Here is a 57,671-nt window from a genome sequence, read left to right as displayed (position 1 = left end):
GAACCGGTTGAGGAGCAGAAACGGGAGGAGGGGTAACTGGTGTTTGCTCCCGTTGAGGATTAGGAATTTGCACCACCCATTGACGAGGGGAAATCCCTTGGAATTTCACTTGATTGGGGTCAATAGTATAACCGGGTTTGAGTTCTACGACTAAGCGAGTGGTATTAGAATTAAACTGCCCCGTGCGGACTTGGGCAATGCCAGGAGTATTGACCAACTGCTCCCGTAAAGCTCTGCCTAACTGGATTCCGGGCAGGTCAATGAGCAGACGAGTCGGCCCATAAATGAGTTGCGCTCTCGGTTGGACATTGGTATCGGTGGTAAACTCTAAACGATTATTTCTGGCATCAAAGCGCCAATTTTCCAAACTGGCTGCATAGACGGGAGATGAGAGCAGCCATAATCCTAAAACACCTGGTAAAAGCCAATGAAGTTTCACGCCGTTTCCTCGCTGATGATCGCAATCCGCCCTTGCTGCTCCGACAATCACTACATCAGCTTGGGAAATGAACCCGCTATGAGGGCGTGAAACTTTCCGAACGTAGCTCTAGTAGTTTTGCCGGATATACAGCAAAATTCCATTGGCGATCGCCTGGGCCATTTGATTTCTAAAGGCTGGAGTCGCTAACCTCGGAGCATCCTCAGCTCCGGTTACAAATCCAGTTTCTACTAATACGGCGGGCATCGAAGTTCTACGGAGAACATAAAAGCGAGCGCTTTTTACTCCCCGGTCAGTCATCGGTATGCTCCGGAGGATGGAACCTTGAATCGCTTGGGCTAGGCGAGCGCCACTGTTGTAGTAGTACGTTTCCACTCCATTAATATCCGGGCGACTCATACTAATTGCATTGGCATGAATACTAACAAAGAGAGTCGCATTAACCTGTTCGGCAAAGTTCACCCTAGGGGCGAGGTCTATTTCTACTTCGCGATCGCGGGTTAACATCACTTGCACCCCATTTTGTTGCAAAATTGCCGCCACTTGCCGAGAGATATCTAACACGACATCGGTTTCTCGCAATCCCCCAATCCCCACTGCACCCGGATCGCGGCCGCCATGGCCCGGATCGATCGCAACCCGAATCCCAGAATTAGGCGTGCGTCCAGGGGCAGGAAGGGGCCATTGGGTCGGGGGTGGAAAAGTAGGAGTCGGTTGGGGATTAGCCTGTCTAGGAACAGGAATAGGAATATTGGCTGAGGGAGGATTCCCAGCAGTGGCAATGGGGGGCAGAGGTGAACCACTCGACCCCAAGGACAAGGCAATCACCTGGGAACCCGCTTGATTAATCTGTCCCAAGGTGAATCCAGAACGAGGAGTCATAGAAATGACCACCGTTTCCCCATCAGCTTGTTGCACATTAAACCGGGTAAAGGGACTATTGCCACCAGTGGCAATCTGAGGCGGATTTTGCCCTAAGCGAGCGGGAGATACGCTTAAGGTATAGACCGAAGGATTGGGCCATTGCCCCACCGCATTGACTGGGCCGCTGGCACGAATCACCAATTGGGAATTATTACCAGACAATTCGATCGCCTGAATCAGAGAGGGTTGACTGGGGGTCTCTCGACCCGTTCTATTACCCCTGGGGTTCGGGGTCGGTTGTTGAGCAACGGGCCGAGCGACTGGGGGAAGGGTCGGGGGAGGATTAGATTGGGTTGGGGTTGTGCCTTCTCGTTGGGGTTCGGGCAGTTGTACCGTCCATTGGGAGGCAGAAGATCCGATAAATCTGACTTGAGAGGGGTCGAGAGTATAGCCCGAATTTAATTCAATGACGATGCGGGTGGTGTTGCGCTCAAATTGCCCGGTTCTCACTTGTTTAATCCCTGGGGTAGAGACCAGTTGGGAGCGAATTTGGTTACCCAACGTTGTACCGGGTAAATCGATCACTAACCGGGTGGGATTAAAGATTAGTTGGGCCGTGGGTTGAACCTGGCCATTGGTGGCAAATTCCAGACGATTGTTTCTGGCATCAAACCGCCAATATTGTAAACTGGCTGCTTGGACTGGAGCTGACCAGAGCCAGAGTCCTAAAAGGCTAGGAAATAACCAATGCAGTTTCACAGATGGGCCTCTAGAGTGACTAAATTTCATGACGGTTGATTGGGAGGAGTCTGTAATTAAGATTCAGGTGATGAGTATATTACAAGTGCAGACCAATCGGGAAAAAAAAGATGGGGGGCAATCTGGGTTCCGGTTGCGATTCGATCGCGATCCGGCCAGAGATTGCACCCCCATGATGAGAGTTTTCAATGCCGATAGATAGAGATCGCCTGATTATTGGGTGTCTGATTCGGCGATCGTTGCGGGTTCTTTTTTCGGTTCTGTACTTGAACTGGGTGAGGTTTCTGATTGTTGAAAAGCAACTCTTAATAATGGTGGCGCGACAAATGTGGTGAGAATGACCATCACAATAATCGCTGCATCTAGGGATTCGGGTAAGATGCCACTGGCAGAACCGACTCCAGCAAAGACTAATCCGACTTCTCCCCGTGGTATCATCCCCACACCAATCGCGATCCGATTCACCGGTTCACCACCGAAGAGGGTAAATCCACTCACGACTTTACCGACCATCGCCACTACCACCAGGAAACTGGCAATAATCAGTCCTTCCCGGTTACTGGGAACGGCAGGGTTAAGAACCGATAGATCGGTTTGGGCCCCAACTGTAACAAAGAAGACGGGAACGAGCATAAACCCAATCGGCGCGACTAATTCTTCTAACTCCCGATGTCTCTCGGTTTCGCCTAGAATTAAACCGGCGGTAAAAGCGCCTAAAATGGCTTCGAGTTGAATGACTGCGCCGATATAGGAAAAGATAAAGGCAATAATTAATCCACCGATTAATAGGGTTCCTGGGGTCGTCAGTTTATTGATTAACTCCATAAAGTAGGGCATCACCAGGCGGCCTAAGATAATGGAGCCAATCAGGAAAACGGCAGCACTGATGACCAGATAAATAATGCTGGAGACTTCAACTTCTCCTTTTTCGGCTAAAGAGGCGACGATCGCCAGAATAATAATGCCGAGGATATCATCTAATACGGCTGCACCGATAATGATTTGTCCTTCTTTGTCATTCAGACGTTTAATTTCTGCCAGCACTTTCGCCGTAATCCCAATACTGGTGGCAGTTAAGGCTGCACCGGCAAAGATGGCGGGAATATTGGGGACATGGAAAATATAAATCAGTCCCAATGTGCCGGTTAAAAACGGGACGACTACCCCAGTCACGGCGACTAATGCTGATTGCACTCCGGCATCAATAAGTTGTTTTAAATCTGATTCTAAACCAATTTGAAACAGGAGAAAAATAACCCCTAATTCTGATAAAACCGAGATCACTTCACTTTGGGCTAGAAAAACACCATCGGCTGCTTCTGGGGTTAAACCGGCTGTTTTTTCCAACAAGGTAATAATTAGAGATTCCTCTGCACCTGCCCCGCCTTCTGGAAAAACCAGGAATTTGAGGACAGATACCCCAATGACGACCCCTCCCAAAAGCTCTCCGAGGACTGGAGGTAAGTCCAGACGAGCGCATAATTCACTACCAATTTTACTGGCCAGATAAATAGTAACAAGGCTCAGAAGCACCCCAGCTAAGACGAGGGTAGGACTGGTCGCTCCGGCTTCAGTTGTTGTGGCTAACAAGGGGGTGAGGCTGGTTGGGGTGTGAGAAAACACCCAAGGCAATATTTCAACCATTATGTTATTTCACTCATCGATGTCTACTGTACAAGGTTCCTTACAAATGTAAAGCAAATCTGAAGAAAAGCGAAAGTAAAAGTTTCACATGATTGCGATTAGAATACACGATGATTTAAGCTGGGCATTTGTCGGCGCACTTGTTGTAAACGGTCGGGACGGATTTCGGCAATCGCCACTCCCGGTTCTTCTCCCGCATCGGCGAGAATGATGCCCCAAGGGTCGATAATCATGGCATGGCCGTGGGTTTTGCGGCGAGCATAATGGCAGCCGGTTTGGGCAGGGGCGATACAATAACAGGTGTTTTCAATGGCTCTAGCTTGCAATAAAACTTGCCAATGGTCTTTTCCGGTATAAGCGGTAAACGCCGCCGGGACAAATAAAACTTCCGCCCCTCGTTGAGATAAGGAGCGGTACAATTCCGGAAAACGCACATCATAACAGACGGATAATCCTAAGCAACCGAAGGCTTCGGACTCATGGATGGGGGGCAGTTCGGTTCCCGCTTGTACGGTTAAGGATTCTTGATAAGTATTTCCATCGGGCACATTGACATCAAATAAATGGACTTTTTGATATCGGGCCAGTTCTTCACCGTTGGGGTCAATCAATAGGGCTGTATTGTGGACTTTATCACTGCTGACCGGCATAGGGAATCCGCCCCCTAGGAGGGTCACCTGGAACCGTTGAGCCATAGTTTTGAGAAATTTCTCGGTCTGCTCGGCGATCGCCCCGGCTTGGGCAATTTTTTCGGCTTCTGTGCCTAAAAACGAGAAGTTTTCCGGTAAGCCAATCAGTTCGGCTCCTTGCCGTTTAGCTAAGTCAATCAGGTCTTCCGCTTCAGCGAGGTTTTTCTCCAGATCTGGCTTACTGGTCATCTGGATAGCGGCTGCGAGATAGGGTTTCATGTTCTAAACTGGATATGAGGAATAAACATAAACTATCTAGCATACCGCTTGGATGGGTCTTAGGGAAGAGTCGGGAAGGTGAATCAATATCTACGGTTAATTTAGGATTGACGGCGTTTCCGACTGGCCAATAAACCGACTAAACCAAGGGAGAAAACGGACAAGGTAGCCGGTTCGGGAACGGGAACCCCTGGATCTCCTTCAACTAATTTAATCTGATAGGCGAGATTAGAATTATTCGGTTTCTGACCTTCTAGCCAAGTCATGGTGGATTTTCCAGTTAAGGTGAAGTTACCGACAATATTACTGATGTGAAGGTAGTCAGCATCAACGTAGCCACAACCAACTCCACCGGAACAAGAGGCGCTAGAGAAATCACCAATACTCGATGACATGACTTCATCGCTCAGGAATAAGTTATCCACCACCATACTGGTTCCTTCTTGGCGAGCGCTGGTGCGGATGTAGAGGTCAGAAAAATTATCCTCGAAGATTTCAGTTTTGCTCAGTACAATATTATCTACTGTATAAGTGAGGGTGTTAAGCAGGCTATCAAAAACTAAGGAAAAATCAACAGCTTGACCGCTAACCCAATTATCATAGTTAGCTTGAACCCGATTTTGGGCACTGTTGGTACTATCGTGAATGTTAATTTCATGATCTCCTACCCGACCAATTCGGCTTTCGGCTGCCCAGGGAATGTCTAAACCTAAAGCGTCAAATTCTGCTCCGTTGAGATGACCGCCGATGGTGAAAGCTTGGGCGGTGCTGGTTATTGATAGTACACTTAAGGTGGTGGTAGTGGCGAGTATCGCCGCAAAAACTTGAGAGGATTTCATCGTTATTTCTCCTGGGTAGGGCACATTTAGGAATTTGAATCAGATTGAGTGCAGGTCATATCCCTAATGTAAGCTACCGGTTTTGCTGGTGACTAGCTTAAATCTCCTTCTTTACCAACTCTTCACATGGGTATGAAGATTGAGTAAACTACAGAGAGGCGATCGCCTAATCCAGATTTTCCGCTCTTGACTGGGTACAATGTTGAGTAGTCTTAGGGCGGGTTCACCTCATCGGTCTTCGGTATCCTAAATCTTGGAGAACTCGCCCCTACAAGGTACTCAACGTGATAATTTTTGCATGACTTTTTCATTCTTGAGACTTCAAAAGTTTAATCTTTGGCTGGCCCTAATTCTGCTGCTCTCCCCTATTCTAGGAACCCTCACCCAAGTCAAACCCAGCTCTGCGGCCGTCAATGCCTATTGTCAGTTATCCAATCAAGAGCGGCAAGAAAAAGAACAATTACGCCAAGCCGCCCTGAGTGGAAATCCAGAAGCCCAACGGCGCTATCAAACTTTAGTTCAACAACATACAGCCCAATTGCAAAATTGCCGCGCCCGCACTTGGCCCCAAACCCAGGCGATTTGGCTGCGGGTTTATCCCTGCGATCTATTTAATGGCAATTTAGACCGGGTGATGGATGAAATAGTTAATAAGGGCTATAACGAGGTCTATGTTGAGGTATTTTATGATGGTCAAGTTCTCTTACCCGTTAATGATAATCCCACCCCTTGGCCCTCTGTGGTTCGGCTTCAGGGACAGGAAAACGCCGATCTCTTAGCCCTGACGATTCAGAAAGCTAGGCAAAGGGGATTACGGATTTATGCCTGGTTATTTTCGATGAATTTTGGCTATAACTATAGTCTTTTGGGCGATCGCCAACAAGCCCTAGCCCGCAATGGCAACAACCAAACCAGTGTCTCCGTCCATGATGCAAAAGATACTGGTTATGATGTCACGGGAGGAGACACCGAACAAGTCTTTATCGATCCCTATCATCCCCAAGCCAAACGAGATTACTATTATTTAGTCAATTCCATCCTCAAGCGTCAACCCGATGGGATGCTGTTTGATTATATTCGCTATCCTCGACTCACCGGCCCGGCTTCGGTGGCCACCAAAGTCCAAGATTTATGGATTTATGGCCCCGCTTCTCAACAAGCCCTCTATCAACGGGCGATGAATAACAAGGGTCGGGACTTAATTCAAGCCTATATCAGTAAGGGATATATTACAGTCGATGATATTCAAGCCGCCAATCAGCGCTATCCCCAAGAAGGGGAACCCCTGTGGCAAGGTCGCCAACCTCCCCAAACTGCCCTCAGCTTAAAGCAACAGCAAGACCGCCTACAACAGGAACTCTGGTTACTCGCCGTTGCCCATGCTCTACAAGGAGTCATTGATTTTCTCGCCCTTGCCAGTGCCCCTGCCCAACGCCAAGGATTACCCACCGGAGCCGTATTTTTCCCCGATGCCAACCGAGTTGTGGGTAAAGGTTATGATTCTCGCCTGCAACCTTGGGATAAATTCCCAACTTCTATGGAATGGCATCCTATGTCCTATGGAGTCTGTGGGGGAACCGAGTGTATTACTGAACTGGTGGAGCGGGTGTTGAGTATGGCGGCTGAAGGAGTGCAGGTTAAACCCGTCTTAGCAGGACAATGGGGACGAGCAGACAAAAATCGCCCATCTTTGGAAGAGCAGATGCGCGATCTTCAGCGTTGGCAAGGTCAGATTTCTGCCATTAGCCATTTTGCCTTTTCTTGGCAAGAACCGCAGATCGATCAACAACGGCGCTCCTGTCAAGTTAGGTAAGATTTTAAGGAATCGTTTTAGTAAAGTGTACCGACAAAGAAATCAACGGTTTGCTGATTCACCCATCCGTGGCGAACGGCAATTTCTCCAAATCTGAGGCCCGTTTGGGACTGATAGGTGAGGATGGTTTGAATTTGTTCCTCATCTAAAATGCCTGCACCCTTAAGGGATTGCCCTAGGGGTTGTTGGTAGGTTTTGAGTTGGTGGAGCTGTTCGGCGAAAAAGTCGGCGGTTTCAGATTTGATCCATCCCCACATGGCGGAGATTTCCCCGAAGCGTAAATGGTGATGATCTTGTTGGTAGGCTAAGATGGCTTGTACTTGGTTGTGGGTAAGGAGTCCAGCTTCTTCCAGGCTCTGCCCAATGAGTTTAGAGGACAGGATTGACTCTTGTTGTTCTATATGAGAAATACTGGCGCTTAGGGGGGGGGTATGGTCAATTTCATGGCCGATCCACAAGGGCCAAAATAGAACAATCCATCCTAAGCGTTGAGACTCGGTTGAGTTCATGCCTTCATGTTCTTTGCGTGCGCTGCTATAGCAGAGTGCCCCTGAAAATACATAGGAGATCAGGGCATAAGCCATTAGAAATGTACTCATTAATTCCCCCGTTAAAGAATTTAATTTCTGATCTTAAGGGAAATCATACCGCAATTTTTCGGAATTAGAGACCGTAGTTTTACGATAATTTTTATGAAGTTAAAATTAAACGTCAATATAATTACTGTTTTTCTTCCATTTCCACTTTAATAATCATGACTTAATGAGCAAGATAGGTGCTAAAGAGTCTGCCTATCTTGCTTTTAGTTCAGTGTTAATTAAGGTCTAAAATTCCAGGGTTTTCTCGGAAGACACAGAGTTAACCTGATCTAACCAAGCGTACAGTTGTTCCCCTTCTAAGACTTCGGTTTCTAAGAGTTCTTCGGTCATGTTTTCCATCAGTTCTTTGTTGTGAGACAAAATACTGAGGGCTTTTGCATATCCTTTTTCTATGATTTCTTTGATTTCACGATCGATGGTTTGGGCCGTATCATCGCTCATTATGCGGCGGGGGTTGCCACTACCATTACTAAGGAAGTTTCCGGAGGAGAGTTTTTGATAGGCTAGGGGGCCTAAGACTTTGCTCATGCCGTAGGTGGTGACCATTTGTTCGGCGAGGTTGGTGGCTCGTTGCAGGTCGTCGGAGGCTCCGGTGGATATTGTGCCAAAGATGAGTTCTTCGGCTGCTCTGCCGCCGAGTAACATGGCAATTTGGTCGCGCAGTTCCCATTCTTCCATGAGGAAGCGGTCTTCGGTGGGGAGTTTGAGGGTGTAGCCGAGGGCGGATAGACCACGGGGAACGATGGAGATTTTGGCGACTTTGCTGCCTGCTGGCATTAAGGCTCCGATGATCGCATGGCCGACTTCATGGTAGGCGACTCGTTTTTTCTCGCGATCGCTCAATACGCGGCTCTTTTTCTCTAGTCCGGCGATCACGCGCTCGATCGCCTCTTTAAAGTCGGCTTGGGATACGGCTTCTCGGTGGTTGCGAGCAGCGAGTAATGCGGCTTCGTTGACGAGGTTGGCAAGGTCGGCTCCGGCAAATCCGGGGGTTTGGGTGGCGATCGCCCTCAAGTCGATATCGTCTCCAAGTTTGACTTTATTAGCATAAATATCTAAAATTGTCAACCTTCCGGCTAAATCCGGTCGGTCTACTAAGACTTGGCGATCGAAGCGTCCGGGACGCAACAGGGCAGCATCTAAGGCTTCTGGGCGGTTGGTTGCCGCCAAAACAATCACGGTAGCATCCCCCACTCCAAAGCCGTCCATTTCCGTCAAAAGCTGGTTTAGGGTTTGCTCCCGTTCATCATTGGAGCCACTTTGCACCGCACTATTACTGCGGGATTTGCCAATGGCATCCAATTCATCAATAAAGATAATACAAGGGGCTTTCTTTTTTGCCTGTTCAAATAAATCCCTTACTCGTGCCGCTCCTGTACCCACAAATAGCTCGACAAATTCTGAAGCAGAGATACTGAAAAAGGAAACTTTCGCTTCTCCGGCAACGGCTTTAGCTAACAGAGTTTTTCCTGTTCCTGGAGGGCCGACTAATAATACCCCTTTAGGAATTCTTGCGCCAATTTTTTTGAAGCGATCGGGACTTTTGAGAAACTCCACAATTTCGGCTAATTCAACTTTGGCTTCTTCCACACCAGCCACATCTGCAAAAGTGACTTTATCCGATGCTCCTTCTACATAAATCTTAGCTTTACTCTTACTAATTGCCAAAGATTGGGAATTGCCCCGATTGAGGAAAAATTGAAAAGCAACGACTAAAATAATCGGCGGAATCACCCAATTTAAGAGAACAGCAAACCAGGTATTCGTCGGCGGGGGTGCGGCTTGAAATAGAACTCCATTTTCTTCTAAACGCTTGACTAATTCTGGGTCAAAGAGGGGAGTGGTTGAGAGCAGGGGGCCGAGTTCTTCTGAGCTATTTTCCGATTTCAAGCGATAGCGAATTTCTTTGGAGCCAATTTGCACGCCAGAAATTTTATTCTCCTTCACCTGAGTGAGAAATTCACTGTAGGGGACGGTGGGAACTTTCGGCCGTGTAAATTGAGGGAGAATATAGTTAGCGGCAACAATTACTCCAGCAACACCCACTAAAATCCAGCCCATCTGTTGCGGTCGAGGTAATTTAGGTTTCTTCTTAATACTCATTACTCATTACTCCAGTTGTTGGGGAAAAATAGAAGAGTTGCCATTTTCCTTGAATTTGGCCAAATTGGATTTGGGGGTCTAGGGGAGAATAGACATAGCGGTTATAAATATAGCCGGTGTCTCCATTGGGTAAGTGGATGGCTGTCCATCCATCGAGGGGACTGGAAAGGGCATCGGGGGGTTCCTCGGAGGGGGAAAGACTCCGGGTTAAGACTTCGTTGGAGACGATGGCGATCGCCTCGCTATCAATATCGGGGGAAGATCGTACATTCACCCCCAATCCCACCACTACCACCTGATTCTTTTCCCAGTCTAGTCTAGGTTGGGGCGAGTGGGTTGAGGGGGGATAGGCTTGTAGCAGTTCAGATTGTACAGGGGGACAAATCCAGAGGGAGGTAAAGGGGTCGATTTTAGCATCGGTGGGATTTTCTTCGGCAATACATCCGAGGGCGATCGCCTTTTCCAGCACTTCCCAGATGCGGGCTTCTCCCATTTTTTCCGACAAAGGACTCCCCTCTGGTAGCAATCCGGTAATAAATTCCCGATCGCGATCGGCTACTGCATGGCGAAATTCCCGCCGAAAGCGATCGAATTCGCTTCCTGGTTCTACATCATCTCGTTCTAAGAGGTTTAACGGACGGCTTCCTGAAGGAGTCTCTATCGACGCAGTAGGGAAAATTGCAGCAGGAAAAGGGGTTGGTGAAGGTTGGGAGATGGGATCGTTTACCACTGGGCGATTATGCCAGAATAGGGCAAAGCTGGCTCCCCCTAGGGTGGCTGTCACCAGAGTCATGAACAATAGGCTATAAAGGTTAATCATTTACTCTTTAATGGCGATCAGTTCCTCTTGGTATAGTTTTGAGGAAGCAATTGAGGTAACATATATTCATATTTAAATCTAGCTAAATTGATGAGCCATAATTCTAATGGAGATAATATCCCAGAAAATATTCATGCTGCAAGCAGTCCCCAAAAATGTTTTGAGATGGCACAAAAATATGGATGGCAACTTAAGGTTATCCGTAACACCAGAGACCGCATCCTAAAAGTAGATTGCGTTTTTTATGGAAAGCAAACCAGTTTCGAGGATGAACGATATGAGACAAACATGGATTATCTACAAGAGTAGCGATGCAGATGCTTTAGGATGGGAAGAGCGGCAACTTTTACCATCAAGAAATTTAACCAGTATTCTGGCTGAAGAGTGGCATTATTCCAGCAATGGAGAAATTCCCAAAGTGGGCGATCGCGTGAGAGAGTATATGAATGTCAGCGATCCGGGTAATGGTGTAACTCACGGACGTGAGGGTGAATGGAAGGTGGTACAGGTTTGCCAATTTGCCAGTTTTGATACGGATGAACGAATTGTGGTCTGTTACTGTCAGTATCAACCGATTAATGATCAATGGGAAGAATTGCCGAGGGGGGCTGCTGTTGAGGCGCTACTGGAAACCTCACACCAGAAAGTCTAATATCATTTAAAACTGAAAAAGGGGGGTTATGACTCCCCGTTTTTTCGGGCTAAATTCATGGCTTTTTCTGCCTGCTGACAGAGCTGCTCTAATTCCTGACCCTGTTTATGTCCGCTTGCGGAATCGGGAAATTGAGCATAGCCGCTACTGAGGGTAATTTTAATCGGTTTTAATCCCCCCAAATCGATCTGAGTGACTTGAGCGAGAATCTTCTCAATTAATTTCTCGGTTTGTCGGGGGTTGATTCCTGGAACGGCTAATAAAAATTGATCGTCTCCCCATCGGACAATTAGGGTTTCTGGGGGGACTTGCTGGCGTAAAATTTGGGCAATATTTTGCAAGATGAGATCGCCAACTCGATAGCCTCCCTGTTGATTAATCTGCCGAAAGTCATCGATATCTAATAGGATGATGGTTAAGGACTGCCGATCCTGATGGCATCTTTCTAACTGATGTTCAAGTTTTGTCCAAGCTGGATAGCGGCGAATCACTTGGGTGAGTTCATCCTGGGGATCGATTTGAGGAGAGAGGTTTAAACGAGAGTGTAGGAGTTGATGGCGCTCTAAGCGGTTTAGGATGCGGGTGACTAATTCGGAATCGGTTGCTGTTTTATTGACATAATCATCTGCACCCAGAGAATAGAGATGATTAATGGTTTCTGGGTCGTTATAGCTGGTTAAAAAGAGGATAGGTAAGCTATTCCAGTCTGGATCGTTGCGAACTTCTTCACAGAGATTGAGTCCAGTAATATCAGGCATATCGATGTCTAAAATGAGCAGATGGGGTTGAACTTTTTTGAGGGTTGACCAAAAATTATGGGGATTTCCCAGGGGTGTGATGTTAATTCCCCAGGGGGGAAGACAGGTGGTGAGACGTTGATGAATTAAGGGATCATCATCAACAGCGAGAACCACTAGGGGAGCGGGAAGGTCGGAGTTCTCAGGATCGGCGAAATCAGGCCTTTCTTTTTTCTGGACTTTAGCTTTGGGTTCCGGGGGGATGAGCAGGTTTTGCAGTTGTTTCAGATGCGATCGCAATTCGCCTCCCTTATACCTACAGCGATCGGATTGGAACATGGTTTCTATTGACCGAGCGATTTCTGAGCCTTGGGGATAGCCAAACATGCCCAAAGATCCCACTAACTTATGGGCTGCTCGTTGCCCTTCCTGACGCATATCCTCACTATATTTTCCTTGTTCTAAGGCAGCGATCGCATCCTCTAGCAGGGTTAACCGCTCTAGGATCGGCCCCTTGAATGACTCCCATAATTCGGCGATCGCCGTCTGAGTTTGCGCTTCTGGAGTTTCTAGTTGCTGGATGTCTCCATCCCTTGGGAGAGCCGGGATTTCCCTTGGCGAAGTATTAGGGGGTAAGGCTTTCATCCGATAACCCATACCATAAATGGTTTCAATCATGCCATCTGCTCCCACCTCCTTTAACTTGCGTCGCAGACGTTTCACATGGGCCCGCACCGTTTCTTCCCCTGGACTATCCGGAAATGACCATAAATAATCCAAAATACTACTACTACTAAAAATTCTCTCTGGATGGCGTAAAAATAACTCCAGCAAACCATATTCTTTAGCGGACAGAGAAAGGGGTTCTTGCTGATAAGTCACTTGGCAAGTTTTTGGATCTAAACATAATTCTCCCCAGACCAAAACCGATTGGGCATAGGTATGCCGACGGCGCATCACCGCCCGAATGCGGGCGTTCAATTCCTCTAGGGTACAGGGTTTAACCACATAATCATCAGCTCCGGCATCTAGACCTTTGACTTTATCTGCACTCTGATGTCTACCGGTTAATAAGATAATCGCCCCTTCATATCCCTGTTGTCGTAAACGGCGACATAAATTTAAGCCATCTAATTTGGGTAGATCGATATCTAATAAAATTAAATCGTAGGTGAGCGCATCGGCATATTCCCAACCCATTTGGCCATCACCAGCAATATCCACCACATGGTGTTGATGGGTTAAAGCTTCCTTAAGCATGGGTGCTAAAATAGGATCATCTTCCGTGACTAAAATTCTCATAGTTATGGATTACTCCCTGTCCGGCTGTGAAACAAGAACAATGACCCTGGGGACTGGAATAGAATTAATACGCCCCAAGCAGAAGATTCAAGGGCCAAAAACGGCGAATTGTCCCCAAGAATTGGGTGGCTCTCCCTGAAGCGATCCCCAGTGGATTGAACCCGTTCCCCCATCGGTCATATTTAAAGGTTTCCCTAGTAATTTTCACATATTCATGGGATTCTTGCGATCCCCCCCTATTCTGATGCGATCGATCGGTATTGTTGATAGACTACTTCAGAGATCTGAGATGACCGACTGCCCGATTCAACCCCATCTACATCGTTCGCTCTGTTTATTCCAAGGATATTTCCACCATGAGAGACCCTCTCACAGATCGAAGCCATCATAGGAACACTCAAGCGTTTGAAGTCTCTCGTGGCGATCGCCTGGTGTTAATTACCCATGCTCCTTCCCAAGCAGAACCCTTAAAACAACAATTAGTTAAACTGGGATATGAGGTTGAAATCTACCCGGATTGGAAATCGGATTTTAATTCAAGCTTTTTACCCCATTTAGTCTTAATTCAATCGGATTGTCCCTGTTATTGGAAACAGATTCACCAAAGCCTCAAATCCGATCCTAAAACCCACGGCATACCCTTACTGGTATTAACTGGGCATTCAGTCAAGGTACAAACCATCAAAACCTTTCTTCCCCAAGGAGTAAGATTTATTTCTTCCACCCAATCTACCGATCTCCTGAGTGCCATTGAAGCACAACTACATCACCGTCGGCTCGAAGAACAACTCAGACAAGAATCGGACTACATCCTAGCCTGTCCAGAATGTTATCTCTGGCAACAACCGATTCTCTCCTCTCCTGCTGCGGAGGATTCACGGATAGGAGATTCGCCCCTATTAGCCCTACAGCGAATAGCCCATTTTGGCAGTTGGGAATGGGAAGATCAGCAAAAGTCGGCGCTCGTTCAGGAAATCGGGGCTTCTCAGGAAACCTATCGCATTTTAGGCATTGCGCCCCAACGGTTGACCTATAGACAAGTGCTGAAAAGGCTTCATCCAGAGGAACGGCGAGAGTTTCACGATCGCATTCAAGGGGCTATTGTCAAAGCAGAAGCCCAAGATTGGGAACTCTCCCTCTATAGTGACGATGGACAACTGCGCTATTGCGAGCTACGAGTGCAACCGATTTTAGGTCTTGATGGTCAGGTGAGGGGGTTATTTGGCATTTTACTTGATATTAGCGATCGCAAACTTCTAGAGCAGAAAATCCAGACTTCAGAAATGGAAATGCGATCGGTATTTGGAGCCATGGGCGATATTGTCCTCGTCCTGGATCGAGCCGGAGAAACCATCAAAATGATTCCCACTGCTCCAGCATTGGGAGAGGGGGTAGAACGGATTTCGGAAACGATTAATCAGATTATTTATGGAGAAGAGCGAGCATCCCTCTGTCAGCAGTTAGAACAAGTTGTTCGCGATCGCATTACCTTGACCTTTGATTATTACCTCAATCTCGAAGACTCCAAAGTTTGGTTTTCTGCCACCTTATCCCCCATGTTAGAAGATCAGGTGATTTGGATTGCCCGCGACATCACCCAACGCAAACAAGCCGAATTAGAGCGAGACCTTGCCCTAGAACAGGCTCAATCGGCCAACCGCGCTAAAAGTCGATTTCTAGCCAATATGAGTCATGAGTTAAGAACACCTCTCAACGCCATTTTAGGGTTTACTCAGGTTCTCCTCCGAGATGTTGATTTATTGTCCGAATACCAAAAATCCCTAAACATTATTTATCGCAGTGGAGAGCATTTATTAGGACTGATTAATAATATTTTGGATTTATCTAAGGTGGAAGCGGGTTATATTGAGGTCAATCCAACATCCATTAATCTAGAAGTTTTCTTAGATACTCTTTATCAGATGCTCAGTCTGAGAGCCAGGGAAAAACAGCTTAAGTTTCAAGTCCAAAAAATGACTCCCTTTCCCCCCTGCTTGCAAACGGATGAGGGTAAGTTACGCCAAATTCTGATTAATTTACTCAGTAATGCGGTTAAATTTACCTCTAAGGGGCAGGTTATCTTACGGGTGTGGCTTTCGGAAATAGAGGGAAAAAAACCCTTATTGGCCTTTGAAGTTGAAGATACGGGGCCGGGTATTCCCCAGGGGGAAATTGAGTTATTGTTTCAACCCTTTCAGCAAACTTCAACGGGATTAGTCGCACCAGAGGGGACGGGTTTAGGTCTGTCCATTAGCCATAAACTTGTGGAGCTATTGGGAGGCCAGCTAATGGTATCGAGTGTGGTGAATCAAGGGAGTATTTTTAAGTTTCAGATTCCGGTAGAACTGGAGTGTTTCCCCCGAATTGAAGGGTATCAAGAGCATCGTCGAGTCAAAAGGTTAGCACCGGGCCAACCTTCTTATCGCATTTTAGTAGTTGAAGATCGTTTAGAGGATCGTCAATGGTTAGTACAGTTGCTGAAGATGGTAGGATTTGCAGTTGAGAGTGCAGGGAATGGCCAAGAGGCGATCGCCCAATGGCAAAAGTTTAATCCAGATCTGATTTTGATCCATTTGCAAATGCCCCATCAGCAGGGATTTCCAACCCTTGAACAGATTCAGACCCTCACTGAAAGAAAGTCCATACCCATGATCGCGATGACGGCCATGGTTTTTGAGAATGAAGATTATTTAAGGACTACTATCAGTTACGATAAGCTGCTTTATAAACCCATTCAAGAAAGTATTCTTTTTACAACACTGGCCGAATTTTTACCCCTAGAGTATACCTATGAAGATCGATCCCAAATCAGTTCTTTTTCAGAGGAAACTCATTCTCAACCCGTAGATCCGAGCGTATTGTTAACGATGCCAGAAGCCTGGCTCGAAGAGCTTTACTATTCAACAATTACCCTCGACGATCAACGCATTTTAGAGTTAATTGAAGATTTACCCTCCGATGGAGTTGAACTTATTCAATTTATTGAGCAAAGCTTAAATCGTTTTGATTTTGAGAGTTTGTTAGATCTGCTTACTCCACTGCTTCCTCAGTCTCTTCTTGAACCTCAGACATTAGAAGAGTAAAATAAAAGGATGTACCGAGATCAAGTTCGGATTTAAACCAGATTTTGCCTCCATGATTCTCAGCAATTTTGCGGCAGGTGGCTAACCCAATGCCATGACCACTATATTTTTTAGCATCATGGAAGCGCTTAAAGACTTGAAAGACTTCTTCGGTTTTTTCTGGTGGAATCCCAATACCATTATCTTTGATACTAATCAAGCATTTGGTTTTACGGATGACGGCTTTAATTTGAATTTCGGGTTGTCGATCCGGAGCGGTAAATTTAATGGCATTGTTAATTAAATTTTGAAACAGTTGAATGAGCTGGACTTCATTGCCTTGAACGATGGGTAATGAGGAGCAAATAATCTTGACATTGCGTTCGGCGATCGCACTGGCTAAGTTTTCTTGAACTTGATCTATAATCTCATTACAGTCAATCGGTTCTAAACTAATTTGCTCTTGTCCCATTTTGGCGTAGATTAGCAAATCCTGGATTAACCGCTTCATGCGATCGCCTGCACTGATAATACTTTGCAGATGGGTATATTCTTCGGGTTCTAACTTATCCTTTAACGTAAAATCCAGAATTCGGGCAAATCCTAAGATGCTTTGCATCGGTTGCTGTAAATCATGGGAGACGACCGAAGTAAATTTTTCTAGCTCCTGATTGGCTTGAGCCAGTTTATCATTATTTTCGATCAGTTGTTGTTGCAAAGAACGGATTTGTAAGTGATTTTTAACCCTAGCTAACACTTCGGCATTCTTAAAGGGTTTGGTAATATAGTCTGCTCCTCCTAGCTGGAAGGCTTTTACCTTATCCCAGGTATCATCGGAAGCACTAATAAAAATTATCGGGATATCACAGGTTTTCGGATCGTTTTTTAAGATTTTACAGACTTCATAGCCATCCATCTCTGGCATTCTAATATCTAATAAAATCAAGTCAGGTAAACAACTATAAATCGAATCAATCGCTGCTTTTCCGCTCAATGCTTTTCGCACATCATAGCCCATACCGCTTAAAATATCCGATAATAAGCGCACGTTGACGACATTATCATCAATGACTAAAATTTCCGCATGATTGACCAGTTGAGACTGAATATTCATAGTATGTCTTGAGAAGGTGCAAGAGTTTCGATTAGATCGAGAATCCGATCGAATTGAAAGTTATTTGACCAATGTTCTAGCCTATCAGCCAAACCGGGATCTGGAGAAGGAATGAATTGAATTAAATCAATAATTTCTGAATCCGATCCCTTCCGAGCGGCTTGGGACAACTGCTCGATCCAATCCGAAGGCATTTGTGTTAATATTTCTTTTAATTTTTCTGGACGATTGTCAAGGCTTGGAGCGGGGTTGGTATCGATCCACTCAACCCTAGAGTCTGCCGTTAATCCTGAAGTAATTTGGGTAGCTTCCAATGCGTTAGCATATTGATAATGAACTCCTAAATATTGGGTCATTTTTTGCCAAACCATTTCTTCTTGAACCGGTTGTTTGATGTAGTCATCCCACCCATTTGCCTTGAGATCTCCGAGTTGCTCCGATACAAATTCAGGGATCAGAGCAATTAAGACGGTATCTTTGCCTTTGGGTGTGGCTCGAATGGATTCAGTGGCTGTATGACCATCGATCGCCGAAGTTTGGATATCCATTAAAATCAAATCGGGAGACCAGTTTTGGCACAGGGCGATCGCTTCTTCACCTTGACTGACTTCGCGGACTTGGAATCCAACTGATTGCAGTAGGTTGACTAAGTTTTGTCGGTTGGCCCAGTGATGTTCAACTACTAATATACGATAGTTCGGTTGATTCGGAGCAAGTCCAATAACAGAGGATATTTCACTCTCTTCGTTAGGATTAATACTATCGTCAAGAATTAAAGGAATTTCAAAGCAAAAGCGAGATCCCTGGTTGACTTGGCTTTTGACTTTGATTTTCCCTCCCATTAAGTTGACCAGTCTTTGACTTAAGGCTAGACCTAGCCCCGTTCCGTCTTGAGAGGGGGCATTAGAGAAGGGATTAAATAGGGTAGATAAAATGTCTGAAGGAATGCCAATACCGGTGTCTTCAACCTCAAAGCGTAACTGTAAGGGGCAAGAAACTCGTAAAATAAGGGTTCCTGAATCGGTAAATTTAATACTATTATCGAGTAAGTTAATCAGCACTTGACGGAGTTTACGTTCGTCGGTTTGAAGGGTTCTGGGAGTATTCTCTGCTAGAATCAGTTGAAAAGTCAGTCCTTTGGCTGCGGCTCTGGTTTCAATGATATGGGTCAGGGAGCCGAGAAATTGGCACAAGTCAAAGGGTTTAGGATAGAGTTTGATCCGCCCGGATTCAAGTTTGGACATATCTAAAACATCGTTAATTAAGCGAAGCAGATGTTCTCCACTGTGATGAATAATGTTTAAGTAGTCTTGGACTCCATCGCTCAGGGTTGTATCTTGTTGCAAAATTTGGGTAAAGCCTAAAATCCCGTTGAGGGGTGTTCTGAGTTCATGGGTCATTTTGGCTAAGAATTCACTTTTGGCTTGGTTAGCGGATTCGGCTAGATCTTTGGCTTGAGCGAGTTCTTGGGATTGGCGTTGGGCGGTTTCTAGGACTTTGGCTTGTTGAAGAGCAATACCGAGTTGTTCGCCGATTTCAATGACAAAATGAATTTCACTGTCTGTCCAGAAGCGGGGATTGGAGTTTTGATAGCAGGCTAAGAGACCCCAGAGTTGGGTTTCGGTGAAGAGGGGAACGGTGAGATAAGCCATTGCTTGAAATTGATGCAGCAGGTTGAGATAGCAAGGGTTAAATCCGCACTGTTCGATGTCGGGAGCGGAGAAATAGGTGGTTGGGTGTTTATATCGTTCACTGCGGTTGTTTTGGAAGTAAGTATCAGTGATGGTCTGAGGGTTTTGGGTGTAGAGGTTAACTAAACAGCGATCGCGCTCTATGGATTCCGAGGGGTTAGCCATGACAGAAATCCACCCTTTACCTACGGATTCAGCGATAAATTGGCCACTCCAGTCTGGATTAAAGCGAAATACTCCTACGCGATCGCACTGTAGGGTTTTGCGGATATCTTCAACAATCATGGGGAAGACTTGCTCCATGTCTAGGGTACTCCGCATCCGTTCTAGGACTTGACGGGTGGCTTTTTCGAGTTTAATTTTCTCTTGTAGCTCGGTTAAGACTTGGTTGCGTTCGGCTTCTATTTTTTGACGTTCGGTAATATCATTCAGGAGGCAGAGAACATAGAATTTGGAGCGCAAATTGAGTAATTCAGCCGAGAGGAGAATGGTGCGAATTTCTCCGGTTTTGGTTAAAATTTGCAGCTCGTAGTTTTGGATGCGTTGCGATCGCTTCAGTTGGTTGAAGAGGCGATCGCGCTGGCTAGGATTGGCCCACAAATTCAGATCCACGGGTTTTTTACCCAGAGTCTCTGCTTTAGAATATCCGGTAATATCGATAAAGGCTTGATTGAGATCGATGAAGGCTCCATGGGGGTATTCGGCGATCGCCATGGGATAAGGACTGAGTAAAAAAGCTTTGGAAAATTTTTCTTCTGATTCCTGGAGCGCCTTTTGGGTTTTTTCTTGCTGTTCAATTTCGTGTTGTAATTGCCGGTTTTGATCCAGTAGTTGTTGTTCTAATGTCCGAATTCTCAACTGATGCTTGATTCTCACCAAGACTTCTTCGATTTGAAAGGGTTTAGTAATATAATCACATCCTCCTACCTCAAAAGCTCGGATTAAATCAATGGGATCGTCCAACGCACTAATGAAAATTACGGGAATATGAGATATGCGAGGATTTTCTTTTAGCCTTTGGCAAACTTGATACCCATTGAGATCGGGCATCCTAATATCGAGTAAAATTAGGTCAGGAGGAGCGGCTTGAATACTAATTAGAGCCATTTTACTATTTTTGACTCCACGAGCTTTATAACCGGCTTGTTTTAGGGCGCTACAGAGAACATGCAGGTTATTCATAGAATCATCAATAATTAAAATTTGGGGCCGAGGAGGCTTTAATGCTACCATCGTAAGAGTTAGTGATACATAAGTGCCGGTTTTCTAGGATCTCGGATGAAGATAGAGATATTTTAATAAAAGGGAATAGAACACCCAGGAAGTTTACTATAAAAGTGTCCTTTTATTACCATTGTATGAAAAATCAATTCACTTGTCTATCGGTATAGAGTCAGCTATGAGTTCTCGCCCAAAAACTAATCCCAGCTTACTGCGATCGCTCGTCAGTATTAGTCTGTTCATTTTCTTGTCTGTAGCGATCGCCTACTTACAGCAGTTTTCGCGCTTTATGAGGTACATTAATGGCAGTTTTTAAAGATCCCTAGAATAGCTCATTCATGTCCCCTTGCGGAAAGCTAGGTTGAGTCTGTTGTTTCCTCCCCCTATGTCCCCACTCCCCCATTCCCCTATTCCTCCAGCCAGAATGGAACGCGCTGTATTATTTTTAATCGATCGCGATTTCCATCCCTTCACGGGCTAACTTACCTTGGGGAAAAACCGCCTGTATTTGTCGTTCAATCCGATCCAAAGAATCATCCGTATAACCCGGATCGTGGTGAAACATCACCAACTGCTTCACTCCAGCTTTTTTCGCCACCTCAATACCACTTTTCCAATTCCAATCTTTCGGTTGAGGATTATCCTTCGCTCCCTGTTCATCAATCATCCAGGTATGTGTATCATAAATCAGTACATCTGCTTCCTGGGCTAACTCAATCAACCGAGGATCGAGGTTATCAGTATCTGCTTCGATATCCGTGGCGTAGACTACAACTTGGTTTCCATAGTGAACTCGATAGCCCAAGGTTTGGTTAATCGGATTCAAACAACAAGTATAAACTTCCATCGCTTCTAACTTCAGCACCTCTCCCGGTTCAACATCACAAAACTTCAGATCCGATCCCATAATTTCAATGGGGACTGGAAAGTTAGGCGGTTGCATTTGTTCCTTGAGTCGCTGTTGCATTGAATCGCCATTTACGGCGGAAGAACCATAAATATGAAAGCGATTGATAGGGATAAATGCGGGCACAAAGAAGGGAAAGCCCTGAATCCGATCCCACTGACAATGAGAGAGAAATAAATGGGCTTCCACGGGCATCCGACTTAAGAGATACTTACCCAGAAGGCGAACCCCAGTGCCCGCATCAAAAATCAATAGATGTTTAGGGGTTTCTAAGGTCACACAGGAAGTATTGCCACCGTAGCGGACGGTTTGTTCACCGGGCGTAGCTATATCACCTCGAACACCCCAGAATTTAAGGGTTAAGGGAGACGGAACAACGGATTCCGTATGATCCGGGTTGGATGCGGGTTTGACAACAGGAACTGAGGGATCGGATTGTGACATCTTTCGCTAAATTTAGCCTGGGTTTAGCTGAGTATTATTCTTGGGAACGACCAGAGCGTAAGTCGTCTTATATCTAGCCTAGCCATTGCTTCTAAAGTTTCCTGGTGGGGTTCACAGGGATAAACAAGAGGAGATAGAAAGGTAAACAGAGTATATGGGGTCATCTTAACCCGATCTGATTCAGATGTCCCACTATTACTTTGATTCATTTTCTTCGTCGATCTCCTGTTATCTGAGCAATGTTAATAAATACCGCTTGATTTCAAGTCTATGCGATCGAGACTTGTTGCACCCTAAGATCTAGGTTACCTAGATTTCCTGATTCTACCTTAATTTATTTTTTCAGGGGGGATGGTTTTACCCTAGGAGACCAGACGTGAGCAAACGGAGGGTTTCCCGATGTCACGCCTGTTGGGGTTAGGGAGAATGGCCCTGATGGGCGCAGAACTAATTACTTAGCACCTGCTTTGACACATTCTTCGACCAAGGGTAAGACTCGATCGACATCTTTCCAACCTAGGATTTCTACAGCTTTCTTCTCCAGGTTTTTGTAACTTTGGAAGAATTCTGCAATTTCTTCTAGTTTATGGGGGGCAACATCTTTAAGGGATTTGACACTGCTATACCGGGGGTCTTTATCCGGAACGCAGAGAATTTTTTCATCGCGATCGCCGCCATCAATCATCTCTAGCATTCCAATGGGTCGCGCAGCAATCACACACCCTGGAAAGGTCGGCTCATCCATCATGACCATACCATCAAGAGGATCGCCATCATCAGCTAGGGTATTGGGAATAAAGCCATAATCATAGGGATAGTGAACAGAGGAATACAATACTCGGTCTAGGGCAAAAGCTTGTAAGTCCTTATCATATTCGTACTTATTCTTGCTTCCGGCTGTGATTTCGATCAATACATTCAATAAGCCGGGTTTCGGTTGGGCGGGAATGAGTGATAAATCCAAGATTTTTCTCCAAATGGGATCGGTAGAGAAAGGAAGATCGCGCCTCCTCTCCCCGAATCAAATTTTAGGGGAAGATGGTCACCTCTCCCAACTCCGGGTCTAAATTAATGATTTTATAGCTGCTTATTTTTTTGAGTTAATGGGGGTCATTCTCTGGCTTGCGGTAAGGGATAGCTCACACCTGGCACAATTCTGGCATTACCTGAAGAATAGTAGGCGATCGCCCACAGGGGTAAGGCCAAGGTTAATAAAGCAATGGCCGTGCCAATCACATCTGCCACCCTCGGTTTTCGGGGTTGGCTCGGACTTACAGACTCACTATCTGATTCCATACAGAAAGGGTTTTAATGACCTCTATTGAACAAAACAAGAATTAAATAGGGAGGGGGAAGTTAATCAACCCCTCCCTTCTATTTTACTGATGGGGCAGAGCTAGATTGTTGGTTTGACAACAATCTTCACCACCTGGCGATTAACTCATTTCTGGAGTTGTTGATTCTGAAGATGGGGTCAGAAAGCGCCCCTGAATAGCTTGGGTGAGAATATGGGAGAGCAAACCGATGGGCCCGGCAAACAAACAGAGGATAATCGAATGAACCGTCCAGACTCCAGTCCGTTGTCCTTCCCAATAAATCCAGCGTCCCACAAATAAATCCATCACCAGAAAATGCACCCAACCGGTTGCTGTTGCCTGGGGATTGGCAAATAACCGAGCTAAATCCGCTAATTGGGGATTAGCTAAAGCCGCGGCCGACTCTCCATCAATCGTGCCCACGAGCAGATAAACATAAAAACCCGCTAGAGCCACAAAGGGAAGGAATGACTTCATCACCCATCGAGTTCCTCCCCAATTGGGTAGCACTATCATCAACGTCCAGAAGGGCAGCACAAAGAGGTTTGCGCCATTAAATAACCAATCGAGCATCATTCACTTCAAATAACCCAGTAGAGGCTATTATACTCTCCTATTTCTGAGCCATCCTTTAAACTAAATTGCGGTAGAGTCCTTTAGCCACATCTAATAGGACAATTAACTGTTGCCATTCAGGAGCATTGGGGTTAGAGCTATCAGCCCACTGAATTTTAATTTTTTTTTGCAGGTTTTCAATCGTGAGGTCATCTTTAGCTAAGGAGGGAGGAGAATCGGGCCCATCCACATCCGCACTTGCGCCTATTCCTGGAGTAGCGGGGTTAGAGCTAGGGGAATGTTCTTGAATCCGTTGGGCTTCCTTTGCCAACACTCGCGCCCGGCTCGATAAGTCCAACAAATTTTGCGGTAAAGAGGGTTCATCTGACAAATAGAGTGCAGATAATTCTCGCAAGAATCGGGAGACTTTATCCAGCCATTGCAAGTCTGTGTCTCCTTCTGGAAGATGGCCTGACTCATCTTGGTACATTCTTCTAATTTCTTGCGCTTTTTGGGATAAGGGCACAATTTGTTGGGCAAGAGGTTCTGGCAGTCTCGGTGTATCGGAGAGATAGGCTTGGGCAGTTTGCCGTAAGAAAAGACGGACTTTACCAATCCAATCTTGATATTTCGACTGCCAATTCACATCGTTCATAAACCCAATTTGCTGTTAATTTAATCTTGAATCACTTTTTAGTGATGAGAATGATGATGTCAGAGTTCCATGGATGTCACTGAGCTAAGTTTGGGGTTTACCCTTACACCCATGTTCTGAGAATACCCACTCTTACCAATCTAAACCAGAAAGGCGATCGCGGTCAAGCAACCTAGGCTTAACCCAGTTTAAGTAAGGTTAAGCTATTTCAACTGCGGTTTATTTTTCCGTCAGTTTCCATACCCCGTCCCAAGTTTCATCGGGCGGATTATCTTCATAGAGCATACAGCGCTGAATATGCAACTTAGCCGCTTTATTGTCTGGATCGACTTTCAGTACCTGTTGGAACTCCTCTTGAGCCTGTTTGAACGACTCTTTCGCCTTAGCTGCAAAGGGTTCACGAGCCAAATCAATAAACTTACGCAGTTGTGCTGAAGACATTTCTTGAGCTTCTTCAGCCAACATTTGCCGAGTCTCTGCTGCTCCGGCAAACTGACAGACTTTAGCTTGCAGCAACTTCTTCACCTGACGGGGCGTAAGCTCACTCACCTTTTCCGGTAAAGTAGTTTGCCAGTCGCTATCGGTGACGTTTTTACGGCTGAGGTCTTCAACATCGAGCATCCGTTTCAGGGTGGCTTCCCCTAAAATCTCGATCAATGCTTCCCGGTCAACCTGGGCCAGCATCTTCGAGATCATCTGAGTTTCATCATAGGAAATTTTCTTCAACTCCGAGTCGGACAACTCCTCTAACTGCTCCAAAACAGCTAGGATTTCGTTGTAAGACAACTTATCATGGGCCGGTTGTAAATAGTGCTTGCGTCCCTGCTCATAATGAGTTCTGATCGCTTCTTGCCTATCTGTCAAGGGACGACCGACTACAGAAGTCCCTTCTCGAATGCCCAATAACTCATAAATAGTTACGGGTTTGCTCTTTCCTTTTACGGTAATGTTATCGAGTTCTCGCACATAGACGCGATCGGCATAATTGATATAAGTCTTTTCACTAATTACGATGTCCGTTCCATACTGTTTACTGGTTCCTTCCAAACGGGAAGCCAAATTCACCCCGTCACCAATAGAGGTTAATTCCATCCGTTTGGACGAGCCGATGTTACCACTGACGACCACATCGGAGTGAATACCAATGCCAATACTAATTTCCATCAGTCCCTGAGATTTGCGCTTCTCATTATATTCGGCTAGGCGATAGCGCATTTCCACCGCAGTTTGCATGGCACACCAGGCATGATCTTCTAGGGGAGCGGGAGAGCCAAACACCGCCATTAGAGCATCACCGATGTATTTATCCAGGGTTCCACCATAGCGGAAGACCGAATCAACCATTTCCTCAAAGTAGCTGTTGAGCATGGCGACCACTTCTTCTGCTTGCAATTTTTCCGTTAATGTGGTATAGCTGCGAATGTCGCTAAACAGAACAGAAACTTCTTTGCGTTTCCCACCGAGTCCGGTGTCACCACTAGCGAGTAAAGATTCTGCCACCTCTGGGGTCATGTAGCGATACATCAGACTCTTGACTTGTTTTTCATCGCTGATGTCTTCCATAACTAATAATGCACCGTTGATTTTCGTCGAATCTAGGGCATCATTCATGGAATTGATGGAAAGGTTAACGCTTTGCTCGATGTCTTCCCCATCTTCTCCGGACAGAATTAAAGTTTGATCGGGGTAAAATTGCTGGCGATCTTTATTGTCTTTAGGTGCAAGGGCAGCATCGAACCACTTTTTAAAGTCCCCTTCTTTGATCCGAATCAGGGGCGGCAGCAATTGTCCTTGAAGCTCAGTTTTATCGAGTCCTAAGAGTTCCTTAGCACATTCATTAGCTGCAATAATGTGACCGTTTTTATCCGTGGAAATTACGCCATTGGTTAAGCTTCGCAGGATATCTTCCTGCATTTTCTGTTGTTGTTTGACCTGATCGAAGAGTTTGGCGTTTTGTAGGGCGACTCCGGCTTGAATATTAAAGGCTCGCATGAATTCTAGGTCATTGCGATTAAAGCTGGATTTCCATTGTTCAGGAGCTTCGGGCCAGTGTTCGGGGTTGTAGTCGGGATATTCCCCTTGTTTTTTCTTGTTAATGAGCTGGGTTACGCCAATGAGCCGATCGTCAGCATTGAAGACCGGCATACAGAGCATACTACAGGTACGATAGCCGGTTTTTTGGTCTGTTTTTTTGGAGGTTTCGGAGCGCTCATCGTTATAGAGGTCAAAGGGAATGAGCAGGGGTTCTCCAGACTGGGCCACCATTCCGGCAAATCCGGCGCTTCTGGGTATGCGAATTTCGGTTAAGTTGCCTCCAATGGGAATTTTTGTCCAGAGTTCTCCTTTTTCTTCGTCTAATAGCCATAGAGTAGAGCGATCGGCGTTCATCAGTTCTTTGGCCTGATCCATGACTTTTTTGAGGGTGTCTTCTAGATCGAGGCTGCTCTTGCTGAGGGAGTTAACGGCGTTCATCAGAGCAGAAGCTGCCCGTTGCCGTTGGGTGGCGGCGTAGAACGATTTGGAGGATTGTAGAATGAGGCGAATGGAGGGGGCAAATTCTTTGAAGACTTGTTCATCGTCTTCGGTGAAGCCCTTGAGGTCGATTTTGTCATCTAAGTCGGCTTCGCGATCGACATCGATTTTGAGTTTATTGATCAGTTGGACGACGGCGACTAATTCCCCAGTTTCTTCGTTTTCCAGGGGCATGGCGACCATGGTGTAGGTGCGGTAGCCATTTTTCTTGTCGAAGACTTTGGCGGTGGTCGATCGCGGATCGTCATAGAAGTCGTAGGGAATGTTGACGACTTTGCGAAAGGTTGCCACTTCTCCGGCGATTCCTTTATCGGCGGGAATGCGAATTTCTAGAGCGTTGCCTTTTTCGTCTTTGGCAACGATGGTGAAGAGTTCATTTTTTTCTTCATCAAACAGAAAGATACTGGTGCGATCGGCGTTGAGGAGTTCCCCCGTTTTCAGGGTAATCGATCGCAGCATTTCATCAAGGATGGCATCAAACCCCTGATTATCCAGGAGGTTATCCAACATTGATAGGGTTTGATTAACGACCTTGAGTTTATCTTCTACATCACTAACAACTTGCTTGAAGGTATCTTTTTTTAGGGGCGCTAGGAAACTGGAGAAATCGCCGCCGCCTCCTGTGGTGACTAATCCTCCGCCTCTGGTTGGGGCGACACTGGGTTCTGGGGGAGCTGGTTCTGGGGCATTGCCCTCTACATCTATGACCGTTGCGGATACGGTACGGGCAGGGGTTTCATCCGTACTAATTGCATCAATATCGATCGTGGTGGCGGTTGTGTCCACAATAGGAGAGTTTGAAGATGAGGTTGCCATAGATGTCACCGATATATAAGATTTATGTCTTGGTTTGGCGGGAAACTCAAGGGCCTAACGGCGTTTTTTTTAATGTATTGAGCTACAGCTAAGATAACGAAACCATCGGTTAGGTGGATCTTAAGGGAGGAATCCAGAAGATTCAAGAGCTAGGATAGCCTAATTTTAATAGCAATTGAATTTTGCGGCCATGAATGGGGGAGATTCGAGGGCTATTCTTGGCTCTGGTTAAGGGTTTTATCCCTATACTGAAAAATAAGTCCAGGGAGTTTGGGTAGGTGTTCATGGAAGAAAATTATGGGGTTTAAGGGGACTGATGATAGCGTTTGCGTTTTTTGGCTGCTTGCACCAATAAGGATTGGGCAAAGGATAGGGCTTCGATCGCCGAGTTGCCTCCGGTGAGTTGGGCGAGTTCTTGGGAGCGTTGTTGCTCGTCGAGGGTTGTGACTCGAACGACGGTTCTGGGTTCGTTGGCGGCTGTTTCGGTAATGGTTTCTTTCCGCACTTGTAAATGGCGATCGGCGAGGGAAGCAATCAGGGGTTGGTGGGTAACACAAAGAACTTGATGATGTTGGGAAAGTTGGTGAAGTTTGTCGGCGATCGCCTCTGCCACTCGTCCCGATACCCCCACATCGATTTCGTCAAAGACGAGGGTATTGACGGGGTTAATCTGGGAAAAACAAGCAGTTAAGGCCAACAAAAAGCGGCTCATTTCTCCCCCGGAAGCGGTGGTAGCTAGGGGTTGGATCGGTTCTCCGGGGTTGGTGCTGATGCCGAAGGTGATGCGATCGCCCCCTGTGGCTGTTATGGGGATAGCACTCAGAGCGACTTTGAATTGCACTTTTTCCATGGCTAGGGGTTTGAGTTCCTTGACCAAACGGGCCTCTAGTTTAGCGGCTGCCTTTTGCCGTTGGAAGTGTAGCTGATTACATAATGTTTTTAACTGCTCTAGGGCTTGTTGATAGTCTTTTGCCAATTGTTCTAGGGATTCACTGCTGGCGGTGAGGTCATTGAGTTCAGCTTGAATGTTGTGCCAGTAGCTGAAGACTTCGGATAGGGAGGGGCCATATTTGCGACAGATTTGTTTGAGTTGAATCAGGCGCGATTCAATGATATCGAGCCGTTCGGGGTCAGTTTCCAGGCGATCGCCATAGGCATTGATTTGTTGTCCGGCTTCTTCGACTTGCACGAGGGCTTCATTTACTAAGTCTAAAATCGGTTGTAGTTGGGGATCGTAGGGCAAAATATCATCGAGCAGGCTTTTGGCTTCTCCGAGCAGATCGGCAGCCGCTAGGGAGCGATCGCCTTGATACAGGGCTTGATAAATTTGATAACTTTTTTGTTGCAGTTCTACACTATGGGAGAGCCGTTGACTCTCCTGTTCGAGTTCGCTTAATTCATCAGCGCTGGTGAGTTGGGCTTGATTTAATTCTGTCAGTTGATAGTCTAAAAGATCGATCCGTTGCAGTCGAGATTGTTCATCTTGGCGCTGGCGCTGAAGTTGAGCCTTCAATTTTTGGGTCGTTTCATAGGCAGTTACCACTTGTTGTTGTATGGCTAAGAGTTCGCCCCCCCCATAGAGATCTAACCATTGTCTTTGTCGTTGAGGATCTCCGAGTTGTACGGTTTGTCCCTGAGCGGTGAGACTGGCTAACCCTTCCCGCAAGGCTTCCATTTGCCGACGGTTAACCAGAATTCCATTCAAACGCGATCGCGATCGATATGTGCCTTCATAGATCTTAATCTCCCGACTACAAGTTAGGGTTTCATCTTCGAGTGGCTCAATGTCCTGTTCTTGCAGCCATTCCCGAATCAAGGGAGAGAGGGTAAAGGTTGCCTCAATTAACCCCTGGGAGGCTCCAGAGCGGATCGCTTTCGGGTTGAATTTGCCTCCTAGGGCAGCATCCAAGGCATCAAGAATAATCGATTTCCCCGCTCCAGTTTCCCCAGTGAATACCGTTAAGCCTGGGCCAAAGTCCAATTCTAGGCGATCGATTAAAGCAAAGTTCTCAATTTTCAGGGAGATTAACATAGACGGCATACTTACCAGCAAAGCACTTGATCCAGGAAACCGAATGAAATTGATCGAGCTTGTCGGAGGGCAAATTGTTACAATTACTTTACAAAGTGATTAATCTGTCCCACCTCAAGCCATGAATGTCAATATGTCATCTTCATCTTCCCATCAACAGGGGTTGTCAACCCTTGAGGACTCTGGAAGTCCCGCTTATTCTTCTCCTGCACATTTTAGTCCTATGTCAGAACCGACGCTCACACCCAATGATTCAACCGTAGAACCCCCGGAAATCCATTATGATCCCCTAGAGTTAGTCGCCTTTTACCGTTCCCGTACCTGGGAAGTTTGGGGACGCATGATCACCCTAGTCTGGTCTTTTTTGGGCTTAGTTTTGGGGTTATGGTGGGATAAACGAACCAGAAGTTCGGAAAAGCAGCAGCGACGTAGAGCGGTTCAGTTGCGGGAGACCTTAACCCAATTGGGCCCAGCTTATATTAAAGTAGGGCAGGCTTTATCGACTCGCCCCGATCTACTGCCTCCCGTGTTTTTAGAGGAATTAACCCGGCTTCAAGACCAACTGCCCCCGTTTCCCAATCAGGTAGCGTACCAGTTTATTGAAGAGGAGTTAGGCGATCGCCCCGAATTTGTCTATGCTGAAATTAGCTCTAAACCCGTAGCGGCTGCTTCTTTGGGACAGGTTTACAAGGGTAAGCTCAAATCAGGAGAAACCGTCGCTATTAAAGTTCAGCGTCCGGATTTGCGGGAAAGAATTTCTCTCGATTTGTATATTCTTCGTAGTTTAGCGGGTTGGGTACAGAAAAGTTGGCGCTTACGCAGCGATTTAGTTGCTATTGCTGATGAGTTTGGCGCTCGCATTTATGAAGAAATGGACTATACCCATGAAGGCAGAAATGCCGAACGCTTTGAGCAGTTGTATGGTTATCTGCCCGATATTTATGTGCCCCGGATTTATTGGCAATATACCAACCGTCGGGTATTAACTATGGAGTGGATTACGGGCACAAAATTAACTGATTTAGAGAAAATTCGCCAGCAAGGTTTAGATCCGTCCTATTTAATTGAAGTCGGAGTTGAATGTTCCCTCCGGCAATTGCTCGAACATGGCTTTTTCCATGCCGATCCCCATCCGGGGAACTTACTGGCTTCTGGTGATGGCAAATTGGTCTATCTGGATTTTGGCATGATGAGCGAAGTTAAGCCCTATCAACGCTATGGTTTGATTGAGGCGATCGTCCATTTAGTTAATCGAGATTTTTCTGCCTTGGCCCATGATTATGTCAAATTAGAATTTCTCACACCAGATACAGATTTAACCCCCATTATCCCCGCTTTATCTCAAGTTTTTGATGATGCTCTGGGCGCATCTGTGGCAGAGTTAAACTTTAAGAATATTACGGATCAACTCTCCCAGGTCATGTATGATTATCCCTTTCGGGTTCCCGCCTATTATGCCTTGATTATTCGGTCTTTGGTGACCTTAGAAGGGATTGCCATTAATGTGAATCCTAATTTTAAGGTCTTGAGTAAAGCCTATCCTTATGTCGCCAAACGCCTCTTAACCGATCAGTCTCCAGAGTTGCGAACTTCTTTAAGGGAGTTGTTATTCAAAGATGGTAGTTTCCGATGGAATCGTTTAGAAAATTTGTTAAAAAATGCCCGTGATAGCCAAGATTATGATTTAGATCTAGTCTTGAATCAAACCATTGATTTTCTATTTTCCGATCGAGGGAGTTTTATTCGCGATCGCATCGTTGAGGAAATTGTTAAGAGTGTGGATGCTCTGGGACGCAATACTTTAGAAAATGTCACCTATCGCTTCCGCAAAACAGTCGGCATGAATGGACAAAATCCAGTTCAACCGGTTTCTGTAACTAATCCAGAAGATCGGAAAAATCTCGAACATATTCAGCGAATTTTACAAATTGTACAGGAAACTCAAGGGTTTGATCCGATGAAAATTATGCCCTTATTGCCTAAAGTTTTATTGAAGCCAGAAACCCAACAAATGGGACAACAAATTGCTAGTGGATTGGCTCAACGGGTTCTGGCGCGGTTTATTCGTGAAGTTTTACTCAGTGAAGAGATGGGAAATGGTACTTCTGAAAAAAAGTTGGCATCGGTTCCTAAATCAGATTCTTCTCCTTTGGCTTTACCTGCTGCGGTGATATCGAGGTAAAGATATAGTCCTTTGCCCTAGGCAAAATGCAAGAATCTGAAGCAGTGGAAAGTGGTTTTGCCTTTTGTGAATTCTTCTAGAGTTAGGTTGGGTCGTCGCTAGACCCAACCTAAATAGTATTGGAGCTAGAACTAGGAGCTAATTGGCTAGAATAGCGTCTTCCTGTTTCTTGCGCTCAATATCTTGATTGGAAGGGAATTTAACATCCCAGATTAAACCGAGACGCTCTAGCAGAGCAATCACCCACCAGGAAAAGTCTACTTGCCACCAATTCATGCTAAACCGGGCTGAGTAAGGAAAGGCATGATGGTTATTGTGCCAACCTTCTCCTAGGGTAATGATGGCAATTAGAGGGTTATTGCGGCTGAAATCTCCCGTTTTGAAGGGTTGATTTCCCCACAAATGGCAAATGGAGTTAACCGATAGGGTTCCTTGGAAACTGAGCATGATTCGTAAGGCTCCGCCCCAGATTAGGCCCCGCAAGGCTCCTTCCCAAGTTCCACAAATGGCTCCTTCAATGGCAGCCGGAAGGGCTAATCCAAGAACGATCCAGACGAGACAGTACCGATCGACCCATTGCACTACGCGATCGCTTTTTAAATCATTGATATAGGGTAAGGGTTCCACCCAAGTAGCACCCACCATCCAACCAAAATGGCCGTGCCAAAATCCTTGTATTCTCCCCCAGAAGCTTGTTCCATGCAGGTGAGGGGAATGAACATCTCCGGGTTGATCGCTGTAGAGGTGATGCTGACGATGATGGCTTACCCAACTGGCGATCGTTCCTTGAGTCGATATGCAAGCGACAATACCGATTAGGGCTTTCATAATTGGCCCGGTTTTAAAGGCTTTATGAGAAAATAGGCGATGGTATCCCACGCTCACCCCTAGAATGGTGAGAATGTAAAAACCGACGAGTAAGGCAATGTCAAGGGGAGCCACCGATTTTTCCCACCAGATTACTGCGGCGATCGCCACTAGGAACCCAATTCTAGGAAGGGTTAGGGTGATCGAGTTAATCACTCTGCGGCGATTAAGATCGGCTACGGCTTCAGAACTACTGTAGTTGGTCATCCAAGAACCTTTTATCAAATCATTAAGCACTTTTACGGATTGTATCAGCTTTTCGACCGTTCCAGGGTAATCTAAGATTCTCTTAAGATTTTTTTAATGTCTCAAAGCCTTACTGAGTAAGCAGTTGTCGATTCTAAAAAAGCTTTTCGATCCTGAGAACCCTCGCCTCACGCCTCTGCCTAAGCGGGTCTCGAATGGGGGGTTCTCTCTCCCCGACTTCCCCAGGATTGAGAGGCTCAAATTCTGCTATCATCATTTCAAGGGTATATAACAAAAAAAAGATATTCTTAGGGATCTCGCAGTTAGGTTGATTCCCTATAGGGTAATTCGTCCTTCGAGAAAATAGGTGGTCATCATCCCTTTCCCTTTGACCTCAATCTCCCCTCGTTTTTCCAATCGATAGTAATCCTTTAAAGTATTATAAGTTACTTGACTCACATGGATTTTCCCTGGAATACCATGAGATTCCATCCGACTAGCCGTATTAACCGCATCACCCCATAGGTCATAAATAAACTTTTTCTTACCTATGACTCCAGCGACTACGGGGCCAGTATTAATGCCAATGCGGATCGTGAGCAGTGTTTGGTGTTTCAGATTAAAGTTAACCACCTCTTCTTGGATTTTCAGTGCCATTTCCGCTACGGCGATCGCCGAATTCGGTTGATGGGTAGGCACACCTCCGACCACCATATAATTATCCCCAATAGTTTTAATCTTTTCCAACTTATACTCGTCAGCCCAATAATCAAAGGAGGAAAAAATTTCATTGAGATAAGTGACCAACTTAGGAGCGGTAATAGAAGACGCTAACTGCGTAAATCCCACAATATCAGCAAATAAAATCGTCACTTCTGGAAAAGATTCGGCGATGGGATTATGACCTTGTTTCAATTGATCGGCGATCGGTTGCGGGAGAATATTCAGCAGGAGGCGATCGGATTTTCGTTGTTCACTTTCGAGTTCTTGATTGGCTTCTTGAAGTTGAGCTGTCCGTTCAATTACCCTTCTTTCTAGCTCTTGCGAGGTTTGGCGCAATCGAGTAATTACGACAGCAATACCTGAAATTGCTAGAAGAGACAAAACAGAAAACATCATCAATGTTCCTTTTAAGCCTTCACGAGTTTCTTGGATAAACTTATCTAAAGGCAAAATAATTTCTAAAACACCCCGCACATCTCCAATTTTCCAATCGGTTTTAGGACTATCCGGATGGGTATTATGACAAGCGATACAAGTGGAATCCATAATTTCTGCTTGGGCATATCGCAGGGAAGAACGTCCTTGTACATTTTCAAATTGGAAATAGGGTTTATTGGGATTATTTCTGAGAACAGACAAGGCATCTTGTTCAAATTGATCGGTAATAGTTTGTTTGATCATGGCTTGACCTCCCCGAAAAGGGTAGTCACTATAGAGCTTAACCATCATTCCCGTATTTTGTTCGCGAATATTCCATGCTAATTTCATTAAAAATGTCACCGGCAAAGGAATTCCACCTTTAATACTGGGATAATTGTGAGAAACTACAATCCCATCAACCTCTTGGGCGCGATCGACCACTTCATAACTATAGACATTACGAGCTTCTTGAATCAGTTTACTATAGGAAGTAGCAGCAGCGATCGCTTGACTTTTCATTAAATTTGAAGAGATTTGAAAAGTATTTAATAAGGCAATACTAATACCGATGCAAAGAAAAACGATCAGCAGTAATATAGTATGTCTATAAAGAATTCGCTTTAAGCGTTCAAGCCAGTTAAGAATGAAGTTATCCATAAGGTTATAAATGAAATGTATTAACCTTGTTCTAACATATAATAAACTTTCGTCAATACTTACACACTTGATCCTTAACCCTTGCCAGATATTCAATTGAGCGCTAAGGTCTGAGAATAGGCCAATTTAACCGAACCCTAGTAGGAGGAAAACCGATGAGCAGCAGCTATCCCACCGAAGCTATCGAGAAATTAGCCGCAGAAATTGGCGAAAATGTCTATATGGATATTGCCAAATGGCATCTTTATCTCAATGATGCCCATCTTCATACCCCTTTAGCCGAGCATCTCTATCCTTTATTAGAGGATAATCGTTTAGAAGAAAACCAAGTGTTAGAAATTCTGCAAGCCATTACCGTAAAACTAGGGGGAGGGCGCAGACAAATACCGCTTTTAGATTTAATGCCTATGCAAGCCCAGTTAAATTTAATGGATTTGCTCGAAGAGTTTCAGCATAATCTTTAAGGGTGCTACGAGCTGGTAATTGGTAATAGAATTAGGGAATAACTCTTGCCTTTTTCCTAAAGTCCTCTATCAAATGCCAAATAAATTTTTGAGCCTATTTCTCACCCAAACCACCGGGTTTTTGTCATCTTCAGCAGCATCAACTAAACCCATTTCTCGCAACTGCTTTTGTCGTTCAGAGAGTTCTTCTTGGTGTTTAGCAAACTCTTGAACAATCACTTCAGAGAGTTCTGGATGTTCGCGTAAAAGTTGTTCAAAGCCCTTATGATTAATGGCAAATAAAATGGTATCTTCGACGGCGCGAACTGAGGCTGTACGAGGAATTCCCAGCATTAAAGATAGTTCACCAAAAAACTGGCCGGGGACTAAATTGTTTAAATGCTTATTAATTTTTTCTACATAAACTTCAACCGTCCCTGATAGAACAATATAAAATCCATCGCCTGGATCGCCTTCTCGAAATAGAACTTCGGACTCCCTTAAACGTCGCCGACATCCAACTTCAATCAGTTGCCTTAATTCCAGTTCAGTAAAACTTTCAAAATAGGTGACTTGAGGGAGCAGATCCCGCAGGGAGAGGGGCTTGTACTGTGAAGCTTGTTTTTGGGTGACTTCTAATATTTCTTGAGCTTCTGATTTTCTGCGTCCGAGGGGATAGAGAACTTCTGGATTTCTCAGCCAGAGATCTTGTTGAGGAAAGGGAATATTAATCTGATGTTGTCTTAGGTGATATTCGATTAAAAAATTCAGGGAACTGGTAATATGGGGTTCTAAATCAACACGGGAAACCCAAACCCAGAGTTCAAAATTTAAGGAACTGGCTCCAAATCCGATAAAAATGACTTTGGGTGGAGGGTCGGAACTGATGGAGGGTTCCATATAAGCGGCTTTCAGGAGGACTTCAGTGACTAGAACCGGATCGCTACCATATTCTACTCCTACGGGAATTTGAATTCGGCTGGTGGGAGATTCAAAATTCCAATTGAGAATAATATTTTCGACTAAATGACTATTGGGAACAATCACGGAACCCCCGCGCCGAGTGCGAATCAAGGTAGAGCGCAGAGAAATTTCTTTGACATAGCCATCCATACCATTAAATTCGACAAAATCTCCAACGCGAAGTTTGCGTTCTAACAGTAAAGTAAGCCCACTGGTAAAGTTTTTGGTGATGCTTTGTAAGCCTAAACCAATACCAACGCCTAAACCCCCAGCCAGTACGGTTAAAGAGGCAATATCAAAGCCATTGGTTTGTAGAATAATTAAAAAACCAATGGCAGAAAAGCTGTAACTAATTATGGTGGCGATCGCCTGGCGATTCCCTTCATCAATTTTAAGCTTTTGCAGCAGTCGATATTTGAGGAAATTTTTGAGCAGTCTGGCACAGACGAAAACAATGGCTAAGGAAACGAGAATATTGATAATAGCGAAAATAGTGATCTGCTCATTGCCAATGGTGAGAATAGAGGAGGTAGTAATATGGTTAATTAGGTTAACTATCGTTTCCCAAAGTCTTGCGATCGTGCTAGTCATGTCAGCCCAGTAAGAAGTCTATATTACCGATACTCATGAACCTGATGAGTTTTCAGGGGATATATCGAGATTTGGTTATGTTCTATCATATTTTTGCGATCGCGGGTCTTATGTATGGGTTAGGGGCTTGAATTGCCTAACTTGTGCTACCATTGCCCGGATATCATTTGACAAGGCGCTCTTCCCGTACTCTCTCATAACCCATGAGCTTTACCTCTCTCCTTTATGGTGTCTTTTTATTCAGTGTTTGTATCCTCTATTGGTCAAGTCGATCGGGGAAAACACGGTTTCTATTATTAGCGATCGCCTCATTACTCTTTTACGCCTCTTGGCAACCCCAATATATTCCCCTGCTGCTGGCAATGACTTGGGTGAACTACAGTTTAGCCAAAATCCTGGTTCCGGACTCTGTACAGGGTTCCCACGCCCAAGACTGGCAGTTATCCAACCAAGACTGGCAATTTGCCCAAGCGGGTTGGAATCAACGGCGTTTTTTCATTTTAGTCCTTGGCATCATCTTAAATGTCTTTCTATTATTCGGCTTTAAGTATATTCCCTTTGTCCTCGGTTCCCTGGGCCAAATCGCTCAACTCCCCAGGGCTACAGCTTCGGCGGATTGGGTGAGCGACAATGTAATTGCGCCCTTGGGACTGAGTTTCTTTTGTTTTGAGGCGATCGCCTATTTAGTCGATGTCTATCGAGGCGCACCTGCTGCTAAAAGTTTTACCAAATTTGCCGCCTATAAACTCTTTTTTCCTAAACTCATTTCCGGCCCCATTACCCTGTACCAGCAACTCACCACCCAACTGAGAAACCCTCAATTTCCCTCCATCGAAATGCTTACCGAAGGGTTATGGCTGATTGCATTAGGAGCCACCAAAAAAGCCCTCATTGCTGACCGTTTAGCCGTGATTGTAGACCTTAGTTTCACTCATTTAGTCCGCGCCGGAAGTTGGGATTTGTGGTTAGCCACCCTCGCCTATGGACTGCAACTCTATTTAGACTTTAGTGGCTATGTCGATATTGTCCGTGGCAGTGCCATTTTACTCGGCTTAAATCTACCCGAAAACTTTGAAGACCCCTACTTTACCACCAGTATCGCCGACTTTTGGCGACGCTGGCACATGACCCTCGGAAATTGGCTCAGAAACTATCTCTATTTTCCCTTGGGAGGCTCCCGTTTAGGATTATTCAGAACTTGTTTCAATCTGCTGATGGTCATGCTGATTGCGGGCATTTGGCATGGTGCAGCCTGGGGATTTATTGTCTGGGGTGTTTATCATGGATTAGCTTTAGTAGCCCATCGTTTAATCGATACATTATCCAAACAAATTCAGGGCTTAAAATCCTTTTGGAAAAGTTTACCCGGCACAATATTAGCTTGGCTAATGACACAACTGATGGTCTTTAGCGCCTGGATCTTTTTCCGCCTCCCTAACTTAAAAGACTCCTGGTTTGCCATTTCTCACTTATTCGGCAAAGAGGCTGACCCCCAATTTACTCAGAAAATTTATCTGGATACTCTGGGGATCGATCGCCTGCAATTCACCTGGATCTTATGCGCTCTTGTCGGTATAATGACCCTTCTATTTTTATTACAGAGACGTTTAAATTTACAGCTCAATTGGCCCATCAAATTAGTCTTAATTCCCGTCAGTCTATATTTAGTTTGGTTACTCGCTCCCCAAGGGGCACTACCCTATATTTACTTTGATTTTTAGGGAAAATGCCGCTATGCTATGAGTAGGAGCAGCTTACCTGAATCTTTAGCGAAAAGAGTCAACAACCACCAAAATATGCAGTGGGTACGATCGCCAAAAATGAGTTGGATATTAGTCATCCTCTTGGCAGCATGGCTAACATTCGACATCGCCACCAACTTAATCACCGAAGCACTCTGGTTTAACGAACTCGGTTATGGTACTGAATTTGCCCTGCGAGTCAAAACCCAAATCATCGTCGGCGCAGTGGTTTTCGGACTCAGCACCCTTTATCTGTGCGGTAACCTCTGGGTTGCCCTCCTCCTCAAACATCCCAACCCCCCAGAAGCTCAAGACGCTTATCCCAAATACCCCAAAAGGGTTCCCCTCGGTTGGTTAATCCTCTCCCTGGTACTCTTAACCCTCGTCTTAGGATTAATGCTGCTCCAATATGGAGAAGTCATCGTGCAATATTGGCATACCGATTTAAATATTGCCCGCCCCACCCCCGAACTCCCCCCTCGCTTTCGTCCCGAATCAGCCGTTCACACCTTTCTAGGGCTACCCTCTTCTCCCCTCAAAGCAATACTCATTCTAGTATTTCCCATCCTCTTAGTCTGCATTCCCGAAAGAACCTTACTGGCGATCGCCATTCTCTTAAGTTACGGTTTAGGAATCATTTTATCCAGCCATTGGGCCAGAATTTTAGCCATTTTTAATCCCACCTCCTTTCATCAAGTCGATCCCCTCTTTAATCAAGATATTAGCTTCTACATCTTCACTTTACCCGTTCTCCATCTGCTCGAATTCTGGCTCGTCATCCTCTCTGTTTTTTCCCTACTTGCCGTCACCATTATCTATCTCTTATCCGGTAGAAGTTTAGCCCTAGGCAGTTTTCCTGGTTTTTCCCCTAAACAGCGCCGCCATCTGCAAGTCATCAGTGCTGCCGTTATGTTTAGTGTGGCTTATAGTTATGCGCTCTCTCGCTATGAACTGCTTTATTCTCCCACGGGAGTCATTTATGGAGCCAGTTTCACCGATATCTATACTCAAAAACCCATAATTGAAGTGCTGTCTATTTTGGCAGCATCCTATGGATTTTTCCTCTTAGGTCGTTCCGTTTATTGGGCTAAAAAATACGATATTTGGAGAAACATGATTTACGTGATGATTCTCTATTTAGGTGTCGCCGGAGTCAGTAACTATGCTCTTCCTGCTTTGACTCAGCGCTTAATCGTGCAACCCAATGAACTGGGTAGAGAAACTCCATTTATCAAACGCAGTATTGAATTTACTCGATCAGCCTTTAATTTAGATAAAATTGAAGTTTATCCCTTTAATCCTGAAGGACAATTAACTGTACAAGACTTACTCAAAAATAAACTAACCCTCGATAATATCCGTCTCTGGGACACCCGCCCCCTATTACAAACCAATCGTCAACTTCAGCAAATTCGCTTATATTATAAATTTCTCGATGCAGATATTGAACGCTACACTTTCCGCAAACCTAATTATCAAGGCAGTTCTAAACAACAAGTTATTTTAGCGCCTAGAGAATTAGACTATGAAGGAGTTCCTCAAGAGGCCAAAACTTGGGTGAATCAACATTTAGTCTATACCCATGGATATGGGTTTACTATGTCCCCGGTGAATACAGTGGCAGAGGATGGCTTACCGGAATATTATGTCAAAGATATTGGGTCAGAAAGTCCCCAAGGAGAAACGACTCCCGTTTGGATTTCTGAACCTCGAATTCGAGATAGTATACCCATTGGTCAACCGAGAATTTATTACGGAGAATTAACCAATACCTATATTATGACTCCTTCGACGGAGCCGGAGTTAGATTATCCCCAAGGAGATGCCAACCAATATAACTTTTATGATGGTACAGGGGGAGTCTCGATCGCCAGTCGCTGGAGACGGTGGTTATTCGCCAAATATCTCAAAGATTGGCAAATGCTCTTAACTCAATCTTTCACCCCAGAAACTAAAGTTTTATTTCGCCGCAATATCATCGATCGTGTCAAGGCGATCGCCCCCTTTCTCCAATTCGATCAAGATCCCTATTTAGTCGTTGCCAATACCGATTTAAGTGGCGATCAAAGCGGCAATCAAGAAAATTATCTTTATTGGATTATTGATGCCTATACAACCAGCGATCGTTATCCCTATTCCGATCCTGGAGAGCTGCCCTTTAACTATATTCGTAACTCTGTAAAAGTGGTCGTCGATGCCTACAATGGCAGGGTTTATTTTTTCATGGCTGATGACTCCGATCCCATCATTCAAACCCTAGCCAAAATATTTCCTAATCTGTTCCGAAGCTTAGACGACATGCCCCCATCTCTAAGGGTTCATATTCGCTATCCGGTAGATCTATTTAATATCCAATCGAATCAACTCTTGACTTATCATATGCGCGATCCGCAAGTGTTTTACAACCGCGAAGATCAATGGCGCGTTCCCTTAGAAATTTATGGCGGTGAACCCCAAACTGTAGAACCTTACTATTTAATCATTAAATTACCCACAGAAAACCGAGAAGAATTTATCTTACTCCATCCCTTTACCCCTGCCAGCCGTAATAACCTGATCGCCTGGTTAGCCGGTCGTTCCGATGGGGAAAATTATGGTAAACTTTTACTCTATCAGTTTTCTAAACAACAGCTCATTTATGGGCCAGAACAAATTGACGCTCTGATTAATCAAGACCCGGAAATTTCTCGTCAGATTTCTCTGTGGAACCGACAGGGATCAAAAGCAATTCAGGGTAATCTCCTGATTATTCCCATTGAAAAATCCTTGCTTTACGTGGAACCTCTCTATTTAGAAGCCGAGCAAAATAGCCTACCAACTCTAGTGCGAGTGATTGTCGCCTATGAGAACAAAATTGTCATGGCAAATACCCTAGATAGAGCCATCAATGCTATCTTTAATTCCTCTAATTCTCCTTCGGCTAACCCCAGCCCAACCGTCATTCGTAACTTAGGTGAAATTGGCCCGCCCTAGAGGTTAGAATGGGTAAGGCAGATGGCAAGCTCCGATCTCAATGGTAGGGTTTATGCAAAAGAAACGACAACAGATCCACGATCTCGTCGATCAACTTCCAGAAGAATACTTACAAGAAGTTTGGACTTTCTTAGCTCCTCTATGTGCTGATGCTTATGTGCTGACCATAATTCAAGCAACTATAGATACCCTAAAACCGGGTGACTTCATGACTCATGAAGAAGCTCTAGGGTTTTTGCATCACCGATGACTCATAACTGGCAGAGGTGAAAATCCGATGACTGTTGCGCCTTCCTCCACGGTATCATCCATTCAATATCAACTGCTCTATCACCGTAGCTTTCTCCAAGATCTACAAAGGTTACAGAGGAAAGAGAGGAGTAGCTATGAAAACATTTATCACTTTGTATTTACGGAGTTTCTGAGCCTGAAACGTCTAGAAGACCTGCCTAAACTCCATCGACTCGGGCCGGAGCGGATGTTCTATCATTTTACGATGGGAGAATACCTGATTGCGATCGCCGTTATGGGACAAATTGTTAAATTTCTCCGGATTCTCCCCAAACCGAAGATCTAAACGGTATGGTGTCTAGGGGAGAGTCTCAAACAAGCTCTCATTCGTTTTGATCGGCGATCGCCGAAAATGCCTCAACCCTTTGGAGAAGACTGGTTATGGATGCAGCAACCCTCTGGCAACGTTATCAAGACTGGCTGTACACCCACGACGGCCTGGGATTTTATCTCGACATCAGTAGAATGAGGTTTGACGATCGCCAAGTTGCAGAAATGCAACCCAAGTTTGACAAAGCCTTTGCAGAAATGGCTAAACTCGAAGCGGGGGCGATCGCCAACCCAGATGAAGGACGGATGGTGGGTCACTATTGGTTACGCAATGCCAATATCGCCCCTAACCCCCAACTGAAAGCCGAAATCAACGAAACCCTAGCAGCCATCCATCGCTTTGCCCAAGATATCCACTCCGGAGCCATCAAACCCCCCAACGCCCCCAAATTTACCGATATTCTCTCCATCGGTATTGGGGGATCGGCCCTGGGGCCTGAATTCGTCGCTGAAGCCTTAGTCTCCTCCTCTCCCCAACTCAACATTCACTTCATTGACAACACCGATCCCGCCGGTATCGATCGCACCCTGGGTAAAGTTAAAGATAAACTCAACACCACCCTGGCGATCGTCATCTCCAAATCGGGAGGCACACCGGAAACCCGCAACGGCATGATCGAAATCAAAGCCGCCTATGAAGCCGCCAACCTTACCCCTGGCCCTCATTTTGTCGCCATTACCGGCCATGGCAGCCAACTCGAACAACTGGCCCAATCAGAAAACTGGTTAGCCACCTTCCCCATGCATGACTGGGTAGGCGGACGCACATCGGAACTCTCCGCCGTTGGTTTAGTTCCGGCTGCTCTGCAAGGTATCGACATCGATCAAATGTTAGCGGGGGCTAAAGAAATGGATGAAGCCACCCGTATTCCCTCCCTCAAACAAAATCCCGCCGCTCTCCTTGCCCTTGGCTGGTACTTCGCGGGAAATGGCAAAGGGGAAAAAGATATGGTCATTCTGCCTTACAAAGATAGTTTGTTGCTCTTTAGTCGCTATCTGCAACAATTGGTGATGGAATCCTTGGGCAAAGAAAAGGATTTAGACGGCAATACGGTCTATCAAGGCATTGCGGTTTATGGAAATAAAGGCTCCACTGACCAACATGCCTATGTGCAACAGTTGCGCGAAGGTGTACCCAATTTCTTTGTTACCTTTATTGAAGTCCTGAAAGACCGCGAACGACCTTCTCCTGAAGTCGAACCGGGAGTTACCTGTGGCGACTATCTCTCCGGACTCTTGCAAGGAACCCGCAAAGCCTTATATGAAAATCACCGAGATTCCATTACCGTCACCATTCCCGAAGTTACTCCCCGCACTGTGGGTGCATTGATCGCCCTCTATGAGCGGGCAGTTGGACTCTATGCGACGTTAGTAAATATCAATGCCTATCACCAACCGGGGGTAGAAGCGGGTAAAAAAGCCGCCGCCAGTATTCTCCAGTTGCAAAATCAAGTGATGAAGGCTTTAGGAGAAAGCGATCGACCCTTATCTCTGGCAGAACTAGCTGCTGCTGCCCATGCCCCAGAAGAGATTGAGTCAGTTTACAAAATTGTCCGTCATTTAGCGGCCAATAATCGCGGTGTTGTCTTGCACGGCAACACCTCTCAACTCCAACAGTTGAAAGTCAGTAAGGTTAATAAACATTAATTTCGTAGGGGCGGGTTTTACCCAAATATAGGATACCCACCAACCAATATTGTAAACCCGCCCCATCCTCAGCGATCGCCAACTCTATTAAGATACAAGGGGCGGGTTGCAAACCCACCCCTACAACCATGTCTCATTGTTAATCGAAATCACGCTAAAAGGGGTTCAATTCAATTTCAAGGCACTTGCGGGGACTTCTTCCCAAGAGTCAACGGTACGCATCCGAGCGATCCATCCGGCTTTTTTTTGGTCTTCCGTGAGGTTATTTTCAAAGGAGTCGTGGCAGTCCTGAGCTTGCTGGCAATCGCAACAGGCAATGCAAGCGTAGATCATGCCAGAGGGATCGACTTGTTCATTCACCCAAATAGTCATAGGGCATATACTCCTAAGTGTAAGAAATCTAGTCTATTGTAGGGGCGGGTTTCAAACCTACCCCTACAGCAATGTCCGATCGCACCATCAAATTCACTTGACTTATTCCTGCACGAAGTGGTGTAAGTCGGTGACGCGACAAATTCGCCAGTCGGGAAGCACATCAGCGCCCATGCGTTGGTAGAAGGCGATCGCCGGTTCATTCCAGTCTAATACCGCCCACTCAAAGCGCCCACAACCCCGCTCTAGAGCAATTTTTGCCAAACTTCTCAGCAGGGCAGACCCAATCCCCTGACGGCGATATTCAGGTCGTACAAACAGGTCTTCGAGATAGAGTCCCGGTTGGGTGCGAAAGGTGGAATAGTTATGGAAAAAGAGGGCAAAGCCTACCGGTTTTTCTTCCCATTCGGCAATTAAGGCTTCTGCATAATGTTGATCGCATAGGTGTTTTTCCAGCTCGGCCGGACTCCCCACGACTTGATCGGATAATTGCTCATATTCAGCTAAAGCGCCGATCAAGTCGAACAGAATGGGGACATCATCGCGGGTTGCGGGTCGAATATGGAGTGGGGGGCGATCGCCTGGAGTCATAGTTGCACCACATGCCAATTTTTAGGTTAGCGCAGCCAAGCTTTCAACCGTTGAGCCACTTGAGGACGACGCAGTTTTCGCATGGCTTTGGTCTGAATTTGCCGCACTCGTTCGCGGGAGAGGTTGAACAAATGGCTGACTTCTTCTAGGGTATAGGGTTTTCCCGTACTTAAGCCATACCTTAAGGAAATAATATCTTTTTCCCGTTCGGTGAGGACATCGCTGAGAACCGAGAGGATTTCCTGACGCATCATGGTTTCGCTAATCTGCGCCTCTGGAGATTGGGTTCCTTGATCTTCGAGTAAATCGAGTAATTCTGTATCTTGATCTTCTCCAAATCGATGGTTTAAAGAGAGCGATCGCCGACGCACTTGATGCAAATATCGCAATTGCGGAATCGAAATTTCCAATGCTTCCGCTAGTTCTGTTTCGCTGGCGTTGCGTTCGAGTTTTTGCCGCAGTTGCTGTTGCATCACCCGCATTTTATTCAGTTTTTCCACTACATGAATCGGTAATCTCACCGTGCGTCCATGGTTAGCCAACGTGCGGGTGATCCCCTGACGAATCCACCAGTAGGCATAGGTGGAAAACTTATAGCCTTTTTCGGGATCGAACTTCTCTGCGGCTCGATTTAATCCCAATGCACCCTCTTGAATGAGATCGAGAAATGGGACTCCTCGATTCACATATTTTTTGGCAATTGATACTACCAATCTCAGATTCGATCGCACCATTTTTTGCTTGGCAATTTGGCTTTGTTTGAGCTTAATGGTGATTTCAGCTTCTCCCAATCCACTCGCACAAGCTAAATCAGAAATCGTTGGCTTTTCACCCGTATTGGCTAGAATTTTCTCTTGAATTCTTTGTAGATCTACTCCTTCTTGAACTTGGCGAGATAAGATCACTTCTTCTTCTGCACTCAGGAGAGGATAACGTGCCATTTCTTTGAGAAATAGACCCACTGTATCCTCATTAATCCAAGCTATTGAATCTTTCCAATCTTTGCTAGATAACGAGGAGGAAGGGGCTACCGGATCTGATGATGATAAGTTTAGTTGGCTCAAAACAGGAGGTTTTGCCTCTGAATTTACCTGGGAATTATCGTATTCCCGGTCAATCAATCCATGATTTTTGGGGCTGTTCAACATAGGAAATGACAAAATGAGTTGCACTTCAAAAGATTAAGAATCTGTGGGGTGAGGAGCGACGATTTTAGCAGACGGCTTTTAGGCTGAAGTCCAGTAAATTTGAGCTATAGGGCTTAGGAGTGTCCTTAGTGTAATAGCATAATTTAAAGTTGGCAATAAAGAGCTGAGTAAACGATACAAAAGTTATTGTTGTGTTGTTTTTTCTCAAGTTTCTGTGGAGTACGATACACTCTGACCCTGAAAATGATAAATCCTAATCTTTTTGATAGAATTAAACCAGGATCAAGCTGGGGAGGAGTTGCCCTAGAGTAAATGTATAGCGCTTGGCGCTGGTAATGGGTAATAGGTTTTGAAGACTCCAGCCTGAAAGCAGTTCGCCATCTAAAACTTTATGATCAGCAAATTCGATCGCCTGCAAACACCGGTTGCGAGTTTCCGAGGAGCCGCCTCGAAGAATCCGTTTGATATCCAGTCCTCATCGTCGGATCGGCAGCGCTGGGTGGAGGTTCTGCTGGATGTGGATCGGCAAGAGTTAGAAGATGAGGAGCCAAAGCTTTATACCTATGCGATCGCCCCCAATTTGAGGGTACAACTAGGGGATATCCTGATCGTACCCTGTCGTTTTCAGCAGGTGGGGGCGATCGCCATTCGTCTGTTGTCGGAACCGCCAGCCGATTTACCCCCAGAACGAATCAAGTCTGTACAAGAAGTCATCAGTGCCGGATTTTTTCCCCCCAGCTATTGGCAACTGTTAAATCAAGTCGCTGATTATTACCATACCCCCTTAATGCGGGTGATTCGCATGGCTCTACCTCCAGGATTATTGGCAAAATCCCAACGTCGCATCCGCTTGACGGACTCCATCCCCAAAGAAGGGCAAATTTTTCTTAATCAACCCGCGCAACAACTGCTCAATGTCCTTACTAACAGCAAAACTGGGGATTATTCTTGGCGCTATCTGAAACAACAGGTACAGCAGGCCGATCGCGGACTGAAAGATTTGTTAAAACGGGGATGGGTAGAAACTTACCTAGAACCGCCCCAACCGCCTCAACCCAAACGCCAACAGGTGGTAACCCTGGTTAAGTTTACTGTACCCGAACCTCAAGAATTAACCCCCCGACAACAGAAAATCTTAAGCCTTTTGCATCGTCAGGGGGGGGAAATGTTGTTAACTGAACTGCTGCAACAGGGCCAAACTTCTTCCGGGTTAATCAAAACCTTGGAGCAAAAGCAATGGGTCGTTATTGAAGAGCAGGAACAGTTACGCTATGATACTGGCCCCATGCCCGATCGCGATACCCCCAAACCCCTCACCCCCGCCCAAGCTCAAGCCTTAGCAGCCATTCAGGGGCGTTCGGGGTATCATCCCTTTCTGCTCCATGGCATCACTGGATCGGGAAAAACAGAAGTTTATCTTCAGGCGATCGCCCCCATTCTAGAGCAAGGCCAATCCATCCTCGTCCTCGTGCCCGAAATCGGCCTCACCCCCCAACTGACCGATCGCTTCCGGGCAAGATTTGGAGCGAAAATCCGCGTTTACCACAGTGCCCTATCCGATGGCGAACGTTACGATACCTGGCGGCAGATGCTCCAGGGAACCCCCCAAATCGTCATCGGAACCCGATCCGCCGTTTTTGCTCCCTTGCCCCATCTGGGCTTAATTATCCTGGATGAAGAACACGACACCAGCTTTAAACAAAGCCAACCCGCGCCCACCTACCATGCTCGCCAAGTAGCCCAATGGCGGGCCCAATTGGAAAATTGCCCCCTCATTCTCGGTAGCGCCACCCCATCCATGGAAACCTGGTTTAGTGGCTTGGAGAAAACCGCCACCCGGCTAAGTTTACCGGAACGGGTCGAAAACCGGCCCCTCCCTCCCATTGCCATTGTTGACTTACGTCAAGAACTCAAACAGGGAAATCGGTCAATTTTTAGTCGCAGTCTACAGGATCATTTAAGGCGTTTAGGCGATCTCCAGCAACAAGGCATCCTCTTCATTCCCCGTCGCGGCCATAGTACCTTTGTCTCCTGTCGCAGTTGTGGCTATGTCCTCGAATGTCCCCATTGCGACGTTTCCCTCTCCTACCACTACACCCACGAAGGAGCCAAAGAACGCCTGCGCTGTCATTACTGCAACTTTTCCCAACTACAACCCTCCCACTGTCCCGAATGCCAATCTCCCTATCTCAAGCATTTTGGCACAGGAACCCAACGGGTCACCCAAGAATTAGCCAAACTCTTTCCAGAGTTGCGGGTTATTCGCTTTGACAGTGACACCACCCGCACCAAAAACGCCCACCGCACCCTACTTACCCGCTTTGTGCAGGGAGAAGCCGATGTATTAGTGGGAACCCAGATGTTAACCAAGGGATTAGACATTCCCGGAGTCACCCTAGTAGGAGTGGTAGCGGCTGATGGCTTATTGCATCAGGGAGACTATCGCGCTGGAGAAGAAGCGGTACAAACCTTGACCCAGGTGGCCGGCCGTGCCGGTCGTGGGGATGACCCCGGCCAAGTGATTATTCAAACCTACTCCCCCGACCATCGCGCCATTCAAGCGGTGCAACAGAATAGCTATGCAACCTTTATGGAGCAGGAGTTACAGGAGCGAGAAGCCTATCATTATCCGCCCTATAGTTCCTTGGTGCTGTTTCGCTTCAGTGGTTTGGATATCATGGAAGTGCAAACGGCCGCTCAACAGGTCGCTGAATTCCTAGAGTCAAGAGCAGGAAGCTATGAGATCTTAGGCCCTGCACCCGCACGGGTGATGCGGGTTGCCGATGCCTATCGTTGGCAGATTTTGCTCAAGTTTCCTCCTGGAGCAGAAATAAATCTGCCCCCATTAGGGCAGTTGCGATCGCTCTGTTCAAAGAGAGTTAGTTTAAACTTAGATATCGATCCCCTAAACTTTGGATGATTGAAACCCTAAGTTATCTTCACTCACAGACAGGGAATGAAGAGTATCAATACTAATGGAGGTAAACGGACTCGAACCGATGACATCCTGCTTGCAAAGCAGGCGCTCTACCAACTGAGCTATACCCCCAGAAAACTTAAACATGGGTGAAGAGTTTTAAATTCAGCCCACTCGATCTATTATACACATAAGACTTCATTTGAAAAGAGGTTGAGCTGATTTTTTTTTCGGGGGATGACTATGAGCCTTGTTGTCGCGACGTTTTACCAATTTTTTCCCTTTGCCGATTATGCCGAATGGCGATCGCCTCTCCAAGCCTTGTGCGAACAGCAAGGGATCAAAGGAACGATCCTCCTCGCCTCCGAAGGCATCAACGCCACGATCTCCGGTTCCCGTGCCGCCGTCGATACCCTCCTCACCTATTTGCGCTGCGATCCTCGGCTCTCGGATCTCACCCATAAAGAATCAATCACCTCAAATTATCCCTTCGATCGCCTCAAAGTGCGGCTCAAATCAGAAATCGTCACCCTTGGCCAACCCAATGTTAATCCCAATGAGCAAGTAGGAACCTATGTCAGTCCCCAGGACTGGAACCAATTGATTAGCGATCCCCAAGTCACCCTCATTGATACTCGCAATGACTACGAAGTACAGATCGGCTCCTTCCGAGGGGCCCAAAATCCCCATACCCAATCCTTTCGGGACTTCCCCGACTATGTAAAAACCCATCTTGACCCCCAAAAGCATCCCAAAGTAGCCATGTTCTGTACCGGGGGGATTCGCTGCGAAAAAGCAACGGCCTTTATGCTCAAGCAAGGTTTTCAGGAAGTTTACCACCTGCAAGGGGGAATTCTGAAATATCTTGAAGAAGTACCCGAACCTGAAAGTTTATGGGAAGGGGAATGTTTTGTCTTTGACCAACGGATTGCCGTCAAAACCGGCTTACGTCCGGGGAGTTATGACTTATGCGCCGGATGTGGTTATCCTATTTCTGAAGCAGATAAGGCTTCGCCAGAGTATGAAGAAGGGATCTGCTGTCCCCATTGCGGCGATTACCTTACCCCCGAAAAACGGGCCCGCCAACAAGCCAAATCTCAGCAAAGCCAACTCAAGAAAACAAAGGATAACAAATAAACAGCACCCATCCCCCCACAAAAAAGATCCCAAATAGCCAGAGCAGAAACGTCAGAGATCCTTTCACTTCCAGCGATCCCAGTATAGGAGTCGCTGAGATCAGCAGCAGAATGAAAAAAGCACCAAATAATAGCCATACAGAAGAACTATTCAGACCCATAATCATGTATCGGATAACCTCGTCAATCGATACCCTCATCCTAAGTTACCCTTGACACAGAGCCGAGCATTTTTAAGGTTTAATTTTTAATTAGAAGCAGAATAGAAACTGCCTTTCTCCTAGGGATAATCAAGACTCTAAACTAAGCCACAACTGATACACTTAGAAACGATCGCCTCCACATGCTTTGACCAATCCGAGCCTTTGAAGCGAACCGGGGAGGGCAGATGGGCGACAACCGCATCACTTTTGTACTTAATATAGTCCTCCGTATTACCACTGGGTCGTAAGGGCCATTTTACGGTTTGGCAGAACTGAAAATAGTTTTCTGCGGACTGTTGATAGACTTGAACCTGAAGGGTCAAGCCAAAGCGTCCCTCACTCGTTGCCAGCCACAGGCGATCCACCGTCTGCAAATCTTCACAAGGAATTTGAGCCAGATCGCGGGGAGCTAAAAAGCGGCTCAGGGGTTTACCGGCAGCTTGATGGAGACAGTTCCAAGTTTCCTCATCGGCTGCTTTCCAGCGTTTCAGTTGTAGAAAGCTTTGCAGTTTCCTATAATTCACACCAGTAGCAGAATTTAATTCTACGGGGAGTTCAGAGGAGCCAAAGACCCAAGTTTTGACCACATGAAGGGGGTTTAAGGCTTTGCTAGAGATTTTTGTGGAGATTTCTGTCGGCTGGTTACTTAGAGCTGTCCGACTGGAAGCGGGACGAGGGGTAACGGGTTTTGATCGGGGAGGGGTTGGGGGTTTGGCTTTCGGTGCAGCTATGGCTGTGAGGGAACCCGGAGTAACTGATAGTACAGACAATACCTCGGAGACCGATTGAAAACGCTGACTTAAGTTCCGAGCGACCATGCGATCGAGGGTTTCGGCTAAATATAAATTCACTCGTTTTTCTGGTAGTAAATAATCACGCCATACCCATTTTTCAGTGGCAATATCATAGAGTTCTAAAGGAGGTAGTCCGGTTAATAAATGTAGACAAGTGGCTCCTAAACTATATAAATCACTGGCGGGAAAAACCTTTCCTCGCAACTGTTCTAAGGGCATATATTCGGCACTACCAACGATGGTTCCGGTTTGGTTTAGGGTGGTTTGGGAAACCCATTTTGATACTCCAAAATCAATTAGTACGGGTAAGTTATCCCGTTTACGGCGAATGATGTTTTGGGGTTTAATATCCCGATGAATGACATGATTTTCGTGAACAAACTGCAAAACAGGTAATAGATTTCGTAAGAGTTGTTCAATTTCTTCGGGTTCATATGCGCCTTTTTGTTGCAGTTCCTGAGCTAGGGTGGGGCCATCGACAAATTCTTGCACTAAATAGAGCTGTCGATCTTGCTCAAAATGGGCGAGTAAATTGGGAATTTGATCGTGTTTTCCTAGCTCATCGAGGCGAACGGCTTCTTGGCGAAATAATCGTTGGGCTTTATGAACGACTTGATCGCTAAAGCCTTTGAGGTAGAGTTGTTTGACGACTCGTAGAGGTTGGGAGGGAATATCTTCATCGATGGCAATAAAGGTTTTACCAAATCCCCCTTGACCGAGTTGGGCAACTGGCCGATAGCGTTGTCGGAGATACAAGGATGTACCGCAACTAGAGCAAAATTTAGCGTTATCGGGATTTTTGGGGGATTTACAGTCGGGGTTAACACAGTAACTCATGGGGGTATCCTGGCCAGGAAGGTTACTTTATGGGGTTGATGTTTCTTCTGCCTTCAAGATATGGAAATTGGAAAAAACTCCTAGGGTTTCAAATTCGTAGGCAGGCAGAAAGGCGGCAATTGAAAGGTTAGTTTGATAGATACTGAATAGTATATAGTCTTGGCGCTCGGTGCGTTGGGCAATGATATTTTGTAGTTGGGGTCGAGCCTCTTGTAGGAAGCTATCACAAGATTGTTGCAGGATGTTGCCGAGGGTTTGGTTGGCTTTGTCACAAACGTTTTCTTGGAGATATTCGACTAACTGTTGGGAGGCAAATTCTTCATAGCTGGGGGATTTGGGGTTGGTGGCGACCATTGCTCCTGCTATAGTGGCGATCGCCACTCCTCCGACTAAAGCCACCATTTTTAGCGCTCTCATAACCAGATTCCTGTCTAAATGCCATTCTTGAGGATACATACAACTGCGGCCGATCTCCCGGAAACTGGAGAAAACTAGCCCAGGGGTACGGTTGCGGGATCGAGGTCTAATGCCATCAGTTTGGCGATCGCCCCCTCTAATAAGGTTACCCCGTCTTCCACCGATTCTATCCGGGCCAACTTACCGCGTAATTCTCCCGCACCATAGAACTCTTTAGCGTACCAAGTCATATGTTTGCGAGCCTGACGAATGCCGCGATCGCCCTTATACTCGTACAAGGCCCGTAAATGCTCCTTGGCACATTCTAAGCGCTCGATCGCCGTTGGTTGCGGTAATTTTTCTCCCGTCTTCAAAAAATAATCAATTTCTCCCACCAAAAACGGATACCCCAACGTCCCCCGCGAACACATCACCCCATCCGCTTTCGTTTCCTGCAAACAGCGTACCGCAGCTTCCACCGAGAAAATATCCCCATTAGCAATCACCGGAATCGACAAAATCTCCTTTACCTTCGTAATCCATTCCCAACGGGCCGGCCCATTATACCCCTGAGCGCGAGTCCGACCATGGAGTGTCAGCATTTTTGCCCCCGCATCCTGCATCCGTTGGGCAAACTCCAGGATATTAATTTCCTGATTTGACCAGCCAATCCGGGTTTTCACCGTCACCGGAACCTCAACGGCTGCGGTAACTTCCCGCACAATCGCCTCTGCCACTTCCGGTTCCCGCAACAAGGACGAGCCGCCCCCATTTTTAGTGATCTTATTGACCGGACAGCCCATGTTAATATCCACCGTATCGGCTCCTTCATCTACCGCCATTTGGGCTGCTGCCGCCAAGAAATCCGGGCGACAGTCAAAGAGTTGAATACTAATGGGGCGCTCGTTGGGGTCTACCTCCATCAATTTTGGCAACTCCCGTACATAGTGTAATCCCGTAGCATTCACCATTTCCGTATACATCATGGAACTGGGAGCATAACGACGCACCAAGCGACGAAAGACCAAATCTGTCACCCCCGATAGGGGCGATTGTAATACCCTAGAATTGACTTCGACTGTGCCAATTTTCAGGGGAGAAGAGAGTCGGGTTTTCAGTTCTGGAGACAAGGCAACCATGGTGAATCTATGGGATGAGCGTTTAGGTTTAATTATACAATCTGGATTAACGCGGGGGGAGAAGAAACTGGGTTTCTGCCCAGGTTGAGGACATAAAAGAGAAGATGCGCGAGAAACCCGGTTTCTAGACTACGCCTAAGCATTAAGGAGCCGTTGGACTTGAATCTCGACATCCTGAAAAGCAGTGGGGGATAGGGTTCCGGTGGTTAGAATGGTTTCTTTAGCATAGTCCCCATTTTGGGGCTGGGTGTAAACCTGGAGTTGACGATCTTGGAGATTGACAACCCAGTATTCCGGTATTCCTGATTCAGCGTAGAGTTGTTTTTTAGTGGTTGTATCTTGAGTCAGGGTGGTGTTGGCAAATTCGATAATCCAAAAGACATCCCCAGGATAGGGATGGTGTTCTAGGTAGACTCGTCCCAGAGGTTGAACAATAGCCAGAGCGGGAACGGGTTCTGAGTTATTGCTGAGGGTGATGGGGTGCGCTTCACGGATTTTGACCCGGTTACCCAATAGACTCCGCAGATAGTCGCCAACTTCGCTGTTGTAGTAGGCGTGGGGTTCTCCCTCTGGTGGCATAACGATCAGTTCTCCGCGTATCAGTTCCAGATTTTGGTCGTTGAATATCCCGGCGCGGATGGCGTGGTGATAAGGGGCGATCGCCCATTTATAGGGTGTGACAGTCATCGTTTACACTGCTTTGGGCTATTCAGTAATGAGTAATGAGTAATAAGTAAGAGTTTAACCCGGTTTCTGGGTGCTGTATGATGAGAGCAATTCAACTTATCGCCCTTCGATACTATGAGCGAAACCATTTTTAGTAAGATTATCCGCAAGGAAATTCCAGCAGATATTGTCTATGAAGATAACCTTTGTCTGGCATTTAATGATATTTCTCCCCAAGCTCCGGTTCATATTCTGGTGATTCCTAAAAAGCCGATCGCCAAATTAGCCGATGCCCAATCCCCAGATCATGCGTTAATGGGTCATTTATTACTCACAGTTAAACGAGTAGCGGAGCAAGCAGGACTGAGTAATGGGTATCGAGTGGTGATTAATACAGGAGAAGATGGAGGGCAAACCGTCGATCATCTCCATCTCCACATTCTCGGAGGACGCGCTCTGGCTTGGCCTCCAGGTTAGTTGCTCTCATCCCCCAGCCCTTTCTCCCACGGGAGATGGGGGGATAGGGAGACAGGGGAATGGGGGGATTGAATCACAGGATGCCCAGTTGATTTCTCAAAATTTTTGCGTTTGCTACTCTAGATAACGAAATCCTTTTTCGCTAGTCAGCTTGCGATCGAAACTCACGGTTTCTGTACAACCTGCTTGATGAGCGATCGCACCAATTAAGTAATCTGCAAAATCTGCTTTTCCTTGTTTATAACGTTGTATTGCTTGTGCAATGGTGGAACGGCTTTCAAATTCAAAATCTGCACTGTGTAACATGGCTTCTAGAGCATGGACAATATCATCCGTACTCAACCCATAGTTTTTTCCCTTCAAAACCCAAACCAATTCACAAAGAACGATATGGGTAATAAAGCAAGGCTTGTTTTGCCCAATGACTTCAACTGCTTGTTGCCACTGTTTTTCATCATCTTTGGTCAGGTAGCGAACCAAGATATTGGTGTCAAGTCCAATCATTCGCTCCCTCAGCAATTGCCCTATCCATTTCTTCGAGGGTTGTTTTTTTCATTCCTGGTCGGTATAACATTCCTGAGAGTTCTTCCCCTCGAACATTAAGGGGAAGAAGTTTGACTTGACCTTCTTCATCAATGACAAAACTAATTTTACTGCCACTGACGAGGTTGAGACGATCTCGGATTTCTGGAGGAAGAGTGATTTGTCCGGTATCGGTTAAAGTTACGCTAAACATAAGGGTTGTTTTTGACTAGACTCCATAGTACCTTTATTTTACAGAAGCTTTTGAAAAAAGGCGATCGCCACAGATCGACGGTCACCGGCCTAATAAATTGGCAATGCCCTCACACCCCCCAGGAATAGTTTTGCGGGAGGCTTCGCCGCACCAAGAACAGCAATAATGGCGCTGTTCTTCTGAGAGTTCTTTGACTTGGGAAAAATCAGCATTTTCTACAACTGCACCGGTGAATTCTCCGGTTTTGTAATTGGGGGTATGTTGGCGATCGCGGGGGGTAGCCGTTTCGGCCGATCCATAAAAGAACCTTGCCCCTTTTAAGTCAGCACCCTCTAAATTGGCTTGATACAGCACGGCCCGCGATAAGTTAGCCTTGGTTAAATCAGCATTGCTTAAATCGGTGCGGACTAAATACGCCTCACTTAAATCTGCCCATCTCAGGTCTGTACTGACTAAATTGGCTCCAGCTAACATCACGCCTAAATTAATCACCCGAATCCCATGAAGACGGTCTTCTTGATAGCCCCCTCGACCATCAAAAATCGGTCGTCCTAAATGATAATCCCGGCGTAGGGGAGTGAGGAGATTGGATTGGGATAAAAAGCGAATAACTTTGGCTTTTCCGGCGGCATTAACACTGCTGAGAATGGCGGCAGTTCGACCTTCGGCAAAACAGCGCTCTTGGGGCCAATCTTCTAACATGCCTTCATCATCTAATGCTAATTCAGAAATGCCTTGAAAAAAGGCATCAATGGTTTGTTGTTGGGTGATGGTATTTTGCTGAATGGTTAAGTCTTTGGAAATTACATATTGTCGCCAGGAAATATAAACGGCTAAAATGGCGATCATGATTTGTCCGACAGCGCCTACCCATTCGGCCCAAGAGCCAAATTCATCCCATTTAACTTGATTGAGCCAGTTGCCAATGGCGCGATAGAGTCCTAAATAGTTGAGGAGTCCAGCTAGGGAAACAAATAAACCGATAAATCCGATGAGCTGCGATCGCTGTCTAGGGGTAAGATCTTTGAGCGTCCAAGCTAATGTGGGCCAAACTAACCGTAGAGCGATCGCAAAAGCAACGCCAGCGCCAGAAAAGCCGATCCAGAGATTATGAAGCGATAATCCCACAAACATAACGGCGATCGCCACCACCATCACCCAATCCCCCGATGGCGGGGGTTTAGTCTGCCAACGCTCCGGATTAAACTCTGAAGGAGGTAAAGTTGAGGGCGGTTTTTCTAGGGAATGGCGGGGCTTCCCTTGGGGACTAGGGGAGAGAGGAGACGAAGACGACGCAAAGGGATCGGGCATCATAAAAAATTGGCAAGAATAATCAAGGGAGTGCCATCTTAGAAAAGAGATAGCAGGTAGTCTTTAGACATGATACTGAAAAATAAGTGGACAATTACTTATCTGTTGATGCTCTTGGGTATCCTAGGATTATCGGCTTGTGGATCGAGACTTCCTGAATGCAGGGATCGTTTAGGATGTGTGACGATTCTACCCGATGAACCCATTGAGCTAGGGGTGCTGCAAAGCTTAAGTGGCAGTATGTCCCCAGTGGGCACAACCCAGTTAAACAGTATTAAGTTGGTTATCAAACAACGGGATACTCAAATCTTGGGCCATCCCCTAGTGTTGCAGACCGAAGATGAACTTTGCAGTGAGGAAGGAGGAGCCAATGGCGCTCTGAAATTGGCAGCTAATCCCCAGATTATTGCTGTATGGGGCACAACCTGTTCTAATGCAGCCACCCAAGCGAGTCAAATTCTTTCGGAAGCGGGACGGGTGATGGTCTCTGCGACTAATACCGCGCCTTCCTTAACTGCGGTGGGTTCTAAAGCTGCCAGTGATTGGTATGTGGGGTATTTTCGCACGACCTATAATGGGGCTAAAGTGGGAGAAGTGGCGGCTCAATTTGCGATTGAACAGTTGGGGGTGAAAACAGCCGCCACTTTGAATGATGGAGATGCCTTTACCCAGGGATTAAGTCAATCTTTTGAGCAGGCATTTAAGCAATTGGGGGGAAAGGTGGTTTTAAGTGGAGCAGTGAATAAGGGCGATCGCAATATGAAGCCAATTTTAAGGTCAATTGCTGCATCACAGAGTCAGATTTTATTTATGTCCCTTTTTCCCGCAGAAGCGACGGAACTGCTGCGCCAATTAAGGCAGATGCCGGATTTATCAAACTTAAGTTTAATGACTGGAGATTCTCTGCAAAGCGATCCGGTGTTGACGGTGATCGGTGAAGATGGAGTAGGGTTATATTTTGTCAGCTTTGCTTGGCCGAATCAGGACGCTTTGGCTCAAATCGAACAGGCCTATGAAGCTGAATATGGTCAGCCTCCAGAGCATCCTTATTATAGTTTTGCCTATGATGCAGCTAATATAGTTTTAGAGGCGATTTCTGCTGTAGCGGT

General features: G+C 46.0%; 49 protein-coding genes and 1 tRNA gene (2 of these 50 running past the window's edge). 17 read left to right on the top strand and 33 right to left on the bottom strand.

What is annotated here, in order from left to right; genetic code table 11:
* Together AC3FZD_RS20370 and AC3FZD_RS20365 are read right to left on the bottom strand one after the other, a co-directional pair.
* Positions 1-490 carry the 5' end (the start) of an N-acetylmuramoyl-L-alanine amidase gene (locus tag AC3FZD_RS20370; protein WP_488737775.1) on the bottom strand. It extends 1,109 nt beyond the left edge of the window, so only the first 490 of its 1,599 coding nucleotides appear in the window; its start codon is at positions 488-490; its stop codon lies off the left edge, out of view.
* A gap of 57 nt (positions 491-547) precedes the next feature.
* The gene (locus tag AC3FZD_RS20365) at positions 548-2,062 is read right to left on the bottom strand and encodes an N-acetylmuramoyl-L-alanine amidase (RefSeq protein ID WP_488737774.1); all 1,515 of its coding nucleotides are present in this window, start codon (positions 2,060-2,062) and stop codon (positions 548-550) included.
* A gap of 28 nt (positions 2,063-2,090) precedes the next feature.
* On the opposite strand from AC3FZD_RS20365, the gene AC3FZD_RS20360 reads away from it, so the two are divergent.
* The gene (locus tag AC3FZD_RS20360; RefSeq protein ID WP_488737773.1) at positions 2,091-2,264 is read left to right on the top strand and encodes a hypothetical protein; all 174 of its coding nucleotides are present in this window, start codon (positions 2,091-2,093) and stop codon (positions 2,262-2,264) included.
* Between the two features lie 11 nt (positions 2,265-2,275).
* Here AC3FZD_RS20360 and AC3FZD_RS20355 read toward each other — a convergent pair whose 3' ends face one another.
* From AC3FZD_RS20355 to AC3FZD_RS20345, 3 genes are all read right to left on the bottom strand, one after another.
* Positions 2,276-3,706, bottom strand: coding sequence for a cation:proton antiporter (locus tag AC3FZD_RS20355; protein WP_488737772.1), 1,431 nt, complete (start codon positions 3,704-3,706; stop codon positions 2,276-2,278).
* A 98-nt stretch (positions 3,707-3,804) separates the two neighbouring features.
* Complete coding sequence (locus tag AC3FZD_RS20350; RefSeq protein ID WP_488737771.1) at positions 3,805-4,614, bottom strand: carbon-nitrogen hydrolase family protein; 810 nt, start codon at positions 4,612-4,614, stop codon at positions 3,805-3,807.
* A gap of 101 nt (positions 4,615-4,715) precedes the next feature.
* Positions 4,716-5,453, bottom strand: coding sequence for a PEP-CTERM sorting domain-containing protein (locus AC3FZD_RS20345; protein ID WP_488737770.1), 738 nt, complete (start codon positions 5,451-5,453; stop codon positions 4,716-4,718).
* Between the two features lie 298 nt (positions 5,454-5,751).
* Here AC3FZD_RS20345 and AC3FZD_RS20340 point away from each other — a divergent pair, with 298 nt between their 5' ends.
* Complete coding sequence (locus AC3FZD_RS20340; protein WP_488737769.1) at positions 5,752-7,266, top strand: family 10 glycosylhydrolase; 1,515 nt, start codon at positions 5,752-5,754, stop codon at positions 7,264-7,266.
* A 17-nt stretch (positions 7,267-7,283) separates the two neighbouring features.
* Here the strand turns inward: AC3FZD_RS20340 and AC3FZD_RS20335 are convergent, their stop codons facing one another.
* The 3 genes from AC3FZD_RS20335 to AC3FZD_RS20325 form a co-directional block, all read right to left on the bottom strand.
* Entirely contained in the window at positions 7,284-7,865 is a 582-nt protein-coding gene (locus AC3FZD_RS20335; RefSeq protein WP_488737768.1) for a cyclic di-GMP-binding domain-containing protein, MshE-related, read from the bottom strand.
* Positions 7,866-8,090: 225 nt separating this feature from the next.
* Complete coding sequence (gene ftsH / locus AC3FZD_RS20330; RefSeq protein ID WP_488737767.1) at positions 8,091-9,968, bottom strand: ATP-dependent zinc metalloprotease FtsH; 1,878 nt, start codon at positions 9,966-9,968, stop codon at positions 8,091-8,093.
* Complete coding sequence (locus AC3FZD_RS20325; protein ID WP_488737766.1) at positions 9,958-10,788, bottom strand: hypothetical protein; 831 nt, start codon at positions 10,786-10,788, stop codon at positions 9,958-9,960. The genes ftsH and AC3FZD_RS20325 overlap by 11 nt, the downstream gene beginning before the upstream one ends.
* 90 nt (positions 10,789-10,878) lie before the next feature.
* Between AC3FZD_RS20325 and AC3FZD_RS20320 the strand changes: the two genes are divergently transcribed.
* Together AC3FZD_RS20320 and AC3FZD_RS20315 are read left to right on the top strand one after the other, a co-directional pair.
* Positions 10,879-11,097 (top strand): hypothetical protein, encoded by a 219-nt coding sequence (locus AC3FZD_RS20320; RefSeq protein WP_488737765.1) that lies wholly within the window; start codon positions 10,879-10,881, stop codon positions 11,095-11,097.
* The gene (locus tag AC3FZD_RS20315; RefSeq protein ID WP_488737764.1) at positions 11,066-11,440 is read left to right on the top strand and encodes a hypothetical protein; all 375 of its coding nucleotides are present in this window, start codon (positions 11,066-11,068) and stop codon (positions 11,438-11,440) included. The genes AC3FZD_RS20320 and AC3FZD_RS20315 overlap by 32 nt, the downstream gene beginning before the upstream one ends.
* A 26-nt stretch (positions 11,441-11,466) precedes the next feature.
* On the opposite strand, the gene AC3FZD_RS20310 is transcribed toward AC3FZD_RS20315, so the two are convergent.
* Positions 11,467-13,479: a response regulator gene (locus AC3FZD_RS20310; RefSeq protein WP_488737763.1), complete on the bottom strand. Its 2,013-nt coding sequence runs from the start codon at positions 13,477-13,479 to the stop codon at positions 11,467-11,469.
* A gap of 356 nt (positions 13,480-13,835) precedes the next feature.
* On the opposite strand from AC3FZD_RS20310, the gene AC3FZD_RS20305 reads away from it, so the two are divergent.
* Positions 13,836-16,562, top strand: coding sequence for a hybrid sensor histidine kinase/response regulator (locus tag AC3FZD_RS20305; protein ID WP_488737762.1), 2,727 nt, complete (start codon positions 13,836-13,838; stop codon positions 16,560-16,562).
* Here the strand turns inward: AC3FZD_RS20305 and AC3FZD_RS20300 are convergent.
* A complete protein-coding gene (locus tag AC3FZD_RS20300; RefSeq protein ID WP_488737761.1) occupies positions 16,510-17,655 on the bottom strand; it encodes an ATP-binding protein in 1,146 nt (381 codons plus the stop codon). The two genes, AC3FZD_RS20305 and AC3FZD_RS20300, sit on opposite strands and share 53 nt — an antisense overlap.
* The gene (locus tag AC3FZD_RS20295; protein WP_488737760.1) at positions 17,652-20,579 is read right to left on the bottom strand and encodes a response regulator; all 2,928 of its coding nucleotides are present in this window, start codon (positions 20,577-20,579) and stop codon (positions 17,652-17,654) included. The genes AC3FZD_RS20300 and AC3FZD_RS20295 overlap by 4 nt, the downstream gene beginning before the upstream one ends.
* A gap of 166 nt (positions 20,580-20,745) precedes the next feature.
* Between AC3FZD_RS20295 and AC3FZD_RS20290 the strand changes: the two genes are divergently transcribed.
* Positions 20,746-20,883, top strand: a complete 138-nt coding sequence (locus AC3FZD_RS20290) for a hypothetical protein (RefSeq protein WP_488737759.1) — start codon at positions 20,746-20,748, stop codon at positions 20,881-20,883.
* 129 nt (positions 20,884-21,012) lie between these two features.
* Here AC3FZD_RS20290 and AC3FZD_RS20285 read toward each other — a convergent pair whose 3' ends face one another.
* The 7 genes from AC3FZD_RS20285 to recN form a co-directional block, all read right to left on the bottom strand.
* Positions 21,013-21,918: an MBL fold metallo-hydrolase gene (locus AC3FZD_RS20285; protein WP_488737758.1), complete on the bottom strand. Its 906-nt coding sequence runs from the start codon at positions 21,916-21,918 to the stop codon at positions 21,013-21,015.
* A 451-nt stretch (positions 21,919-22,369) separates the two neighbouring features.
* Positions 22,370-22,882, bottom strand: coding sequence for an inorganic diphosphatase (locus tag AC3FZD_RS20280; protein WP_488737757.1), 513 nt, complete (start codon positions 22,880-22,882; stop codon positions 22,370-22,372).
* A gap of 146 nt (positions 22,883-23,028) precedes the next feature.
* On the bottom strand, positions 23,029-23,214 hold the full coding sequence (locus AC3FZD_RS20275; RefSeq protein ID WP_488737756.1) for a TLTLP motif-containing protein: 186 nt from the start codon (positions 23,212-23,214) through the stop codon (positions 23,029-23,031).
* A 140-nt stretch (positions 23,215-23,354) separates the two neighbouring features.
* Positions 23,355-23,810, bottom strand: coding sequence for an ABA4-like family protein (locus tag AC3FZD_RS20270; RefSeq protein WP_488737755.1), 456 nt, complete (start codon positions 23,808-23,810; stop codon positions 23,355-23,357).
* Positions 23,811-23,865: 55 nt separating this feature from the next.
* The gene (locus AC3FZD_RS20265; protein WP_488737754.1) at positions 23,866-24,444 is read right to left on the bottom strand and encodes a hypothetical protein; all 579 of its coding nucleotides are present in this window, start codon (positions 24,442-24,444) and stop codon (positions 23,866-23,868) included.
* Between the two features lie 219 nt (positions 24,445-24,663).
* Entirely contained in the window at positions 24,664-27,792 is a 3,129-nt protein-coding gene (locus AC3FZD_RS20260) for a GAF domain-containing protein (RefSeq protein WP_488737753.1), read from the bottom strand.
* Between the two features lie 304 nt (positions 27,793-28,096).
* A complete protein-coding gene (gene recN, locus AC3FZD_RS20255; protein ID WP_488737752.1) occupies positions 28,097-29,824 on the bottom strand; it encodes a DNA repair protein RecN in 1,728 nt (575 codons plus the stop codon).
* A 121-nt stretch (positions 29,825-29,945) separates the two neighbouring features.
* Between recN and AC3FZD_RS20250 the strand changes: the two genes are divergently transcribed.
* Complete coding sequence (locus AC3FZD_RS20250; protein ID WP_488737751.1) at positions 29,946-32,006, top strand: ABC1 kinase family protein; 2,061 nt, start codon at positions 29,946-29,948, stop codon at positions 32,004-32,006.
* 138 nt (positions 32,007-32,144) lie between these two features.
* Here AC3FZD_RS20250 and AC3FZD_RS20245 read toward each other — a convergent pair whose 3' ends face one another.
* Both AC3FZD_RS20245 and AC3FZD_RS20240 read right to left on the bottom strand, forming a co-directional pair.
* Positions 32,145-33,080: an acyl-CoA desaturase gene (locus tag AC3FZD_RS20245; RefSeq protein WP_488737750.1), complete on the bottom strand. Its 936-nt coding sequence runs from the start codon at positions 33,078-33,080 to the stop codon at positions 32,145-32,147.
* Between the two features lie 315 nt (positions 33,081-33,395).
* A complete protein-coding gene (locus tag AC3FZD_RS20240; RefSeq protein ID WP_488737749.1) occupies positions 33,396-34,859 on the bottom strand; it encodes an adenylate/guanylate cyclase domain-containing protein in 1,464 nt (487 codons plus the stop codon).
* Between the two features lie 155 nt (positions 34,860-35,014).
* Between AC3FZD_RS20240 and AC3FZD_RS20235 the strand changes: the two genes are divergently transcribed.
* Positions 35,015-35,323 carry a DUF3181 family protein gene (locus tag AC3FZD_RS20235; protein WP_488737748.1) on the top strand — a complete coding sequence of 103 codons (309 nt, stop codon included), beginning with the start codon at positions 35,015-35,017 and terminating at the stop codon, positions 35,321-35,323.
* 69 nt (positions 35,324-35,392) lie between these two features.
* Here the strand turns inward: AC3FZD_RS20235 and AC3FZD_RS20230 are convergent, their stop codons facing one another.
* A complete protein-coding gene (locus AC3FZD_RS20230) occupies positions 35,393-36,856 on the bottom strand; it encodes a cyclic nucleotide-binding domain-containing protein (RefSeq protein ID WP_488737747.1) in 1,464 nt (487 codons plus the stop codon).
* 203 nt (positions 36,857-37,059) lie between these two features.
* Here AC3FZD_RS20230 and AC3FZD_RS20225 point away from each other — a divergent pair, with 203 nt between their 5' ends.
* The 5 genes from AC3FZD_RS20225 to AC3FZD_RS20205 all read left to right on the top strand — a co-directional run bounded on the left by AC3FZD_RS20225 (position 37,060) and on the right by AC3FZD_RS20205 (position 43,839).
* Positions 37,060-38,577 (top strand): MBOAT family O-acyltransferase, encoded by a 1,518-nt coding sequence (locus tag AC3FZD_RS20225; RefSeq protein WP_488737746.1) that lies wholly within the window; start codon positions 37,060-37,062, stop codon positions 38,575-38,577.
* Positions 38,578-38,676: 99 nt separating this feature from the next.
* Positions 38,677-41,571 carry a UPF0182 family protein gene (locus AC3FZD_RS20220; protein ID WP_488737745.1) on the top strand — a complete coding sequence of 965 codons (2,895 nt, stop codon included), beginning with the start codon at positions 38,677-38,679 and terminating at the stop codon, positions 41,569-41,571.
* A gap of 52 nt (positions 41,572-41,623) precedes the next feature.
* Positions 41,624-41,821, top strand: coding sequence for a hypothetical protein (locus AC3FZD_RS20215; RefSeq protein ID WP_488737744.1), 198 nt, complete (start codon positions 41,624-41,626; stop codon positions 41,819-41,821).
* Positions 41,822-41,848: 27 nt separating this feature from the next.
* Complete coding sequence (locus tag AC3FZD_RS20210; protein WP_488737743.1) at positions 41,849-42,148, top strand: cytotoxic translational repressor of toxin-antitoxin stability system; 300 nt, start codon at positions 41,849-41,851, stop codon at positions 42,146-42,148.
* A 95-nt stretch (positions 42,149-42,243) separates the two neighbouring features.
* Positions 42,244-43,839 carry a glucose-6-phosphate isomerase gene (locus AC3FZD_RS20205; protein ID WP_488737742.1) on the top strand — a complete coding sequence of 532 codons (1,596 nt, stop codon included), beginning with the start codon at positions 42,244-42,246 and terminating at the stop codon, positions 43,837-43,839.
* Here AC3FZD_RS20205 and AC3FZD_RS20200 read toward each other — a convergent pair.
* The 4 genes from AC3FZD_RS20200 to AC3FZD_RS20185 all read right to left on the bottom strand — a co-directional run bounded on the left by AC3FZD_RS20200 (position 43,826) and on the right by AC3FZD_RS20185 (position 45,950).
* Positions 43,826-43,969 carry a hypothetical protein gene (locus AC3FZD_RS20200; RefSeq protein WP_488737741.1) on the bottom strand — a complete coding sequence of 48 codons (144 nt, stop codon included), beginning with the start codon at positions 43,967-43,969 and terminating at the stop codon, positions 43,826-43,828. The genes AC3FZD_RS20205 and AC3FZD_RS20200 overlap by 14 nt on opposite strands.
* Positions 43,970-44,004: 35 nt before the next feature.
* Entirely contained in the window at positions 44,005-44,211 is a 207-nt protein-coding gene (locus tag AC3FZD_RS20195; protein WP_488737740.1) for a glycogen debranching protein, read from the bottom strand.
* 102 nt (positions 44,212-44,313) lie between these two features.
* Entirely contained in the window at positions 44,314-44,802 is a 489-nt protein-coding gene (locus AC3FZD_RS20190) for a GNAT family N-acetyltransferase (protein WP_488737739.1), read from the bottom strand.
* Between the two features lie 26 nt (positions 44,803-44,828).
* Entirely contained in the window at positions 44,829-45,950 is a 1,122-nt protein-coding gene (locus AC3FZD_RS20185) for an RNA polymerase sigma factor, RpoD/SigA family (RefSeq protein ID WP_488737738.1), read from the bottom strand.
* Positions 45,951-46,341: 391 nt separating this feature from the next.
* Between AC3FZD_RS20185 and priA the strand changes: the two genes are divergently transcribed.
* Complete coding sequence (priA, locus tag AC3FZD_RS20180; RefSeq protein WP_488737737.1) at positions 46,342-48,870, top strand: primosomal protein N'; 2,529 nt, start codon at positions 46,342-46,344, stop codon at positions 48,868-48,870.
* A 56-nt stretch (positions 48,871-48,926) separates the two neighbouring features.
* Here the strand turns inward: priA and AC3FZD_RS20175 are convergent.
* A tRNA-Ala gene (locus AC3FZD_RS20175) sits at positions 48,927-48,999 on the bottom strand.
* Between the two features lie 111 nt (positions 49,000-49,110).
* Here AC3FZD_RS20175 and trhO point away from each other — a divergent pair.
* Positions 49,111-50,004 carry an oxygen-dependent tRNA uridine(34) hydroxylase TrhO gene (gene trhO / locus AC3FZD_RS20170; protein WP_488737736.1) on the top strand — a complete coding sequence of 298 codons (894 nt, stop codon included), beginning with the start codon at positions 49,111-49,113 and terminating at the stop codon, positions 50,002-50,004.
* Between the two features lie 297 nt (positions 50,005-50,301).
* On the opposite strand, the gene AC3FZD_RS20165 is transcribed toward trhO, so the two are convergent.
* From AC3FZD_RS20165 to AC3FZD_RS20150, 4 genes are all read right to left on the bottom strand, one after another.
* Positions 50,302-51,837 (bottom strand): protein kinase domain-containing protein, encoded by a 1,536-nt coding sequence (locus tag AC3FZD_RS20165; RefSeq protein ID WP_488737735.1) that lies wholly within the window; start codon positions 51,835-51,837, stop codon positions 50,302-50,304.
* 27 nt (positions 51,838-51,864) lie between these two features.
* Positions 51,865-52,254, bottom strand: coding sequence for a DUF4359 domain-containing protein (locus tag AC3FZD_RS20160; RefSeq protein ID WP_488737734.1), 390 nt, complete (start codon positions 52,252-52,254; stop codon positions 51,865-51,867).
* 74 nt (positions 52,255-52,328) lie between these two features.
* Positions 52,329-53,372: a tRNA dihydrouridine synthase DusB gene (gene dusB / locus AC3FZD_RS20155; RefSeq protein WP_488737733.1), complete on the bottom strand. Its 1,044-nt coding sequence runs from the start codon at positions 53,370-53,372 to the stop codon at positions 52,329-52,331.
* Between the two features lie 135 nt (positions 53,373-53,507).
* Complete coding sequence (locus AC3FZD_RS20150; RefSeq protein WP_488737732.1) at positions 53,508-54,059, bottom strand: Uma2 family endonuclease; 552 nt, start codon at positions 54,057-54,059, stop codon at positions 53,508-53,510.
* Positions 54,060-54,173: 114 nt separating this feature from the next.
* On the opposite strand from AC3FZD_RS20150, the gene AC3FZD_RS20145 reads away from it, so the two are divergent.
* Entirely contained in the window at positions 54,174-54,515 is a 342-nt protein-coding gene (locus AC3FZD_RS20145; protein ID WP_488737731.1) for a histidine triad nucleotide-binding protein, read from the top strand.
* 114 nt (positions 54,516-54,629) lie between these two features.
* Here the strand turns inward: AC3FZD_RS20145 and AC3FZD_RS20140 are convergent, their stop codons facing one another.
* The 3 genes from AC3FZD_RS20140 to AC3FZD_RS20130 form a co-directional block, all read right to left on the bottom strand.
* Positions 54,630-55,019 carry a type II toxin-antitoxin system VapC family toxin gene (locus AC3FZD_RS20140; protein ID WP_488737730.1) on the bottom strand — a complete coding sequence of 130 codons (390 nt, stop codon included), beginning with the start codon at positions 55,017-55,019 and terminating at the stop codon, positions 54,630-54,632.
* The gene (locus AC3FZD_RS20135; RefSeq protein WP_488737729.1) at positions 55,006-55,251 is read right to left on the bottom strand and encodes an AbrB/MazE/SpoVT family DNA-binding domain-containing protein; all 246 of its coding nucleotides are present in this window, start codon (positions 55,249-55,251) and stop codon (positions 55,006-55,008) included. Before AC3FZD_RS20135 ends, AC3FZD_RS20140 begins: the two co-directional genes overlap by 14 nt.
* Before the next feature lie 81 nt (positions 55,252-55,332).
* Positions 55,333-56,565: a pentapeptide repeat-containing protein gene (locus tag AC3FZD_RS20130; RefSeq protein ID WP_488737728.1), complete on the bottom strand. Its 1,233-nt coding sequence runs from the start codon at positions 56,563-56,565 to the stop codon at positions 55,333-55,335.
* Positions 56,566-56,631: 66 nt separating this feature from the next.
* Between AC3FZD_RS20130 and AC3FZD_RS20125 the strand changes: the two genes are divergently transcribed.
* Positions 56,632-57,671: the 5' portion of a branched-chain amino acid ABC transporter substrate-binding protein gene (locus AC3FZD_RS20125; protein WP_488737727.1), read on the top strand. 217 nt of this gene lie beyond the right edge of the window; the window shows 1,040 of its 1,257 coding nt (coding positions 1-1,040); it begins with the start codon at positions 56,632-56,634; its stop codon lies off the right edge, out of view.

The sequence above is a fragment of the Roseofilum sp. KMC-1 genome, from assembly GCF_057802075.1.
This window is presented reverse-complemented; position numbering and strand designations above follow the sequence as displayed.

Bases quoted from the DNA above. Each gene is read 5' to 3' on its own strand.
- AC3FZD_RS20360 (WP_488737773.1), top strand. From the start codon at position 2,091: ATGACGGTTGATTGGGAGGAGTCTGTAATTAAGATTCAGGTGATGAGT.
- AC3FZD_RS20355 (WP_488737772.1), bottom strand. From the start codon at position 3,706: ATGGTTGAAATATTGCCTTGGGTGTTTTCTCACACCCCAACCAGCCTC.
- AC3FZD_RS20350 (WP_488737771.1), bottom strand. From the start codon at position 4,614: ATGAAACCCTATCTCGCAGCCGCTATCCAGATGACCAGTAAGCCAGAT.
- AC3FZD_RS20345 (WP_488737770.1), bottom strand. From the start codon at position 5,453: ATGAAATCCTCTCAAGTTTTTGCGGCGATACTCGCCACTACCACCACC.
- AC3FZD_RS20340 (WP_488737769.1), top strand. From the start codon at position 5,752: ATGACTTTTTCATTCTTGAGACTTCAAAAGTTTAATCTTTGGCTGGCC.
- AC3FZD_RS20335 (WP_488737768.1), bottom strand. From the start codon at position 7,865: ATGAGTACATTTCTAATGGCTTATGCCCTGATCTCCTATGTATTTTCA.
- ftsH (WP_488737767.1), bottom strand. From the start codon at position 9,968: ATGAGTATTAAGAAGAAACCTAAATTACCTCGACCGCAACAGATGGGC.
- AC3FZD_RS20325 (WP_488737766.1), bottom strand. From the start codon at position 10,788: ATGATTAACCTTTATAGCCTATTGTTCATGACTCTGGTGACAGCCACC.
- AC3FZD_RS20320 (WP_488737765.1), top strand. From the start codon at position 10,879: ATGAGCCATAATTCTAATGGAGATAATATCCCAGAAAATATTCATGCT.
- AC3FZD_RS20315 (WP_488737764.1), top strand. From the start codon at position 11,066: ATGAGACAAACATGGATTATCTACAAGAGTAGCGATGCAGATGCTTTA.
- AC3FZD_RS20310 (WP_488737763.1), bottom strand. From the start codon at position 13,479: ATGAGAATTTTAGTCACGGAAGATGATCCTATTTTAGCACCCATGCTT.
- AC3FZD_RS20305 (WP_488737762.1), top strand. From the start codon at position 13,836: ATGAGAGACCCTCTCACAGATCGAAGCCATCATAGGAACACTCAAGCG.
- AC3FZD_RS20300 (WP_488737761.1), bottom strand. From the start codon at position 17,655: ATGAATATTCAGTCTCAACTGGTCAATCATGCGGAAATTTTAGTCATT.
- AC3FZD_RS20295 (WP_488737760.1), bottom strand. From the start codon at position 20,579: ATGGTAGCATTAAAGCCTCCTCGGCCCCAAATTTTAATTATTGATGAT.
- AC3FZD_RS20290 (WP_488737759.1), top strand. From the start codon at position 20,746: ATGAGTTCTCGCCCAAAAACTAATCCCAGCTTACTGCGATCGCTCGTC.
- AC3FZD_RS20285 (WP_488737758.1), bottom strand. From the start codon at position 21,918: ATGTCACAATCCGATCCCTCAGTTCCTGTTGTCAAACCCGCATCCAAC.
- AC3FZD_RS20275 (WP_488737756.1), bottom strand. From the start codon at position 23,214: ATGGAATCAGATAGTGAGTCTGTAAGTCCGAGCCAACCCCGAAAACCG.
- AC3FZD_RS20270 (WP_488737755.1), bottom strand. From the start codon at position 23,810: ATGATGCTCGATTGGTTATTTAATGGCGCAAACCTCTTTGTGCTGCCC.
- AC3FZD_RS20265 (WP_488737754.1), bottom strand. From the start codon at position 24,444: ATGAACGATGTGAATTGGCAGTCGAAATATCAAGATTGGATTGGTAAA.
- AC3FZD_RS20260 (WP_488737753.1), bottom strand. From the start codon at position 27,792: ATGGCAACCTCATCTTCAAACTCTCCTATTGTGGACACAACCGCCACC.
- recN (WP_488737752.1), bottom strand. From the start codon at position 29,824: ATGTTAATCTCCCTGAAAATTGAGAACTTTGCTTTAATCGATCGCCTA.
- AC3FZD_RS20250 (WP_488737751.1), top strand. From the start codon at position 29,946: ATGAATGTCAATATGTCATCTTCATCTTCCCATCAACAGGGGTTGTCA.
- AC3FZD_RS20245 (WP_488737750.1), bottom strand. From the start codon at position 33,080: ATGACCAACTACAGTAGTTCTGAAGCCGTAGCCGATCTTAATCGCCGC.
- AC3FZD_RS20240 (WP_488737749.1), bottom strand. From the start codon at position 34,859: ATGGATAACTTCATTCTTAACTGGCTTGAACGCTTAAAGCGAATTCTT.
- AC3FZD_RS20235 (WP_488737748.1), top strand. From the start codon at position 35,015: ATGAGCAGCAGCTATCCCACCGAAGCTATCGAGAAATTAGCCGCAGAA.
- AC3FZD_RS20230 (WP_488737747.1), bottom strand. From the start codon at position 36,856: ATGACTAGCACGATCGCAAGACTTTGGGAAACGATAGTTAACCTAATT.
- AC3FZD_RS20225 (WP_488737746.1), top strand. From the start codon at position 37,060: ATGAGCTTTACCTCTCTCCTTTATGGTGTCTTTTTATTCAGTGTTTGT.
- AC3FZD_RS20220 (WP_488737745.1), top strand. From the start codon at position 38,677: ATGAGTTGGATATTAGTCATCCTCTTGGCAGCATGGCTAACATTCGAC.
- AC3FZD_RS20215 (WP_488737744.1), top strand. From the start codon at position 41,624: ATGCAAAAGAAACGACAACAGATCCACGATCTCGTCGATCAACTTCCA.
- AC3FZD_RS20210 (WP_488737743.1), top strand. From the start codon at position 41,849: ATGACTGTTGCGCCTTCCTCCACGGTATCATCCATTCAATATCAACTG.
- AC3FZD_RS20205 (WP_488737742.1), top strand. From the start codon at position 42,244: ATGGATGCAGCAACCCTCTGGCAACGTTATCAAGACTGGCTGTACACC.
- AC3FZD_RS20200 (WP_488737741.1), bottom strand. From the start codon at position 43,969: ATGGTTGTAGGGGTGGGTTTGCAACCCGCCCCTTGTATCTTAATAGAG.
- AC3FZD_RS20195 (WP_488737740.1), bottom strand. From the start codon at position 44,211: ATGACTATTTGGGTGAATGAACAAGTCGATCCCTCTGGCATGATCTAC.
- AC3FZD_RS20190 (WP_488737739.1), bottom strand. From the start codon at position 44,802: ATGACTCCAGGCGATCGCCCCCCACTCCATATTCGACCCGCAACCCGC.
- AC3FZD_RS20185 (WP_488737738.1), bottom strand. From the start codon at position 45,950: ATGTTGAACAGCCCCAAAAATCATGGATTGATTGACCGGGAATACGAT.
- priA (WP_488737737.1), top strand. From the start codon at position 46,342: ATGATCAGCAAATTCGATCGCCTGCAAACACCGGTTGCGAGTTTCCGA.
- trhO (WP_488737736.1), top strand. From the start codon at position 49,111: ATGAGCCTTGTTGTCGCGACGTTTTACCAATTTTTTCCCTTTGCCGAT.
- AC3FZD_RS20165 (WP_488737735.1), bottom strand. From the start codon at position 51,837: ATGAGTTACTGTGTTAACCCCGACTGTAAATCCCCCAAAAATCCCGAT.
- AC3FZD_RS20160 (WP_488737734.1), bottom strand. From the start codon at position 52,254: ATGAGAGCGCTAAAAATGGTGGCTTTAGTCGGAGGAGTGGCGATCGCC.
- dusB (WP_488737733.1), bottom strand. From the start codon at position 53,372: ATGGTTGCCTTGTCTCCAGAACTGAAAACCCGACTCTCTTCTCCCCTG.
- AC3FZD_RS20150 (WP_488737732.1), bottom strand. From the start codon at position 54,059: ATGACTGTCACACCCTATAAATGGGCGATCGCCCCTTATCACCACGCC.
- AC3FZD_RS20145 (WP_488737731.1), top strand. From the start codon at position 54,174: ATGAGCGAAACCATTTTTAGTAAGATTATCCGCAAGGAAATTCCAGCA.
- AC3FZD_RS20140 (WP_488737730.1), bottom strand. From the start codon at position 55,019: ATGATTGGACTTGACACCAATATCTTGGTTCGCTACCTGACCAAAGAT.
- AC3FZD_RS20135 (WP_488737729.1), bottom strand. From the start codon at position 55,251: ATGTTTAGCGTAACTTTAACCGATACCGGACAAATCACTCTTCCTCCA.
- AC3FZD_RS20130 (WP_488737728.1), bottom strand. From the start codon at position 56,565: ATGATGCCCGATCCCTTTGCGTCGTCTTCGTCTCCTCTCTCCCCTAGT.